The sequence below is a fragment of the Campylobacter sp. IFREMER_LSEM_CL2127 genome (assembly GCF_025771745.1).
In the GTDB taxonomy this organism is placed as follows: domain Bacteria; phylum Campylobacterota; class Campylobacteria; order Campylobacterales; family Campylobacteraceae; genus Campylobacter_D.
This window is the reverse complement of sequence record NZ_JAKMQV010000001.1, coordinates 115,344-173,014: the sequence shown is the minus strand read 5'-3', so window position 1 is coordinate 173,014 and position 57,671 is coordinate 115,344. Positions and strand designations below refer to the sequence as shown.

Genomic DNA, 57,671 nt, shown 5'->3' with positions numbered 1-57,671 from the left:
GGCTTATAGCAGGTTCTGTTACAATGAGTGGTGGTCATGGTACAGGTGCAGCTTGGGCGGCTGAATTTATTAAAGAACCTTATTTGTATTCTAGTGCAACTACTGTTGCTATTGCTTGTGCGACTTTTGGACTTATTTCAGGTGGTATCATAGGTGGGCCTGTTGCGAGATATTTGGTTAATAAACACAAATTAGTAGTTCCAAAACAAAATGATGATAAAGATGCGATTTTAAATTTCCAATCTCCAGAAAAAGAAAGATTGATCACTCCATCTTCTTTTATAGAGTCTTTAGCATTGATTGCTTTATGTTTATTAATAGGTAATGCTTTATCTACTTATATCAAAGCAAATACAGGTTTTACTTTACCAACTTTTGTGTATTGTCTTTTTGTGGGTGTTGTTCTAAGAAATGTTTTATCAGCTACAAAAATTCACCATGTATTTGATAGAGAAGTATCAGTTTTAGGTAATGTAAGCTTGTCATTATTCTTAGCTTTAGCGTTAATGACTATTAATCTTTGGGATCTAGTAACCCTTGCACTACCGATGCTAGTAATTTTAGTAGTACAAGTTGCTATGATGGCTGCTTTTGCTATATTTGTAACCTTTAGAATATGTGGAAAAGACTATGATGCAGCAGTTTTAGCAGCAGGACATTGTGGTTTTGGTTTAGGTGCTACTCCAACAGCTATGGTAAATATGCAAACTGTAACAAATCACTATGGTATGAGCCATATGGCATTTATTATTGTGCCTTTAGTAGGTGCATTTTTCATAGATATAGTAAATGCTTTAGTGATTAATGCTTTCTTATATCTACCATTCTTTCATTAAAATCATCTAGCACTAATTTAGTGCTAGATTAACTTTTTATCTTTGCTCTTACATAAATGATTTAAAAAACACTCTTTACATAAGGGATTTTTGGCTTTACATGTATAACGTCCAAAAAGCACCATAGCTTGATGAAGATAGTTTAGATTATCTTTAAAAATTTTAGTTAAATCTTTTTCAGTTTCTTCAGGGGTTTTGGCTTTGCTAAGATTAAGTCTGTGTGAAACTCTAAATACATGAGTATCTACAGCCATGCAATTAGCTCCGCACCATTCTATCATTACTACATGTGCAGTTTTTTGTCCTACTCCTGCTAGAGTTTTTAAATCTTGCTCATTCATAGGAATTTCACCATTAAATTGCTCGCAAACTGCTTGAGCCATTTTGATTAAATTTTGTGCTTTATTATTATAAAATGAGCAAGAATTAATCAAAAGCTTCAAAGATGATAAGTTTGCCTTAGCTAAATCTTGTACGCTAGGATAAGCTTCAAATAAAGCCGGTGTGATGAGATTAACCCTTTTATCAGTACATTGAGCTGAAAGCATAACACAAACTATAAGTTCATAAGCATTACTAAAAACTAATTCTGTTTTTGCTTGTCCAAAATGCTCTAAAAATAATTTTTTAATTTCTAAATTTCTTTTCATAAACTTATTGTATGTTAATCGGCTTTAAATAAAGTTTAGATATAATAAAATCAACAAAACTATTTCAAAAGGAAAAACAATGAAAAAAATTTCTTTAGTTGCTGCGGCTTTGCTAACAGGTTTAAGTTTAAATGCTGCGGTGGTTGCAACCCTTGATGGAAACAATATCAGCGATACAGAAGTGAATGAATTTTTTGCTCCTATGTTAAGAGGTGCTAAAATCACTGATTTGCCAGCTGAACAAAAAAAAGCAATTATTGATCAATATATCGTTCAACAACTTGTATTAAAAGATGCTAAAGCTCAAAAAATAGAAAATGATCCTTCATATAAAGAAGAATTAGAGCGTGCTAAAGAAGCTATTTTGGTAAATATCTACCAAAAGAAAATTTTTGATTCAATTAAAAATAATGATGCTAAAGCTAAAAAATTCTATGAGGCAAATAAAGATAAATTCACTAAACCAGCTCAAGTGAAAGCTAAGCATATTTTGGTAACTAGCGAAAAAGAAGCTAAGGATATTATTGCCGAGCTTAGTAAGCTAAGTGGAAAAGCTTTAAATGATAAATTTGCTCAACTTGCAAAAGAAAAATCAATCGACAAAGGTTCTTCAGCTCAAGGTGGTGATCTTGGTTGGTTTGCTGAATCAACTATGGTAAAACCATTTGCTGATGCAGCATTTTCTATGAAAAAAGGTACTATTTCTAAAACACCTGTAAAGAGTGATTTTGGATATCATGTTATCTTAAAAGAAGATGCTAGAGCAAAAAGTACTATGAGCTATAATGAAGTAAAAGCAGGTATTGAAAGCAATATCAAAATGGAAGAATTTAAAGAACTTATGAATAAAAAAGCTCAAGAACTTCTTCAAAAAGCAAAAGTGGAATACAAATAATGGGCGTATTAGATCTTGTTAAGCCGGGTGTTTTAAGTGGTGATGATCTAAATATCGTATATAATCATGCAAAAAAAGAAGGATTTGCTATCCCTGCGGTAAATGTCGTGGGGACAAATTCTATTAATGCGGTTTTAGAAAGTGCTAAAAAAGTTAATTCACCTGTGATTATTCAGTTTTCAAATGGAGGAGCCAAATTTGTAGCAGGGAAAGCTTGCCCAAAAGCTGATGTGCTTGGCGCTATAAGTGGTGCAAGACATGTACATTTAATGGCAAAAGCTTATGGAGTTCCGGTGATTTTACACACAGATCATGCTGCTAGAAAATTACTTCCTTGGATCGATGCTTTGATTGAAGCAAATATTGAGTTTAAAAAAGAAACAGGCAAGCCTTTGTTTAGCTCTCATATGATTGATTTAAGTGAAGAGGATTTAGAAAGTAATCTAAGCACTTGTGAAAATTATCTAAAACAAATGTCTGAACTTGGAATTTCTTTAGAGCTTGAGCTAGGATGTACGGGTGGTGAAGAAGATGGGGTGGATAATACTAATATCGATAATGCAAAATTATACACCCAGCCTGAGGATGTAGCACTAGCTTATGAGAGACTTTCTAAAATTAGTGATAGATTTTCAATCGCAGCTAGCTTTGGTAATGTACATGGAGTATATAAACCAGGAAATGTGATTTTAAGACCTGAAATTCTTAAAAACTCTCAAAATTATGTAAAAGAAAAATTCAATCTTGGTGAAGAAAAACCAATCAATTTTGTTTTCCATGGTGGCAGTGGTAGTGATATAGAAGATATCAAAGCAGCACTTAGCTATGGTGTGATTAAGATGAATATTGATACAGATACTCAATGGGCTTTTTGGGATGGTGTTAGAGAGTATGAACTTAAAAATAAAGCTTATTTGCAAGGACAAATTGGCAATCCAGATGGAGATGATAAGCCAAATAAAAAATACTATGATCCAAGAGTATGGCTTAGAGCGGGTGAAGAGAGCATGATCAAACGCTTAGAGTGTGCTTTTAGCGATTTAAATTGTATCGATAGAAACTAAGAGTTTTATAACTCTTAGTTGATTTTCCTGTGAAGATTTCAAATTTTTAGAGCAAAATTAACAAAGGTTTATAAAATGGAAGTTAAAACAACTGATGATTTTTCTGATCTTGTATTGCCTGAGGGAAAAGGTAGTACCGGAATTGTTGCTTATTTAAAGATTATTTTTATCCCTGCTATATTGTATATTTTAGTGCTTTTAGGATATTTTGGAAAGATTGATTTTAAAGTAGAATTACATAGTGTTGTAATGATAGGGATTATCTTTTTGGTAGCTTTGATCTTTGCTAGACATAGTGCTGATTATGCTTCAAGTATTTTTGAGCAACAAAAAGATGAATTTAAGCTTATATTAAAACGCTATATTATGAAGCATTTTTTAGTTATAGGTAAAGAAACAAAGTCAAACGCTAGTTTTGATGATTTTGCTTATGCTTATGTGAAAGATTTGAGAAATGAAAATTTTGCTTCTGTAGGTGCAGCTATTTTTCCTATGCTCGGTATTTTGGGGACTTTTATAAGTATAGCAATGTCTATGCCAAATTTTAATTCAAGCGACACAGCAGGTTTAGAACAAGAAATTTCAGTTTTATTAAATGGAGTAGGAACAGCCTTTTATGTATCAATTTATGGAATTTTCTTAGCACTTTGGTGGATATTTTTTGAAAAATACGGCAGCAGTAAATTCCAAAAACTTCTTAATCGTCAAAAAAATGCAACAAGCGATTTTTTCTGGTCTAAAGAAGAAATTGATAGAAAGTATCTTCAAGAAAGTTTGCAACATTTTGAAAAAATAGGCACGATTTTTGAGCATGTAAGTAATGAGGAATTTTTTAAAGAATTAGATAATACAATAGATAGAAAATTCAAAGTTTTTCAAGAGCTTGTAAATGCTGAGGAAAAAGCTGTAAGATTAAGCAGTGAGCATGTAAAACAAACTATGAGTGATTTGTCTAAAACCCAAAGAGAGCAAAAAGATATAGTTAAAACTTACAGCGAGATTGCAAATGCGGTAAATATGCTAAATTCAAACATAAAAGATTTAACTTTAAGAATTTCAGAGCAATACAACAGACTTTTGGATGTGAGTTCTGATAAGATTGTGCATTTAGATAAAAGCGTGAGTGCTTTAGATGAAAAGGTGAATAATTTTTCAAATAATATTGAAAAATATCAAAATCTTATGCTAGATAATCAAACTAAACTTTTCGAGGGCTTTAGGGCAAGTATTATAGAAGGTATGCACACTTTTAAAGAAGCTTATGAAGATGAAAAAAATATCGATGAAAAAATTTCACTAATGCAAGAATTTAAAGAAGAAAGCAAAGAATTAGATGAGCAAACTACACAAGTTATTGCAAAGCTTGAAAATCAAAAAGAAGATGAAAAAATAGATGATAAAAAATAATTCTAACAATGAAGAAAATAATTTTTGGATAGCTTATGCAGATTTAATGGCGGGCTTGCTTTTTATATTTATTTTGCTTATTGGAGCTATAGTTGTTAAGTATGTTTTAACTCAAAGTGATTTGCAAATCATAAAAGAAAATCTGCAAAAACAAGAAGAGCGCTTAAGAGAGAACAAAGAAGAATTAAACCAAAAAGAAGATATTTTAAAAAATCTTAGTCAAAAATTAAATAATACTTCAAGCACGCTTGATGATGTTAATAAGCAAAAACAGGCTTTAGAGGCTAACATTACTAAACTCAATCAAGATTTAAATTCAAGTTTAGATGAAAAAGATCAACAAATTTTTGCTTTACTTGAGAGATTAAACAAAAAAGATGAAGAAATCAAAGAATTAGAGCGTAATTTTGATGAGGCAAAAAGTAAAATCAAAGAACTAGGTTTAATCAAAGAAAATACCATTAAAAATCTTCAAGCAAAATTTGATACTAACATTACCTTAGATTCTAATACAGGGGCGATAGTTTTACCTTCTGAAGTGCTTTTTGATACAAATTCTTTTACTCTAAAAGCACATGCAAAAGAAAATTTAAAAGCGATTTTAACGCAGTATTTTGACAATATTTTAAAAGATGAAAATATCTTAAATAGCATAGAAAATATAGTCATAGAAGGTCATACAGATAGTGCAGGTTCTTATATATATAATCTTGATTTATCACAAAAAAGAGCTTATGCTGTGATGAGTTTTATACACTCATTTTACAAAGATCCAAGATTGCAAAAACTTTTAATGGCAAGTGGTAGGTCTTATTCTGATGTGATTATGAAAGATGGTAAAGAAGATAAAGAAGCAAGCCGTAGAATAGAGATTAAGTTTAATATCAATACAAATAATGCTTTAGAAAAGGTTGAAAAATACCTTGATAGCAAGTAGAATTGATATTTTAAAATACAAAAATTTTGAATTTTTACTCAAAAGAGATGATTTATTAGGTTACATCAATGGAAATAAGGCTAGAAAACTAGCCTTATTTGAAAAAAACAAACATTTATTTAAAAAAGGACAAAGGTTTATTTCTTTTGGTTCTTCTCAAAGTAATGCTTTAGTTGCTTTAGCTAAGTTTTGTTACGAAAATGATTTTTCACTTATTTTTGTTTGTGAAAAAATGAGTTCTTTTTTAAAAGAAAATCCCCATGGAAATTTAGAATTTGCATTAAAATACAATGTTGAGTTGATAGAAAATACAAATTATCCTACAAGAAGATTACAAGCTTTAGCCTTAAAAAAAGATGATGATATTTTTATAGAAGAGGGTGTGGCTATAAAAGAAGCTGAATTTGGATACCAACAACTAGCCTTAGAGCTTAGTGAACAGTTGAATGAAAATGTAAGTATTTTTTTACCCTCAGGTACAGGAACTTCTGCGGCTTTTTTGGCTAAACATAGTAAATTTAAAGTTTTTACATGTGCTTGCGTAGGCGATAGTGCGTATTTAAAAGAGCAAATTTTAAGCTTAGAAGCAAATTATGATTTTGATAATTTAACCATACTAAATCCACCTAAAAAATATCATTTTGCTAAGCCTTATTTGGAATTTTATGATCTTTATCAAGATCTAAAAAAAGAATGTAGAGTGGAGTTTGATTTGCTTTATGATATGGTGGGTTTTAAAACTTTATTAGCTCATAAAGAGCAATTTGGTGGAAAAATCTTATATATCCATCAAGGAGGCCTTGAAGGAAATATAAGCATGTTAAAGCGTTATGAGTATAAATTAAAAAATTCCAAAATAAAAAATCACTAAGATAATCAAAGGTATGATAAACTTAACATAGTAATACCATAGTTTAAAAATACTTCCTTTTAGAGTATTTTGATTAGAAAGTTCATAAATAGCATCTTTTTTAAGTACCCAACCTACATAAATACAACAAAAAAATGCGGTTAAAACAAAGAATATATTTCCACTAATAAAATCAAAGCTATCAAAAATATTTTTTCCTTTGATGATGGTAATATCTCTTAAAGGACCATAAGTAAGTATGCATGGTAAATTTCCTAAGACAAAAATACTTCCAAGTGTTAGATTGATAGCAGTATTTTTAGCTAGTTTAAATTTTTCTTCCAAAACACTGATGATTACTTGATAAATTGGCAAGCTTGTAGTAAGTGCAGCGATGATTAAAAGTAAAAAGAAAAACACACAAATTATACTTCCAAAAGGTATATGTGAAAATGCAACAGGTAAGGTTTTAAAAACTAAAGATGGCCCACTATCAGGGGTTAAACCTACACTAAATAAAGCAGGAAAAATCATAAAACCAGCAAGTACTGCTATGAGGGTATTTAAAATTCCTGTATAAACAGAAGTTTTGATTAAATTCTCATTTTTCTTAAGGTGAGATGATAAGGTTATCATTACACCAAAACCCAAAGATAGGGCAAAAAATACTTGCCCTAAAACATCTATAAACAATTTAGGAGTGATTTTGGAAAGATCAGGAGTAAGGTAAAATTTCACACCCTCACTTGCTCCTTCAAGAGTTAAATTACGTGCAACAACAACCAAAAGACAGATAAATAAAAATGGCATAAGGTATTTTACTGACTTTTCTATGCCATCAATCACACCTTTTTTTAAGATAATCCAGTTAATTATCACAAATATAGTAGTAAAAATTCCTATTAATAAAGGATTATTTTCTATAGTAGAGCTATAAAATTCGCTTGTATATTGAGCATTAATGGGACTTGAAAGATTAAAATCGCCTATGATGATTTTAAAAATATAAGCTAAAACCCATCCACCTATTACCATATAATAAGCCATGATTCCAAAACTACCTAAAAGTCCCATGTAGCCAACACCTTGCCAAGAATTAGATATTTTAACTCCATCACTTGTTTTTCCGCCAAAAGCATCGACTGAATTTAGCATTCTGCGTCTTCCTATAACATTTTCAACCAAAATCACAGGAATTCCTATAAAAATCATAGCTATACAAAAGGCTAAAACATAAGCACCGCCTCCATTTTCACCTACTAAGTATGGAAAACGCCAAGTGGCTCCAAAACCAATAGTCGCTCCTGCTACTGTAAGGATATAAGTTAGCGTATTGCTCCAAGTTTGTCTTTGCATACTTTTTCCTTGCTAAATTTAAATAAAAAATGTTTTAAGATAAAAAATAATACCATTATGCCAAATTTTTATTTATTTTTTTATCAAATTAAAGGAAAATCCATGCAAAAAAAGAAAATTTTGTTTTTAGGTGCAGGATATGCTACTTTATCGGCTATAAAAGCCTTACCTGATGAGTTTTTTGAAAAAGCACAAGTGAGTTTAATTAATAACAATTCTTATCATTATCATACTATTTTACTACACAAAGTAGCTTCCAATGAAGATATTTATAGTTCAAAATATGATCTTTTGCCTTTGTTAAATCCAAAAATTAACTTTATCCAAGATGAAGTTTTAAAAATTTCTAAAGACAAAGTTTTTACTAAAAATAATGAATTTGACTTTGATATTTTAGTATGTGGGCTTGGTTTTGCTAAAGAAACTTTTGGTATTAAAGGTATGCAAGAATATGCTTTGAGTATAGATAATTATGAAAATGCTTTAAAAATTAATGAAATAATATATGAGAAAATAAAAAATTATAAAACCACTCAAAATGAAGATGATTTAAAAATCACAGTTTGTGGTGGGGGTTTAAGCGGGGTTGAATTTATAGCTTCTTTAGCTAAAGAGCTTAAAATATTTTGCCAAAAAGAGCAAATTGCTTATGAGAAATTAGAACTTTCTATTATTGAGGCTATGGATCAAATTTTACCTATGTTTGATAAAAGTTTGGCTTTAAAAGCAAAACAAAGACTAGAAGCGCTTGGTGTAAAAGTATATGAAAAATCTAAAATCATAGAATGTGAAAAAAATGGTATAAGACTTGATGGGGGAGAATTTGTTAAAGCTAATACTATCATTTGGACTGCAGGGGTTAGGGGTAATAGCGTTATAGAAAATAGCTCTGATTTTCCAAGTGTAAGATCGCGTATAGAAGTAGATGCTTTCATGCATCCTTTAAATGTTGAAAATCCATCAAAATACTTTTTTATAGGTGATAATAGTTTATTTAAAAATCCTAAAACCAACACTCCTTATCCTCCAACAGCCCAGCTTGCATTAAGAGAAGGAGCTTATGTAGCCAAAGCTTTAATGGCTATGATTGATGAGAAAGAATTTAAGCAAGAATTTTCTTTTATAAGTGGGAATACCGTTTGTTCAATCGGAAATGATTATGCAGTTGGCACAGTTTTGCATAAGCCAATTAGTGGTCTTTTGGCAATAAAACTTAAAATTTTTATAGAAAAACTATGGCAATATCAGCTTATAGGGATAAAAGGATTTTTTAAATAAACATATAAGAATCATCATAAGTGTGATTTAATCTAGCCTGAATACTCTCTTTCCATCCTTTTGCTAGGGTGGAAATTTTTTCTAATTTTTCTAAAGAATTTGAATTTTTAAAAGGATTAAAAAATAATTGATTTAACTCCATAATGCTTAAATTAGTTTCATCTTTTTGTAAGATTTTGATTTTGTCATTTTTGTTTATTATGCCTTCTTTTAAGACTCTATAATACCATCCAGTTCTTCCACTTTTGAAAATTTCTTGAGTGAAATTTAAATGATTGTGTATGCTAGAAATTTTAAAACAAGGCTTGCGCGGTTGACTTACTTGCAAAATACAAGTACCTATCTCATGTATATCTCCACAACAAACATTATATTCGTTTAAACCATCAATACTTAAATTCTCTCCCATTTCTCCAAAATTTAAGTATTTATTTAAATAATTATTCCATAAAGTATAGTTTTGCACACTATTTGCAAAAACAACTTTTTCTAAATTACCATGATGAATTTTATCAGCTATTTCATTATCAAGAATATAATCTGTATAAATTTGCAAAGAATTTAAATAAATATCCTTGATAAATGCTGAGTGAAATTTATTATAGTTTTTGATTTTGCCAATTTGCAAAGATTTAATAGAACTCATCAAGGAACTTTACTTAAAAAATCATTTGCATCTACATAGCCTATAATACGTCCTTTTTCCTCGCCTTTGTTAAAAAATATCATCACAGGAGGTCCAAAAACTCCAAATTCTTTCATAAGAGCTAAATCTTCTTGGTTATTATGTGTTACATCTGCTTTTAAAAGTGTGTAATTAGCAAGCAAATTTTGTACTTTCGTATCTGTAAAAGTATATTCTTCTAAAAGTTTGCAGTTTTCACACCAAGTAGCTGTAAATTCAAGCATAATGGGTTTGGTAGAATTTTGTAATTCTTGCTTAAGTTCTTTTAAGTTTTTAATGGTTTTAAAACTTAAACTAGAGCTATTTTCTTTTGAAGCAAGGTTAAACTCAAGAGGTTTTAGCAAGCTTTTTGAACCCATTGAGCCGCCTAAAATTAGACTTAAACTATAAGCTAAAATTAAAATCATACTTGCTTTTTTAAATTTATCAAAATTAGTTTTTGCTTCATCAAATAGCCCCATAAAGCTAGCAAAAAATACCCCTATAATCCCATAAAGCATTAAAATGATATTTACACTAAGTATTCTTTCTAGCATCCAAACTGCCATGATGAGCATGATAAAACCAAAGAAAATCTTTATCTTAAGCATCCAAGCTCCGCTTTTTAAAAAACTTCCTCCAAGTCCTATTAAAAGTAAAGGCATGCCCATACCAAAACTCATCACAAATAAAGAAAGTCCTCCTAAAAATACATCGCCACTATTAGTAATGTAAAGCAAAGCCCCTGCTAAAGGTGCAGCTACGCAAGGTCCTACAATAAGAGCTGATAAAAAGCCCATGATAGCTATACCAAAAATCCCGTTTTTGCCTTCTATTTTTTTATTAATAAAATTTTGAAATTTAAGTGGTAGTTGTAATTCATAAAGGCCAAACATGGAAAGTGAGAGCAATACAAAAATGCCAGCAAAAGTAATGATAATCCAAGATTGTTGCAATAAACCTTGTACATTAGCTCCTGCAAGACCTACTAAAGCACCTGCTATAGCATAAGCTAAAGACATAAAAAAAACATAGATAAAAGATAAATAAAAGCTATATTTTTTAGATGGTTTATCTTTGAGCTTCATTGCGATTAATGAAGAAAGAATAGGTATCATTGGTAAAATACAAGGAGTAAGTGCTAATAACAAGCCATAACCAAAAAAAGTTAAAAGCGTGATAAATATATTTTGTGTGCTTAAATCATTAGCAATTTGCTCATCTTCATTTTGCTTTTTAAATTGATCTTTAGCGGATTTTATAGTATAAAATCCATTTTGTTTATTAAGTTCATAATTTACATATACAGGACGATAGCATAAACCTTCTTCTGAGCAACCCTGATAAGCTAAGGAAAGTTTTGCTTTGTTATTTTTAACAAAATCATCTAATAATAATTGAGGTATAAAAAGTTCAAGTTGGTTAAAGATTACTTCTTTGTTTTCTCTAGTTTGAGTTTGTGGGAAATTTAATAAAGAAGTAATGTCATTTGAATCTAATTCTACTTTGATTTGATCTTTGTAAAGATAAATTCTGTCTGCAAGATTGATTTTTAAAAAAATTCCTTGATTGTTGCTGTGGGTATTGAGTTTAAAAGCTTCATTGAGTGATAATACTCCATTATTAGCAAAAGCTAAATTTAAAAAAATAAAAAATACCGCTAAAAAACGCATTTTTCTCCTTGAAACTAGAAGTTAAATTTGTTTTATTTTACTTATTTGTGGTAAATTTAAGTTAATAATTATCCTAAATTAAGGAGTTTGTTATAAACTAAAATTCCAATTTTTAACAATCTTAATATTTAGTGAAATTTAGTTGCTATTTGCTATATTTGAAATCATAATAAAGGAAATTTTTGAATAGTATTTTTTTAGTACACAATAAATTTAACGAGTATAAAAAAATTACTTTAAAAGCATATATGGTTAATGTTTTTTTGTTGGTTTTTTTATTGTTTTTATTTTTTTATTTATCTTTTTTAAGCGCTAGTTATAATTTTGATTTTGGGGCAATTTATGAATATAAAGACAAAATGATACAGGGTTTTTTTACGAGTTTTTTTATTAGTGTTTTGTCTTTGATTGTAGGTGTGATTTTTGCTTTGATTTTGTGTTATATGAGTCTTTGTAAAATCGTGCTTTTTAATATGATTGCAAGAGTTTTTATAGAGCTTATTAGAGGCACACCTTTGCTAGTGCAAATTTTATTGATTTATTATATTTTTGCGGATAATTTAGGGCTTGATAATCGTTATGTTTGTGGAGTTTTGATTTTAGCTTTATTTGCTAGTGCTTATATTTGTGAGATATTTAGAGCAGGGATTTTAAGTGTTGATAAAATGCAATATGAAAGTGCCAAAGCTTTGGGTTTGAGTGAGTTTGAAATTTATAAAAGCGTGATTTTTCCTCAAGCTTTAAAAAATATCTTAGCACCACTAAGCGGACAGCTTAGTAATTTAATTAAAGATAGCTCTCTTTTAAGCGTTATAGCTATTTCAGAATTAACTCAAAATGCTCAGGAAATCAATGCTTTTACTTTTTCAACTTTAGAAATTTACATTCCTTTAGCACTTTGTTATTTGGTTTTAACTTTACCTATTTCTATGTTTTCAAGAAAGCTTGAAAAGAGTTTTTCTTAAAAGAAAAACTCAAGCTTTTGTTCTTTGAAAATTTCTTGCATATCTTTGAGGTATTTTTGACTTAGCTTATCAAAAAGACCATTTTCTTTAGATTTTAAAATAAACTCATTGAGTTCTTCTTTTAATTTGGTATTATTTTTATTTAAAGCTATAGCCCATTGCTCAGGTGTTTTTTCAAAAGGAGTAAAAATAGCTTTTGTTTGCTCAGGATGTTTTTTCCATGCTTTATAAATGCTCATTTGATCATAAATAAAAGCATCAGCTTTTGCTTGAATAACTTCTAAAATAGCTGCATTTTCTTTATCAAATACTAGGATTTTTGCATTTTTAAGATTTTTTTGAGCATATAAATGCGCACTTGAACCTCTTTTTAAGGCAAGGATTTTTCCTTTTTGATTTAAATCTTCTATGGAATTAATATTTGATTTTTTAGCGCTTAATATCGCTAAATTTGCCTTAGCATAAGGCAAGGTAAAATCTATTACTTTTTTTCTTTGCTCGCTTATACTCATAGAAGACATGATGAGATCTATTTTTTGAGTCCTTAAAGCAGGTATAAGTCCATCCCAAGCTATGTTTTGAATTTTTAAATCATAGTTTTTTTCCTTAGCAAAGGCTTGTAAAAACTCTACACTAATACCACTTGGATTACCTTTAGTATCACTCATTTCAAAAGGAGGGTAGGCTAATTCCATACCTACGATTAATTCTTTTGCATGAAGTGTAAAAAACAAGCTTAGTAAAAAAAGTATTTTTTTCATTTTTTAACTCCAAATTTAGCCAAAGCTCTCTCATAATCTTCTTTTGTATCTATACCTATGCTTTGACTTTGTATTTTTAACATTTTGATTTTTTTGCCATTTTCTAAGGCTCTTAATTGTTCTAATTTTTCACATTCTTCCAAAGCCGAGTTTTTCAAAGTACAAAATTCTTGTAAATTTTTAACCCTATATGCATAAATTCCAAGGTGGGCTTTAAAATTTTGTTTATAATTTGCCCTTTCATAAGGAATTTTAGATCTTGAAAAATATAAAGCATAATCATTGCTATCAGTAACTACTTTAACCAAATTAGGATCATCACAAGCTTTTGCATCTACTTCTTTATAACAACTACTCATAAAACAAAGCTCATCTTCAAAAGCTTTTTGGCTAAATTCTTTAAAATCTTTAATATTTTGTGTTTCTATAAAAGGCTCATCGGCTTGGACATTGATGATTAGCTCGTTGTCATTTAGTTTTAAAATTTGACAAGCTTCGTTGATCCTATCAGTGCCACTTTCGTGATTTTTACTTGTTAAAACTGCTTTTATATTGTGTTTTTGTGCTATTTTTAAAACCTCTTCATCATCAAGTGCCACGCACACTTCATCAACTTCTTGCATTTTTTTAGCTGTATAAATAAACATAGGTAAATTATCAATCTTGCATAAAATTTTATTTTCAAAACGACTTGATTTTAATCTTGCGGGTATGATTATCATTGTTTTATCCATTCTATAATAGTTTGTTTTAGATTTTTGAGTTTGCAAACTTGATTTTGCTTTTGTGTGCTTGTAAATAAGCTTGCAATATTTGGATGAATTTCTTGTTTAAATTCTTTTGCAAGTTCTTGCATGCAAGCTTGTTCATCTTGGCATTCTTTATTGTAAATTGCTTGATACATACTTGGGGTAAATTTACTCCATTGTGCTGTGGAAGTAATAAGCGTAGTAGTGTTAGAATCAAGCATTTTAAAGCAAGTGCAAGTGTGAGGGTCTAAAAGTCCTAGGTGGCTGTATTGTTTGATATATTGCATACACTCATCATCATTGCAAAAATCAGCTTCAAAGTCTTCTTGCAAAAGCTCTAGCTCTTTTTGGCTAAGCTCATAATATTTTTCATTCCTTAAAGCTTGCATTAACTCTTTGGTACGTTCATCTTTGAATTTATCAAAAAGCAAGCGTTCTATATTTGATGATATGAGTATATCCATAGCAGGAGAAATAGTCTTTTGCAAGCTTTTATTTCTTAAATCATATTTGCCTATATTAAAAAACTCACTTAAAATATTGTTTGAATTGGAAGCAATTTTAATTTTACCTATATTTGCTCCCATTTTTTTAGCATAATAAGCTCCCAAGGCATCGCCAAAATTTCCACTTGGAATGATGATATCTATTGTTTTGTCAATTTTTAAACTAGCATAGTAATGATAGATGATTTGAAAAAGTATTCTTCCAAAATTAACCGAATTTGCAGCACTTAGACTTAACTTTTCTTCTTTTAAGGTATTTTTAAAATCCTCATCATTTAAAAGTGCTTTTAGAGCATTTTGCGCATCATCAAAATTACCTTCAATGGCTATGGATTTTAAATTGCTTGCATTTGAATGTGTCATTTGTAAAGCTTGAGTTTTACTTGTGCCTTCATTTGGGTAAATACAAACTACTTTTATGCCTTTTTTATTTTCAAAGCTTTTTAGCGTAGCAGGTCCTGTATCGCCACTTGTAGCGCACATGATTAAAAAATCATCATCTTTTTTTAAGTGTTCTAAAAGCACGCCAAAAGGTTGCAAAGCCATATCCTTAAAAGCTCTTGTTGGCCCATGGAATAATTCATTAATATAAAGCTTATCATTAATTTTTCTTAAATGAATAGGGCAGGTTTTATCATCAAAACTCTCATAAGTTTTCAAAGCTTTTTCAAAAACTTCAAGCTCTAAATCAAAATCAAAAGCTGCGATGATTTTTAAGGCTAATTCTTTGTAGTTTAAATTTTTTAAAGCTTCATTGTCAAGCTTTGGTAGATTAAGTGGTGCATATAAAGCATTGTTAGGTGCACTAGGGCTAAGCAAGGCCTTTGAAAAGCTTATTTGGTGATTTTTATCTTGGGTTGAGTGTAGTAACATTTTCTTCCTTTTTGTTAAATTTATAAATATAATCTTGCAAAACTTGCTTAAAGCTGTCTTTTAAAATAATATCAAGATGAATAAGTTCTGTTTTAAAGCCAAAATCTTTTACTTTCACATAGTCTTTAAAGGTTAGCATTAAGGTGTCGCAATTGTGTTTTTTTAAAAGTTTTTCTAATTCTTCTTTTTTGAAAGTATAGTGATCAGCAAAAAAATAACAAGCCCTAGCTTTGATAAAATGCTCATATAACCTAAAAGGCTTTGCAATAGAGCTTATTAAAACTGCTTTTTGATTTTCTTTTACATGAGAATAACGCACAAAGTCTTCATTTTCTTTAGCTATAAAATCAGCCCTTTTAGCAAAAGATTTTGGCAAACGATAAGCCCCACTAGGTAGGGTAAAATCAAAAAATGGCTCATCTTTACTTTGCAATAAAATATTAAGTTTTTTAATGTGAAATTTAGAAAAAGCATCGTCTAAAAGTATGATTTTTGCTCCAAGCTCGATAGCTTTTTGTATGCCTTTAACCCTATCTTCGCTTACTATCACTCCATTAATGTGCTTTGTAAGTGCATATTCCATAGCTTCATCGCCACTTTCTTTAATATCGCACAAAATTTCATCTTTATGCTTAACGATGATTAAGCCTTTACTTTGTCTTTTATAGCCTCTTAAGATGATAAAACAATTTTCAAACTCAGCTGCTATGGCTTTACAAATGGGAGTTTTTCCATTGCCTCCTAGGGTTAGATTGCCTATGCTTATAATGGGTAAATTAAAATCAAGTTCTTTTTTAAATTTAGTATTTAAAATCGCTATAATCATATATAAAAAGCTAAAAGGCAAAAGCAAAAAGGCTAGAGTTTTTTGCAAAAAATTAGGTTTAAAAAAATAGCGATCAAGCCAAGTCATATGTATTCTTTAATGTTGTTGGAGGTTTTCTTTTAAAGGCATTATTTTGCACACGCTCTAAGACTAAATTTTTTAAATTCTCATCAAAATTTTCCAAACTTTGATTGTTTTCTAAAGCTTTTAAAACTTCATCTAAAACTTCATATTTATAGCCAAGATCTTTTTCATCGCTTTGATTTGGCCAAAGATCAGCGCTAGGAGCTTTTTGTATGAAATTTTCATGCACACCCATAAATTTAGCAAGCTCAAAAACTTCACTTTTATAAAGCGTAGCCAAAGGGTTAAAAGCACAAGCTAAATCCCCATAAATAGTTCCATAACCAAGCATAAGTTCGCTTTTATTAGAAGTGCCTACTACCAATGCATTGTGTAGAGCCGAATAATCATAAAGCAAACTCATACGCACTCTTGCAGCTAAATTTCCAAAGCGTAAAGGGTTTAAGTCTTGACAAATTTTTTCATAAGCACAAAGTACTTCATCAATATAAACAATCTTATGATGAATTTGCAAATCTTTACAAAGCATTAATGCATCATCTAAATTTTCTTTATTAGAATATTTTGTAGGCATTAAAAGCACAAAAAGTTTTTCATCTATTGCTTTTTTGCAAAGATGAGCTACTAAAGCTGAATCTATCCCACCACTTAAACCTAAGATGAGATTTTTATCCCCTGCTTGTTCTTTTATAAAATTGATCAATAATTCTTGTAATTTTGTATAATTCATAAAAAATCTTTAAATATTAATTTTTTAAAATTATATTTGATTTAGTTAAAAGGAAGTTTATATGCGTATTTTAAAACAACCATGCGGAATGTATGAAACAAATTGTTATATTATAGATCATAATAACAAGCAAATTATCATCGATCCAGGTGAAAATGCTTATGAGTTTATCAAAGAAAACGCAAGCAAACCTTTAGCTATTTTAAATACTCATGGTCATTATGATCACGTTTATGATAATGCTAAAGTTAAAAAGGTTTATGAAATTCCACTTTTTATCCATAAAGATGATGCTTTTATGCTAAAAGATCCTTTTAATTATGGTTTTGAGCATTCAAATGCTGATGTGTTGATAGAAAATGAAAATGAATTTAGTATAGATGAGTTTAAGTTTAAATTTCATCATTTTCCAGGGCATACTCCAGGGTGTTGTATGATAGAACTTGTGGGTGAAGATGTGCTTTTTAGTGGAGATTTTTTATTTTACCGTAGTATTGGTAGATGGGACTTTCCTTACTCAGATGCAGCTAAGATGAAAGAGAGTTTGCTTAAAGTTTTAGCTTATGAAAAAGATTTTAGATTACTTCCAGGGCATGGAGAAGAAAGCACTTTAAAAGAAGAACAAAAAGCAATTCCTGCTTGGTTAAGGTATTTTCACTAATGGATAAGGTTTTATATTTTTTAAGTTTTTTGCTGATTTTAAGTGCGGTTTTGAGTTTTTTTAAACCTAAAGAAACAAAAAAGAAATTTTTTCACAAATGCCCATGTTTTAGAGCGGTGGAAAATGGTTTAATGAGTAGAATTTGCATTTATGCAGGAAGTTTTGGTTTTATGTATTCTGTGCTTTATATTGGTTTTGGAGTGTATGATAAAAAGCTTTTTGTGATTTTGTTTTTATCTTTTGCGATATGGTATTTTGCTTGGGTTTTAAAAAAAGAGTAAAAAACTATCATTAAAAATGTTAAAATACTTTTTTAATTATCAAAAAGGGTATCAAAATGAGAAAAAGCATAGCAGAATGGCAAAAACAAGAGCTACTTTTACTTTCCTTGCCTCATGAAAATAGCGATTGGAAGCCTTATTTAGAAGAGATTTTACAAAGCTATGAAGAATTTGTTAAAGCTGTGGCAAATTTTCAAAAAGTTTTACTTATAGCGCCAAGTGAAAAAGACTTTCAAAGATTTAAGCATATAAAAAACGTTGATTTTTTTAAGTGTGATACTAATGATACTTGGATTAGAGATTTTGGTGCAATTGATGTGCTTGAAGATGATAAAACTATAGGGCTTGATTTTATTTTTAATGCTTGGGGCGATAAATTTCAAAGCACTTTAGATAATGCGGTAAATTCAAAACTTTTTGCGCAAAAATTATCTGGAAAATTAGAAAAAATTGATTTTATCTTAGAAGGTGGGAGTATTGATTTTAATGGGCAAGGAGTAATGCTTACAACGAGTGCTTGTTTGTTAAATGAAAATAGAAATTCCCATTTAAATAAAGAGCAAATTGAAGCTAAGTTAAAAGAAATTTTTGGCTTAAAACAAATTGTATGGTTAAATCATGGTTATATAAAAGGCGATGATACTGACCATCATATAGATACTCTAGCAAGATTTATCAATGAAAAAACCATTGCTTATTGTGTGTGTAAAGATGAAAATGATGAGCATTATAAACCCTTAAAAACTATGGAGGAAGAACTTAAAAAAACAGGGTTTGATTTATTAGAACTTCCTTTGCCTAAGCCTTTGTATTTTGAAGGTAAAAGACTTGGTGCTACTTATGCAAATTTTGTTTTTGTTAATGGTGGCTTGATAGTGCCAACTTATAATGATGAAAACGATGCTTTGGTATTAGAAAATTTACAAAAAGCATGCAAAGATAGAAAAGTAGTAGGGGTTGATGCAAGAGTGTTTTTAAGACAAAATGGTTCTTTGCATTGTTCTTGTCAAAACCGCTATGAAGGTCAAAGATGAATTTGCAAAAAAGCGCAACTATCATCGCAAGTGTATGTGCTATTTTTTTAGCTATTGTTAAATTTATAGTAGGTTTAGCTTCAGGTTCTGTTGCGGTGCTTTCTAGTGCGATTGATTCTTTACTTGATTGTGTGATTTCGGGTCTAAATTTTTTAGCTTTGAAAAAAAGCTCTCAAGGTTCTAGTAAAGAATATAATTTTGGCCTTAGTAAAATTGAAGCCTTAATGGGGCTTTTTGAAGGTCTTGTTATTAGCGGGATTGGGGTTTATATTTTTTATGAGAGTGTTTTGAAAATTCACAATCAAGAAAGTGTAGAAAAACTTGATCTTGGAATTTTTATCATGGCTTTTGCTATGGCTGTGACTTTGTGTTTGGTGGTTTTTTTAAATTATGTTGCTAAAAAAACAAAAAGCTTGATTATAAAAGCTGATAGCTTACACTATAAAATAGACTTTTTAACTAATGCTCTAACGCTTTTAGCGCTTGTGATTATAGCTTTTACAAATTATCATTTTATTGATGGTTTATTTGGTATAGCTATAAGTTTATATACGATTTTTTCAGCTTTTAAAATCATCAAAGAAAGTTCTAAAATTTTATTAGATGTGGCAATTGATAAAGAACAAGTTGAAGTGATTAAACAAATTATAAGTGCAAATAAAGAAGTCAAAAGCTTTCATCATTTAAAAACTAGAAAAAGTCCTGATATACTTTATGTTAGTGTGCATTTAGTTTTTGAACCTACAATATCACTTTTAAAAGCTCATAAAATCGGTGATGAGATTGAAGATAGTATAAGGGAGCATTTTAAAGATGATTTTTGGAATATCCATATACACTTAGACCCTTATGATGATTCAGAAGAAGAAAGGAGTAAAAATGAAATTAGCACTCATACAGCAAGAATTTAAACAAAATAAAGAAAAAACTATAGAAAAAACATGCGAACTTATCAAACAAGCAGCAAAAGAAAAGGCTGAACTTGTATGCTTGCAAGAGCTTCATCAAACGCAGTATTTTTGTCAAAGTGAAAATACAGACTTTTTTGATTTAGCCAATGACTATGAAGAAGATGTTAAATTTTGGTCTAATGTAGCTAGGGAAAATAAAGTTGTTTTGGTAACTTCTTTATTTGAAAAAAGAAGCGCAGGGCTTTATCATAATACTAGTGTGGTATTTGAAAAAGATGGCTCCATAGCAGGTAAATACCGTAAAATGCACATACCTGATGATCCTTGTTTTTATGAAAAATTTTATTTTACTCCAGGTGATTTGGGTTTTGAACCTATACAAACAAGTGTTGGAAAACTTGGGGTTTTAATATGTTGGGATCAATGGTATCCTGAAGCTGCTAGGTTAATGGCTTTAAAAGGAGCACAAATTTTGATTTATCCTACTGCTATTGGTTGGTTTGATAAGGATGAAAAAGAAGAAAAACAAAGACAGCTTGAAGCTTGGATAGGCGTGCAAAGAGGTCATGCTATAGCTAATGGCTTACCTGTAGTAGCTATTAATAGAGTGGGTTTTGAAAAAGATGAAAGCGGTGTGGAAGAAGGTATAAGATTTTGGGGAAATTCTTTTGTTTTTGGGGCTCAAGGCGAAGAGCTTTTTAGAGCTGATGATAAACAAGAGCTTTGTAAAATCATTGAAATTGATATGCAAAGATGTGAAAATGTGCGTAGGTGGTGGCCATTTTTACGCGATAGACGCATAGAGTATTTTCATGAATTAAATAAAAGATTTATTGACTAAAAGGAGAAAAAATGAAAAAAGTTTTAGTGCCTTTGGCAAAAGGTTTTGAAGAAGCTGAATTTATAGGTATAGCTGATGTTTTAAAAAGAGCAGGAGAAGCTAGTGGAAATTTAGAAGTAATTATTGCTTCACTAGATGATGAGCTTTTGGTACAAGGAGCTAATGGAATTTGCATAAGGGCTGATGTGAGTTTATCTAGTGTTGATCAAGAAAATTTAGACGCAATTGCTTTAGCAGGTGGATTTGAAGGTATGATGAATTTAAAAAACAATTCAATTATCATAAAAATCATACAAGATTTACACGCAAAACAAAAAATCGTAGCGGCTATTTGTGCTTCACCTATGGTATTGGCAAAAGCAGGGGTGATTAATGGAGAGTTTTCTTGCTATCCTGGTTGTGAAGTGGGTATTGAAGGAACTAGAATAAATAAAGCAGTTGTGGTAAATGAAAATGTCATCACAGCAGCTGGACCTGCTACGGCTATTTTGTTTGGTTTAGAGCTTGCTAAACATTTGTGCTCAGAAGAAATTTATCAAAAACTTTATGAAGGTATGCTTGTTCCTTTAACAAAATAAACCCTCACTAATGAGGGTTTAGCTTACATTTGTTTCATAAGCTTAGTGATTTCACCCTCATGAGGAAATCTATCTACTTCGCAGTTAAACAAGTCTTTTTTTGAGTAAATGATTTTACCATCTACTTCTACTATAAAATGACCACCACCTTTTTCTATGGTAGAAATTTGTGCATCTTTGAATTCATTTTGTATTTCTTCTGCAACCCTTGCAGCTTGTGGTTTGTAATTTCAAAGATTACAATAATAAATTTTTACTTCCATTTTTTACTCCTTTTTTGAAAGTAAGCTATTATACATTTTTTATGCTTGTAAGTTTTAAATTTAAGGTTTTTTTTTATAATAATAAAAAAAATACAAGGGAAAATATGAGCCAATTTACACATTTGCATTTACACACGGAATATTCTTTACTTGATGGAGCAAATAAACTCAAAGAGCTTGCTAAAACGCTAAAAGCGCAAGGTGCAACAAGTGTTGCTATGACTGATCATGGAAATATGTTTGGGGCTATTGATTTTTATAAAACAATGAGGGCTGAGGGGATTAAACCTATCATAGGGCTTGAAGCGTATTTGCATAATCATGATGATTTAAGTGATAAAAGCTCAAGACAACGCTTTCATATTTGTTTGTTTGCTAAAAATGAAATTGGCTATAAAAATTTGATGTATTTAAGCTCGCAAAGCTATATACATGGTTTGTATTATTACCCAAGGATTAACAAAAAGCTTTTAGAAGCACATAGTGAGGGTTTGATTTGCTCGTCTGCGTGTTTGCAAGGTGAGGTTAATTGGCATTTAAACACCAAAAATGAAAGAAATTTAAAATTTGGCGCAAAAGGTTATGAAGGTGCAAAAGAAGCTGCGCTTTGGTATAAAAAGGTTTTTGGAGATGATTTTTACCTTGAGATTATGCGTCATGGTATTGATGATCAAAAATTTATCGATGATTCTATCATCAAACTTGCTAAAGAGCTTGATATAAAAATCATCGCAACCAATGATACGCATTATACTTTCAAAGAAAGAGCAGCTGCGCATGAAGTATTTATGTGTATAGCTATGGGGGTTAAGCTTGATGATCCAGGGCGTTTAAGACATGAAGTACATGAGTTTTATGTAAAAACACCAGAGCAAATGAGCGAGCTTTTTGCTGATATTCCTGAAGCCATTGAAAATACTCAAGAAATAGCTAATAAATGCAATCTAGAATTAAAACTAGGCGATCCAACACCACCAAATTTTAAATTTACCCGTGAATATGCGAAAAAATATGGCTTAAGTTTAAGTCAAGAAGATCAAGAATTTAGCTTTGATAATGATGATATAGTTTTTGAGTATCTTTGTAAAAAGGGTTTAGAAGAAAGACTTCAATTTATTGATGAGAATAAGCACCAAGAGTATAAAGATAGGCTTGATTTAGAAATTAGTATTATTAAAAATATGAAATTTTCAGGTTATATGCTAATTGTTCATGATTTTATCGCTGCAGCTAAGGAAAAAGATATACCAGTTGGCCCAGGGCGTGGGAGTGCTGCGGGGAGTTTGGTTTCGTATTGTTTGAAAATTACAGATTTAGATCCTATACCTTATAATCTTCTTTTTGAGAGATTTTTAAATCCTGAGCGTGTATCAATGCCAGATATTGACGTGGATTTTTGCCAAGATAGAAGAGGGGAAGTGATTGATTATGTTATTGATAAATACGGAGCTGAAAAGGTTGCACAAGTTATTACCTTTGGTAAGCTTTTAGCAAAGGGAGTAATCCGTGATGTAGCTAGAGTTTGTGATATGAGCATACCTGATGCGGATGCTTTGGCAAAATTAGTTCCTGAAGAGCTTAAAATCACTTTGGAAAAAGCCTATGAGCAAGAACCAAAAATTGCTGAATTTGTAAATTCTCATCCAAAAGGACGTCAGGTTTGGGACTTTGCTAAAGCACTAGAGGGTTTAAATAGAAATGCAGGTATGCATGCAGCCGGAGTTGTGATATCTAATGAAGCTTTGTGGAATAAAGCTCCACTTTTTAGACAAAGCAAAAATGATGAGCGTCATTTGGTTACGCAGTATTCTAAAGAATATCTTGAAGATGTAGATTTAATCAAATTTGACTTTTTGGGTTTAAAAACCCTTACGGTGATTGATAATGCGATTAAGCTAGTGAAAAAGCGTTATGGTAAAGATGTAATTTGGGAAAAGATTGATATGAATGATCCTAAGGTTTATAAAACCATACAAAGTGGAAATACCTTGGGCATTTTCCAAATAGAATCAGGCGGTATGCAAAGTTTGAATGCTAGGTTAAAGCCTGAAAGATTTGAAGATTTAATCGCGGTTTTAGCTTTATACAGACCAGGTCCACTTGATAGTGGGATGGTGGATGATTTTATTGATATCAAGCATGGTAGAAAGGCTGCTACTTATGCATTTGAAGATTTAAAACCTATACTTGAAAACACTTATGGAGTTATAGTTTATCAAGAACAAGTTATGCAAATAGTGCAAAAAATCGGTGGTTTTTCTTTGGGCGGGGCTGATAATGTGCGCCGTGCTATGGGTAAGAAAAAAAGAGAAATTTTGGATAATCTTAAAGCAGAGTATCTAGAAGGAGCTAAAAAACAAGGCTATGATGAGAAAAAGGCTGATGATTTGTTTGAGCTTATTTTGAAATTTGCTGAATATGGCTTTAATAAATCTCACTCAGCTGCTTACGCACTTATAACCTTTCAAACAGCGTATTTAAAGACTTATTATCCAAGTGAGTTTATGGCTGCGCTTTTAACAAGTGAAGAAAGCAATGTAGATAAGGTCGCAAAATACATTGAAGAGATGAAAAGAATGAATATTAAGCTTTTGCCACCAAGTATTAACAAAGCCCAAAGAGAATTTAGTGCAACTAAGCTTGAAGATGGTTCTGAAGCTATTATTTATGGGCTTGGAGCGATTAAGAGTGTGGGAATTCCTGCGATAGAAAATATCATGGCTATTCGCAAAGAAGAGGGCTTTAGTGATTTTGATGATTTTATAAGCTCGATTGACCCTACTAAGATTAATAAAAAAACCATAGAAAATTTAGCCAAATCAGGCGCTTTTGATGAGTTTGGCTATACTAGAAAATGTTTAGTGGATAATCTTGAGCTTATTTCAGAAACAAGTAGAAAAATCGCTGAAGTTAAAAGAAACTCTACTGCTTCGCTTTTTGGAGAAGAGGAAATAGCTGCAGATATCAAAGTAGGGCTTCATGATAGCAAGATAGAATTTGAATTAATGGAAAAACTAGGCTATGAAAAAGAAATCTTAGGAATTTATGTATCAGGCCACCCTTTGGATAAATTTGCAAGTCAAATAGAAGGTATAGAGTATTTTAAAAGTATGGATTTTGAAACACTCAAAGGCGAAGGTGAGCTTTTGGTTGTAGGAAAGATTGAAGATTTTAAATCGATGATGAGTAAAAGCGGTAAAAGATATGCTAAGGCTGTGGTTTTAGACTTTTATTCTACTTTTGATATGATTATCTTTGAAGCTCAAGTAGAAAAAGTTGAGGCACTTTTTAAAGAAAATAAAGATGAAGCCTTTGCTTTTTTACTAAGATATAAAAACAACGACAATGACTTAAGTTTTAGTTTAAATGAAATTTACACCCTAGAAGAAGCAAAGGAAAATGAGCTAAAATCTTTTAGTAAGAAAAAAAGCTTTGCAAAAAAAGAAAATAAAGAAGAATTTACCCAAGAGCCTATGAAATTTGAAGAAAATATCATAGAACTTGATATTAACAAGCTTAGCAAAGATATGGTGTATGAAATTTATGATCTAGCTAATACAAGGCATAACCCAAAAGATACTAATAACAAAAAGCTTGTGCTAAAAGTACTTGATATGGGTAGTTGCTTGCTTTATCATACAAATTTTGTTCTCTCGCAAGAAGCTATGGATGTGATAGCTCAAAAATGTAAAGGTTAAAATATAGACACTAAAAGTCCATTTTATATAGTATAATTATATCAATACAATATAAAAAGGATAAAAAATGGCTTTAGCGGTTGAGACTATTCAAGATTATACCATCCAAAAAGGTAAAAAATCTTTTTGGATGTGTTTTAACACTCCAAATAATGATTTTCATGTCAATAAAACAAAACATAGTGATTTGTTTGACAAAGACAAGACAGATTATAAAGCTAGAGATGAATTTTTAGCTTTTATGAAAGAAAATTTTCCAAAAACAAAACTAACTATGGTATTTGATACGGCTCCGGTGGGGTATTTGTTGTATCCTTATTTGGGTAGTCTTGCTGTTGATTGTGAGGAAAATGATGAGGTTTATAAGGCTATAAACAAAAAATACGAAGATGAAAATTGCATGCCAAAATCCATGAATGCAGTTTTTTGGGAAATGAGCCTTGAAGTAGCTAAAGAACTACATGAGGCTAGGAAATTTGATTATGAAAATTTTTAAAGGTAAAAAATGCAAATACAAACTTATGTAAAAGAAGCTTTAGACAAAGCAGAGGTAATCATCATCACAGCTGGAGCTGGCATGGGAGTAGATAGTGGTTTGCCTGATTTTAGAGGAAAAGATGGTTTTTGGAGGGCTTATCCGCATTTGCAAAAACTAGACATAGACTTTGAACGCATGGCTAATCCTACAAATTTTTATACAAACGCACAGCTTGCTTGGGCTTTTTATGGACATAGATTTAAATTATACAAAGATACTAAGCCACATAAAGGTTATGAGATACTTTTAAAACTTGCAAAAAGCAAACAAGATTATTATGTCGTTACGACTAATGTAGATGGACATTTTAAAAAGGCTGGTTTTGATGAGAATAAAATTTATGAATTTCATGGAAATATAAATTACTTGCAATGTTTTAATTATGCATGCGGTGATTTGATCTGGCAAATGCAGGAGGAATTAGATATAGATATGGAAAATTTTAAAGCCTTATCTTTGCCAAAATGTCCTAGGTGTCAAGGTTTGGCAAGACCAAATATCTTGATGTTTAATGATGGTAGTTTTAATGATAGCCGTTATTTCTTACAAAAGCAAAGTTATAAAAACTGGCTTAAACCCTTAGAGGATAAAAATATCTTGCTTATAGAGCTTGGAGCTGGTAAGGCTGTACCTAGTATGCGTATGTTTGGCGAGGATTTTTGTAAAAAAAGCAAAGCTAGAACACTTTTAAGGATCAATCCAAATGAGTGTGATTTTCCAAAGTTTTTTAGAAATGGCATAGGGCTTAAGATGAAAGCTTTGGAAGCTTTGGAAATGATAGATAGCTTGATATAATAAGCTTAAAATTTAGAAAGGCTATAAATGAGTGGTGAAAATACAAAAGTAAAATCTTGCGTTGTAAGTTTGAAAGAGTTGGTGTGTGGTAAAGTAGATAGTAAAAATGATCAAAAAACAGATATATTTTTAAAAGAAGGTTTTTCTTTAAACATACCTGATTATCAACGCCCTTATGCTTGGGGTATAGAGCAAGTTAAAATTCTCTTGAAGTAATCAAAGATAAAGCCTTAGGCTTTATCTTTTTATAAATTTAGCAAGGACTTTATTTTTGCTTCTTATCTTACGAAAATACTCTTTTGATAAGATATCTTTTAAAATTTTAGCATTGTTATAGCTTAGATTAGTTTTTCTTTGTATGTAAGAAATGGCTTTATTTGCTAAATTTTTCTCTCTTGATTTTTTTATCAAAGCCTTATCTAAAGTAGCTATTTTAGGCATGTTTTTGATAAATTCTAGATACTCTTCTTTGCTTTCAAAGGGAGAATCTTCAAAACTAAATGGAACCTGACTTGGTATTTTTTTTCTTTTTCATGTTTTCCTCCATATTTTTAAAATGATATTCTAGCATAAATTATAGACAATCTTAGTCTATAAAATTCTAATATAATTTCATTTTACAAAGGAAAGTGATGAAAGAAGTTAGGATTGTTATTGATGATGAATTTGATCATGTAAGAGATTTTTGTAATAGCTTTGCGGCGGTAAAAAAAGCTGGTAAGTATAGTTTTATAAATAGCAGTGGAGAATTAATTTGTGATTTTTTATATGATGAGGTTTTAAATTTTTGTCAAAATTTAGCAGGTGTTATGATAAATGATAAATGGGGTTTTATAGATACTAAAGCTAAAGTGGTGGTGGATCTTATATATGATGATGTTTGTAGTTTTTCAAATGATTATGCACTTTTGCGACAAGGAAATGAAAATATCATCATAGATACTCAAGCAAATATCATTTTAAAGACTGAATATGATGGCATTATAAGACTTAGTGATAAGCTTTTTAAGATCAAAAAAGGCGATGTGTTTGCATTGATCGATCAGAATGGAAATTTTTTAAGTGATTTTGAGTTTTTAAGTATAAAAAGACTAAATGAAAAATTATTTTTATGCAAGCAAAAGATCAATGGCAAGGTTAAATGCGGAGTTTTAAATGAATTTGCAAAGCTTGTTTTAGAGGCTAAATTTGATGATATTAGCTTGATAAATGATGAGTATTTGTTAGTGTTTGATGGGTTTTTATATGGTTTGTTTGATGTAAATTTAAATTGCATTTTTGATCCTATGTATAAGGATGTGAAATTTATAGCCAAAGATATGATTAAAGTTAGGGTAGGGACTAAATATACTTTGGTAGATAAAAACAAAAATGAGCTTAGTAAGAATAGTTTTGATTTTATGAAGATTATTGACGATGAGCTTGTTTTGTTTTTAGAAAATTCTAAATTTGGTTTCATGGATCAAAATGGGATGTTAATTTGTGAAGCTAAATTTGATGAAGTTGAAGAATTTGTTGGTGGATTGGCTTGTGTAAAGATAGCTAATAAATACGGCTTTATAGATAAAAATGCCAAAATCATCATCGATGTGATGTATGATGAGCTTAGGTTTTTTAGTGAGAATTTAGCAGCCTTTTGTGTGAGGGGAAAATGGGGTTTTATCAATACAAAAGGAAAAACCATTATAGAAGCAAAATACGATGATGTAATTAGCTTTAGCGAAGGTTTGGCTGTAGTAAAAAAAGATGGTAAATACGGCTATATTAATAAAAAAGGAAAAATCATCATAGAAGCAAAATACGATGAGGCAAATAGCTTTAGCGAAGGCATAGCAAGTGTAAAAAAAGACAATAGATATTTTTTGATCAATCAAAATGATGAGATACTTTGTGAGCATGAGTATGAGTATATGTCTTGTTTTAGCTGTGGTTTGGCTTTGGTTTTAACAAGTGATGGTTTTATTTATGTGGATAAAAATGCAAATATTGTTATAAAAGAGCATTTTGATGAGGCGTTTGATTTTAAAGAAGGTTTAGCACAAGTTTGCATAGATAATCAATGGGGTTTTATTAACACAAATGGAGAATTTGTGCTTGATTTGCAGTTTGAAAATGTAAATGATTTGGGTAATGGAATTTATGAGCTTAGTAAAAATGGACATAAATTTTACTTAGAATACAACGGAAAAATAACCCTTAATCCTTTCTCTCAAAGACAAATTGAATGTATAAGCAAGGATATAGGCTGGAGAATTTTAAGGTTGCTAGAGTCAAAAGAGTAAAATTTGATCTTAAAAGAATGTACTTAAAATACATTTAACAATCAAAGTTAATGTATTTTAAAACATTTATTTTTATGGTTTTTTTGATTTTTAAATTTATCATATTAACTATCTTATCTTTTATTGCTAATATTAGATTGTTATCTAGTATTATGATTTGATCATATTTGATTTTTACAATAATCTTTCCTTTTTTATCTATAAGACCCCATTTATCACTTTGTTTAACTTTGGCAAAACCTTTGTTAAAATGACCCACTTCATCGTATTGTGCTTTGATAATTAGCTTTTCATTTTTATCTATAAAACCAAATTTTTTATTAATCAAGATTGAAGCTAATCCATCGTGAAAATAACTCACGATATTTTCTTTATTTAATATTAAATATAATCCAATTCTTGAAGCACCTTGTATGTCAAAAAAAGTTAGATCATCATCTAAACCATCTATAAAATCATACTTTGCTTCTATGACTAAATTTCCTTTTTTGTCTATAAAACCCCATTTATTATCAATTTCAACTGCAGCCATTCCTTGAAAAAAGTCTTTGGTTTTATTGTATTTAGTGTCTATAGCAATTTCCCCTTTTTTATCTATAAAACCCCATTTTCCATTAAGCTCAACCCTAGCCAAACCTTCGTTAAAATCATAAGCATTATCATACTTTGCATCTATGATTAAATTCCCTTTTTTATCTATAAAACCCCACTTATCTTTTAAACAAATAGTTGTTAAATTTTCTTTATATTTTTTTATGTTTTTAAATTTAGTTTGTGTTGTAATATTTTCATCAATTTTATAAGGAAAATTTATTTTTATAATATTTCCTTTTTTATTTACAAAGCTATTTTCATCTCCATTATATATTCTAAATAAACCATTATAAAAGCTTTTGGAATTGATACTTCCTTTTAATTCTTTGATAAATTGTGCGTTTGAATCAATTAGAATTGACTTAAAAACAATATGATGATTTTTTGCATTGTGTATTTTTAAATTTATATAATATATTTTCTTTGCATTTAGTACCCCAAAACCATGATATTCTATATCAAAGTTTTGATATGTGAAGATGCTTTTAGGTTGTTTAGTAGTGAGCATTGTTTAAATTGTGATTATTTTATTTTGGTTACACAATAGATTTTTTATTAGCAAGATTTTTATCTAGTTTTAAAAGTGTTGTTTTCATGTGTTTTCCTTTTTAATTGATATAGTTATTATTATAATGTATTTTTATAGACTACTGCTGTCTAGTTTGATGATTTTTGCTTAGAGATTGATATAAAAACTCTAAGCAGTGGCTTTTAATATAGTTATTATTTTACAAGCTCTTCTAAATGTTTTAAAATTTTTACCATAGCTAAAGTATCAAGTTTGCAGTATTCTAGTAAGGCTTGGCGGAGAGCTTTTCTTTTGTTTTCATCCATATTTTGCATAGTTTCAAAACTTTTCATAGCTTCGCTTCCATTCTGGATTAAACCTAAATTTTTATAAGCTTGCATTATAAGCAAGCACGTAAACATTTTAAATTAATTTAGGTTTTTTAGTTTTAATTCTTCGCCTTTTTTAAGTAAAAATAAATTCGTATCAAATTTTAGTATCTCACTATAACAACAATTTTCATCTATATCTGCAAAACCCATGTAATCATATTCATAATCACCAACAAGATTCAAGACAACATCATACTCTATTTCTATAACTAAATTTCCTTGCTTATCTATAAATCCATATTTTCCATTAAGCATAACTACAGCTAAACCTTCGCTAAAATCCCAAGCATAATCATACTTTGCTTCTATAACTAAATTTCCTTTTTTATCTATAAAACCCCATTTTCCATTAAGCTTAATTCCGGCCAAACCTTCGTTAAAGCTTAAAGCATCATCATATTTTGCTTCTATAACTAAATTTCCTTTTTTATCTATAAAACCCCATTTTCCATTAAGCTCAACCTCGGCTAAACCTTCGTTAAAGCTTAAAGCATTATCATATTTTGTTTCTATAACTAAATTTCCTTGCTTATCTATAAATCCCCATTTTCCATTAAGCTCAACTCTAGCTAAACCTTCGCTAAAATCATAAATATCATCATACTTTGCTTCTATGATACAATTTCCTTTTTTGTCTATAAAGCCGTATTTTCCATTAAGCTTAACTTTATCCAAATCTTTGTTAAAATACGAAATATCATCATATTTTGCTTCTATAACTAAATTTCCTTGCTTATCTATAAATCCCCATTTTCCATTAAGCTCAACTCCAGCTAAACCTTCGCTAAAATCATAAATATCATCATACTTTGCTTCTAAGACTAAATTTCCTTGCTTATCTATAAGACCACATTTTGCTTTTGTGCAGCAAAGTCCATATAAATCATCATTTAAGTGATAAATCTTGCCAGCGATTTTTTTTAGTATATTTCCATTGATGTCAAATAAGATCGAATCTTCTTCAAAACTTGCATAATACATTTCATCTTTTTTTATAACACCACAATTTATTATTTTTTTATTAGCAAGATTTTTATCTAGTTTTAAAAGTGTTGTTTTCACATGTTTTCCTTTTTTGATTGATATAATATTTTATTATAATGTATTTTTATAGACTACTGCTGTCTGGTTTGATGATTTTTGCTTAGAGATTGATATAAAAACTCTAAGCAGTGGCTTTTAATATAGTTATTATTTTACAAGCTCTTCTAAATGTTTTAAAATTTTTACCATAGCTAAAGTATCAAGTTTGCAGTATTCTAGTAAGGCTTGGCGGAGAGCTTTTCTTTTGTTTTCATCCATATTTTGCATAGTTTCAAAACTTTTCATAGCTTCGCTTCCATTCTGGATTAAACCTAAATTTTTATAAGCTTGCTCCATATCAGGGATTAGAGCTGGTAAAACTTTTTTTATAGAATAACTCCCTTGCATTTTATAATGATAATAATCTTTATTTTGAAAAGGTATCATAAGATCTTTGATATTTTTTTCTATATTTAACAAATGCTCGCTAAATTCAGGAAAAGCAAGCGCTAAATTTCTTATAACACTTTTTTCAAAGCTTGCATTATAAGCAAGCACACAAACATCTTTTGGTATATCATTGATCAAATTTCTTACAAGTTCATATCTTGGATCGATCCCACATTCGCTTAAAAATTCTTTATGCTCTAACTTGTCTTTATAGTCTATATGCAAAGAATATTGAAAAGGAATTTGCATATAAGACTTGACTACCCTGTATTCAGGTATGACTTGCGTAAAGGATTCAAAATCTAGATGATATATGGGATAGGTTAGTGTATCTAAGAATTTTTTGATATTTTCTTTGTTTATGTAGATTTCTTTATTGAGTGAAGCTTTGATTTGGATTTGTTGATTCTCGGTAAAAGTAGACAGATCTTTTATATCTTTAAAATTGATTATGTTTTTACGGTACAAATTAAAAATTTTATTAGATTTTGAAATGCTAAATATATTCTCATTTTCACATAAATTTCTTTGTTCAATCCAACAATACTCATATCCATCACAATCATAAGGATCAAAACAATGTGTTCCTATGTCTATATCTGGCTCCTCATTTTTACTTAAAATTTCTTCAAAGTATTTTAAATTTTTTCTAACTTCTTCTTGGTTTTGGATAACTTTATCTGTGATGTCATTGAACTTAAAAAGTCGATTTATGTCAAGAAAATCACCTCTATAGTATTTATTGTTTAAATGTATCAGGTTAACTTGTTTGATTTTATAACCCAAATTTGACAAAACATAATATTGCAAAGCACAATCATCTATATATGTTTTTTTAATTACTTTGGAAGTAGGTGTTTTTGTTAAAGATGTAGAGCTTTTTACTTCGTTAATGATCATACCATCTTTAGTATTTTGTAAAATATCTATCATGATCAAAATGCCATCATAGCAAAAAGTAGCTTCGTAAATCACTTCTTGGTTATTTTCTAATAGTTTTCTAGTTTGTTCGCATTTTTCATTCAAAGAACTACCCTCAAATTCTATCTTTACTCCATTTGGAAAAAGCTCACAAGCTAGCTCGCCTACCTTGTTACCAGTTTTAAATTTATCCGAAGTATTCTCTGGGGTACTTAGTACTTCATCTTTGTAAGTTTTTAGCCATAAAGACTTAGCACATTGTGTGCCTCTTGTGTATCTTGATTTTGAAAAAAACATTATTTACCTTTCTTTGTTGTTTTGTTTGAATTTTAGCCTATTTTTATTAAAATAGGCTAGAGTATTATTTTTTCAAAGGTTTATCTCGCATTAGAGCATAAATTAGTCCGCTTGAAAAAGCAAAGCGTGCTAACGCATTTTGTTTTTCTTCTCTTCTTAGCGCTACGGTTTTAAGATTACTTTTTCTCAAAACTGCAAAAATACTAAGTCCATACCATAATCCTAATGTTATTTTTAAAGGTAGTATTAAAATCATTAGTAATGGATTGTTACGATTATCTCTTAGTGTTGTGTATGCTATATATAATACAACGCATGCCCATATAAAAGCAATGACACCCATAATAATTAGCGCAGTATCTCTTTCTATTCGCATTAGAAATAATGTCATAAAGATTATAAAGGCTAAAGGCAATACAGCAAATAATCCAACACACAAGCTAAGATCTATTGTATTTCTATATATGACTACCTTGCCTTTTAATCCATAATACACAAGCACTGCAGCTATGATGATATATATTAAGATAGCTATGGTGATGATTATTGTATTGGTATAATCTTCTTGAGCTATTTTTGTGCTTGTATTGTTATCTATGGTTTTTTCTATTGTTATATCTTGTTGTGCTGTTGTATAATTTACTTCAGCATTAGTAAAAGTAAAGCATATACACATTAACATGCTTAAAATTAAAAATAGTTTTTTCATTTTATTCCTTTGTTTTTGATTTGTTATTTTAAATTTGATTTTTATTTTTTAACACCTCCATGACTTGATATTTTTTATTTTACAATTGTAATTTATTTTAGTGGACTGTGTTTGTCTATTTTAAATTTTTTATTTTGATATAATTAACAATGCAAAAATTAAGTTATAATTATAAAAATCAAAACTAAGGAAAACTATGAGTGATTTAAAAACTAGTTTAAATGCAATTAAAGATAAAAATTTTGGTTATTTTTTTGATAAAGATGGAAAATGTTATATTTATCATACTAAATTTGGCAAGGAAAGAAAAAGTGAAATTTCAGGAAATGATAATATTGAATCGAAATTTGAAAATTTGATTCATAATATTTATAATGAAAATAAGGATAAATTTAATAGTTTAAAAGAAGCTTTTGAGAATTATTTAAAAATTTATGGCGATAAAAGTACTATACATATTAAATTTGATGAAAATGGAGAATTTTTACAAACAAAAAGCAAAATTGTGGATAATTTTAGCAAAACATTTAAACAAAATAATTTTAATGATGAAACTTTTAAACAATGGTGGGATAAAAGTATAAATAGTGCTAGAATGCAAGGTAATGCCACAAATTTATTAAAAGATAAAGATAAATTAATTAAAAATCTTAATCAAATAGAAGAAGCGGCAAAGAGTGAAACTTTAACAAAATTATTTGAAGTGCTTAGTAAAGTAGAAGGTATGAAAGCTACAGCCAGAGAATTAGCATATTGGATGCAATTTAAAGATGATAAATTTCCACTTAAAGATGATAAATTTCCACTTGCAAATGATGCTTCTGTAAATACCGCTAAGTATATCTTTGAAATGCTAAATAAAAATTCAAAAGATGAACTTGAGAAAAGAAAAAAAGAAAATACTTCAAATAACGAACAAGCATATTTTGATTTTGTTTTGAAAGAACTTAATGTAAAAAGAACAGATAATCTTCCAAAATACTATATTTTAGATCAATTTTTAAATTTGATTGATAAGATAAAAAAATCTGATTTGGCTTTAATTACAAAAGATGAACTACAAGATGGTGATAAAAAATATATAAACAATATAACTGAAAGTGCGTATTATAAACTTTACGAAGCAGCTTATGATTTTGCAAATTTATGCGGCAAAGCAGATATAAAAAGCAATGATTTAGAAGGCTTTAAAAAGCTTTTAAAAACGCATAAAAACATCATTTTTCATGGAATTCCTGGAACTGGAAAAACCTACACTATAGTAAATAATGTAAAAAATATCATTAAAAATGAAAATCAAATGCTCATTACTCAATTTCACCCAAGTTTTTCTTATGAGGATTTTATAGAAGGTATTAAACCTGCAGGGATTGAAAATGGACAATTAAAACTTGAGCTTAAAAATGGAATTTTTAGAGAATTTTGTGATAAAGCAAAAGAAGAAGAAAAAGGATTTTCAGAAAAACTCGAAAAAGGAAATTTTAATGAAGCTTTAAGTGATCATGGGTATTTTTTCATAGCTGATGAGATTAACCGTGCGGAATTATCTAGGGTTTTTGGAGAATTACTTTATGCACTTGAGTATAGAGGAGAAAAAGGCAAGATAAAAACACAATATGCCTCTATGAGAGATGATGAGGATTTTTATGTGCCTGAAAATATGTTTTTACTAGGGACTATGAATGATTTAGATAAAAGTATAGATAGTTTTGACTTAGCGCTTAGAAGACGCTTTATATGGCAAGAAATGGAGTGTGATTATGATGTAATAAGAGATGAAATTTATGCAAAAAATATCGAAGAATACGTACAAGCTTGTAAAAAATTAAACGATAAAATTAGTAAAGATATAGGTGAAAAATATCAACTTGGACATTCTTATTTTCTAAAAATTGAATTTAAAAATAATGAAATTAAAGATAGTGATATGAAAAAACTTTTTAGCAACCGCTTTGAAGCGCTTTTAAAAGAGTATTTAAGAAGCGAATATAATGAAAAAGAAATACAAAGACAATTGGATCATTTAAAAAAACTTTTTGTTATAGAAAAAAACGATGATAAAAATAAATGATAATAGCTTTATAGAAATAGAGCAAAAATCTTCAAGAATACAAGATTTTGATCTGTATTTTGAAGATTTTATAAAAAATGGAAATTTCTTTTCTTTTTTCAATGATGATGAAAAAATTTTAAGCAAAAATGCTAAAAATCCTATCATTTCATTACGAACGATTGAAGAAAATAAAAGGCAAATTGCTAGTGGAAATTATATAGGAAAAATTTCTTATAATGGTTTGGAAATTGAGATAAATTCCAGGTTTGGCAAGAAGTTCTTAGAAAGAATGCTAAATTATGCTAATGATGTATTTGTTGATGATGTGAGTATTTATCAAGATGTAAAAAAAGAAAGCAATATAAGTGAGTTTATACTTTTTTATATCTTTGTGCAAAAACTTGAAAAAAGTTTTTTGATAGGTTTGCCTAAAAATTATCAAAGTAAAAAATACAACGACTTGCGTTTTAAGGGAAATATCGATATGGTTGAATTTATAAAACACAATATCCCTTTAAAAGCAAAGGTTGCTACAAAAACAAGAGAGCAAATAGAGGATGTGCATATTATTAATGTATTATATAAAGCATTAGAAGTCATAGAAAAGAAAAATTCAAGTTTTTTAAAAAATGTAAAGCATATAAAAACCTATTTAGTGCAAAATAAAAGCGAGCATTGTTTTATAAAAGAAAGTTTAAATAAAGCCTTTTCTAGCAAAGCCTTGAGAAATCAAAACTATCAAAACTACAAAGAGCTTTTAAAATATGCAAAAATGATCATAGAAAGTCAAAATTTCACTAGTAAAAATAAAAATGATCAAAAAAGTTATGGTTTTATCGTTAATATAGCAGAGCTTTTTGAAATTTATATAAGCAAACTTTTAAGAAATAATTTTGAAGAATATATGGTTGATTCTCCAAAGCTTGAAATTTATAAAAATAGCTTTTATAAACGCTATATAATACCTGATATTGTTTTGTCTAAAGATGATATATACATGGTTTTTGATACTAAATATAAAAGAATGAAAATGGAAGGTAGAAGCCAAAATGGCATGGGAGATTTAGACAGAAACGATTTATTTCAAATTCATACTTATATGGGGTATTATCAAAAGATAGGCAAGGTGTTTTTAGGTGGACTTTTATATCCTATGCAAGAATTTGAAAAAGCAAAATGTCATAGTGAAAATTCTATCCTTTCAGATGAGTATAAATTTATAGTTGATGGAATTTTTCTTGAAGATAGTCAAGATAAAGAAATCACTCTTGAGTATATTACCCAAAAAGAAACGCAATTTATAGAAAGGATCAAAGAGCTACTAAAACAATCATTTTAGTAGCTTAACAAAAGAAATCTTTCTTTCTATATCCTCGTGAGTGATAGAGTTTATTTCTAGTTTATAGGGTTTAAAATTTTTCGTGCTAATATTAGCAAATAAAATATCCAAACTCACATCTAAAAGTTTTTTTAAACCTTTTGAAAAATCATAATCTTTTAAATAAAAATTATTTCTTATCAAATTTTCATTTTGTTTTATAATTTCTAGCAATTCTTGCTCTTTAATATAAAATAACCCTTCTATAAGCATGTTTTGATAAGGTGAGATGTCGTTGATGTTTAGTACTTTTTTATCTATCCAGCCATTTTTAGGAAAGGCATATGCACTTGCAAGATGATAGAGTTTGTTTTTTGTATTTGTTTTTTTTAATTTATAGTATATTTTTGCATTATGTTTTATAAAATCAACAACACAAAAATGTTTAAAATCCGCATAATTTTGACTTAAAAAATTTTCAAAAGACAAAAGTTTGCTTTGAGTATTTTCATCTAAAAAATATCCATTTTCTAAATGATAACTTTGGCTTAGTAGCTGTACATCTTCTGTGTTTTGAATTTGTGTTTGGAAATTAAACTCATCATTATTTGTTTCATATAATGCTTTAATGTGTTCTTTTGCTTTTATATCATTAAATCCAAACACAAAGCTTTTGTGTATTGTTCCTTGAAGTGTTATGTTCATAGTTTTATCCTTTTTATAAAAATCCCATGTTGATTTTTTCATCATCTGATTTGAGTTTTGATTCTTTTTCTAATTTTTCTAAAAACTCATCGGCGTTTTTGATTTTAAAAATTTTATTTTGTCTAAGGATTAGCGCAAAATCGCCCAAACAAATATTTTGAAGTTTTAAAAGCCTTTTTGCAATTTGTTTTTTATCAAAGCTTAAATTTAATTCTTTAGCAAAAAATTCAAAAGCCTTTAAAAGTTTTTCTTGCTTCAGTGCTTGAAATTCTATCTTTAGATCAAATCTTCTTATGCTAGCTTTATCAAGGCTTTGTAGGTAGTTTGTAGAAGCTATGAAAATACCCTCAAAATTTTCCATTTGCATAAGCATTTCATTAACTAAGCTTTTTTCCCAGCTTTTATTTGCTTCATCTCTACTATAAATTAACGCATCGATCTCATCAAGTTGTAAGATAGCATTATCATTAGAAGCTTTTTTGAAAATGTTTGCGATATTTTTTTCATTATTGCCCACAAAAGGATCTAAAATATCACTAAGTTTATAAGAATGTAAAGTTTTGTTTAAAACATTAGCTAGTTCTTTACCAAACTCGCTTTTTCCACTACCTGCTATGCCATAGCTTAAAATTCTCAAACTTGAATCTTTATCGATATTGTTTATTAGTTCTTGTAAATTTAAATCACATTCTATCAAGCTTAAATCGTATTTTTTGTCTTTTTTTGGCATTGAAATGCTCTGAAGTGATCTTGCTTTTAGATTTTCGTTGATCAATCTTACAAATACTTCTTGGCTTTTGCTTTTAAAGATCTTAGCATTATTTGCACATTTTAAAATAACCCCTTGAGAAAGTTCAGGATGAGAAGCTATATTTTCTATAATGGCTTCATCTATTTTTATATTTTTTTTATTAAATAGCTTTTTTATATTTTGAATTTTCTTTTCTTTAGGCATACTTTCAAGCTCTAAAATCACATCAAAACGCCTCAAATACGCTTCATCCATGTCTTTAGAATTTGATAAAAATACACAAATGCCATTTTCTTCATCTAAGATTTTATTGATTTTTAATTTCTCTTTTAAAGAATCATAGCAAAGACTATCCTCGCACTCATCAAAGACTATCATTTGTTTTTTTGGATTGAGTATTTTTTTAAGTGCGTAAAAATTTGAAATTCTATTTGATTTTTTATCATTTTCGCAATCTTTAACACACAATGCTTCTTTTCCAAGCTCTTTAGCTATGAGTGCACTAAGCTCATTTTTGCCCACACCTGCTTTTCCATATATAAAAATATTCCCCTTTTGGCGTTTTTTTAAAAAAGTAATGATAGTGTTTAATTCTTCTTGTATATAGTCAAAATCACTCAAATTTAGTCTAGTTTTAGGTAAAAAATAAGAAAACTCACCCATAAGTGTAGTTTTGCTAATATCTTGAGTGAAAATGCTTTCAAAATTATTTATATCTATACCAAAGGCATCGCTATCATAATAACACAAGGTATCTAGTTTAAAAAGCATAGAATCATCACTTAAAGCTTTATTGACATCTTTTGAAGTGTGGTTGAAAATTTTTTCTATGATCTTTTTGCCCAAAGCAGTGCTATAACCTTGGTGTAAAGCAAATCTACCTTTATTTGCATAGTAAAAAAACGCAAACACATCACATTCTGCTTGAGTAAAATTTAAGTATTTTTTAAGATAACTTAGATTTTTCTTTAAAAAGCTAGGATAGATAAATTTGGAGTATTGTTTATAGATAAAACTAGGGATTTTACCATCTTTTTCTAGTGTATCTTCAAATTCGCTGTAAAAATCTTTTTTGATTTGTTTGCTGTTTGAGAGCATTTGTGCGTGTAGTGAGATGACTTTTACATTATGTGAGTAGTAATCAAAATCCGCAATGTGAGTAAGAGTAGAAGTATTTGTTTGCATTATAAACCTTTAAACTAAGATATATAATGCAATTATAAACAAAATAACTAGACTTTAGTTGTCTAGTTATGAATAATTATTAATATCATTGCTATGTGTGTATCTATCATAAGCTAGTCTTGGTAAAAAGACTATGTGTTTTAAATTTAGACTTTGTTTTAAAGTATGGATAATGCTTTCCTTGCTAAGTGTTGGATTTTGGCTAAAAATTTTCTCACACATAAAGGCAATATCATGTTTTCTTATGAAATTACCTCCATCAAGGATTAAATTTAAGTGATTTTTTAGAGGTTTTATAGTGGTTTTTAAATGTGGATAATTTCTAAGATAATCAGGATCATAAATATAGCTTGTTGCCGTATTTTCATACACTAAAGGCATGAAATCTCTTAACCATATATCATTACTTGGTATTTCTTTAAAAGCGATGTTAAATTTAGTAAAATTTCGCACAAGATTTTGATAAATTCTTTTATGTTTTGATGATAAAAGTGTAGAAATAGCTATCATTTATCGCTCTTTTGCATTCTTAAAACTAATAACTCATCATCATAAATAATGTCATATTGTAAGATATCTCCCCAAAGTTTTAATTTGCCTTGTGAATTTTCATAATGCTTTATAGTAAGTTCTTTGAGCTTTTGCATGATTTGTGTTTTATCAAGATAGAGCATATCATTGCTAATAGGAAATTTAAGCACGCGTAAATGAGATAAAAACATCAAGGTATGCAAAGGCTCGCTTTTGCGTTTAAAATTTGTTTTTATGATGGCTTTTGCTTCTTGTAATTTTGTGTATTTATCTTTTAATAAAATACTTTGTTCTAAAATTGAATTTAAAATTTCTTTATCTAAGATAAAATCAAATTTTTGTATAAATTCTAAAGAGGAATTTACCATATCATAATGTCCTTTTAAAAGCCATTCTTGTATGCTTTCGCATTCTAAAAACAAAGTTTTTGTTTTGGTAAATTTTTCTACATTGTTATAACCAAATTTCTTTGCAAGTAAAGTCTCATCGGTGTGAGTTAGGATGTGTTTCATGGTTTGAAGCATTTTTAATCCTTTTTGAATGATTTGAAAAATCATATCTAAAAAAAGCAGACAATGGTAGTCTATATTTTTGTAGTATAATTGTGAAAATTATTTTAAAGACATTGTGAATGAAAAATTTTATTGAAGAATTATTAAGTATTAATGATAAATTTAAAGAAAATATCAAAAAAGGCATGAGCGATATAAATATTTTTGAAGCTTTGGGAGTTGAGTATAAAGAAAACTATCATTCTAAATTTATAGCTTATTTGATCGATCCGCATGGTGATCATTATCAAGAGCTTTTTGCAAATGAGTTTTTAAAAAAACTTGGAAGATACACAAAAGCTAAGAAATTTAAAAATCTTACAGCCCATGACATAGAAAGCGTAGAAACAGAAGCTTGTGCTAAAGATAATAGAAGGATCGATATACTCATAGGCTTAAAAGATAAAAGATATATCATCATAGAAAATAAACTTTATGCAAAAGATCAACCAGATCAACTCAAAGACTACATAAAACACATAAAAGAAAAAGTTAAAAACATAGATGATTTTCATGAAAATATACTGACTATTTATTTGCATAAAAATGAAGATATCGAGCCTAGCAAATATAGCTTAGGCACAAAAAATGGATTTAAAATAAATGATGATCTTATATATGATAGCTCTAATAAAAAAATGAGTTTTTATCTAAAAATGGATTATAAATGGATAAAAGAGTGGATTAATGCTTGTATAGGCGTATGCGAGAATAAAGTTAAAAACAATGAAATTGATAAAAAATTTTATAGAAAATGACATGATTAAAAAAGCTTTAAAAAAGCCAAAGAAGTATTAAAATCCTGACAAATAAGCAATCATTTGCTTATTTGATCAAGGTATTCTCCAACTACTTCTTTGACTTTAATTGCTATAAAATCAGGTTCTAAAACCTTTACATAAGGTATGTAATAATACACCAAAGGTAAAATTTCCATTTCATGAGTTATCTCAAGCTCTATTTCTATGGAGCCATCTTTGTCTTTACCGGTGATGATTTGTGAATTTAGAGGCTTTCTTTCAAAGTATTTTCGTATCGGTTCTTCTACTAAAAGCCTTACTGTAAAAGGCTTATCAAGACTAAACCATATAGAATTTACTCTTTGAAGTTTTACTTCTAAACTTTCATCGGTTTGAAAATGCTCTTGGGTTAGGGTGATGTTTTGGATATTTTTTAAATAAAATTTTTTGAAAATATCACGTTTTTTCATATCAAAAGCAAGCAAATACCAAAACCCACTAAAAAAGGCTAGTTTTAAAGGTTTTACTTGGAAAAGTTTATTTTCATATTTAAAGACAATTTGTGTTTTGGTGTTGATAGCTTGTTCAAGGATTTGAAAATTGCTTAAATCTTTTTCTTCTAGCTTTTCTGCATCTAAACTAGTATGGATGGGGTTAGAGATATTTTGAGAAAGCTTAGAAAGTAGGGGGTGAGCCTTAGCATAAAAGCTGTTTCCAGCACTTTTTGCCATGGTATCAAGCACTTCAAGGATTATTTTTTCATCATCTTGCTCTTGAATGTCTTTGCTTGTATCAATACGCCATTTTCTTCCATTTTTAATAAGCCCCATAGGCTCAAAAACCCCTTGCATATCTCTTTTTATGGTTTTAGCGCTTACATTGAGTTCTTGGGCTAGTTCTTTTATGGTTATGCCATTTTCAGACTTTACTAATTTTTCATATAAAACTTCAAGGCGTGTTAGTTTGGAATTTGCAATGTATTTTTTAAGATCTTTCATGATTTTTCTCTAAATTTTTTCAAAATATTAACAACAATTGCTTTATAAACAAATAAAGTCTAGTTTATAAACGCTGTAAAACTTATAGTTTGGAAATGAAAGTTTATTTAGAAAATAATATTTGAGAGTAAAAGATGATAAATATATAATTATTAGAATACAGAAGATTGTATTTTACTAGGTTTAACTAAGAGTGATGAAAGTATAAGACAAAGCAGACAAGCTTGTAAAAAATTATATGATTTGCTATATCAACAAGATTTATCAAATATAAAATTAGAAATCACAAATAAATTTTAGAAAGGAGATAAAAGTTTAAGTAGACCGAAGGTGGTATTCTAGCTCCCCTTTTTAAAGGGGAAATCAAAGCTAATAAGCCTTGACTATAATTATACAAAGTAGTATAATTATTACTAGAATTTTATGGTTCAATTTAATCACCACCTAACTGAGTGTTGATTAACACCAAAGGCGGCCACCTTTGGTGTTCCACCCTTTTAGATTATACTCAAATCTTACTTAAACTTCTAAAATAAGAAATGATAAATCTTTTATTTAAAAACACAAAGTTAGCTCTAATGGCAATTTTAGCAGGATATTTTTATCTAAGACTTGATAACACTAAAGCAAAATTAGAAAAAAGTCAAAGTGATTTAAATTTAGCTTTGAGTGTAAACAATGAACTCACAAAAATTACTCAGGAGTTGAAAACAAGACACGAACAAGAGCTAAAAGCACTCTTTCATGCAAATACTCAAAAAAATCAAATCAAAACAAGGATTGATGATGTTAAAAACTATATATCTAAAAGCAATGAAACTAATACCACTATTTTAATGCTATGCTTGATAGGCTGTGGGAGCAAAACACAAGTATTAACCAAAATACAAATTCAAAAAGTGCAAATATTAAATGAAGTATAAAAAATGTAGTTGAAAATTTTTTAAATAGTGTTATGTTGCATTATAATATACTACTTTCTTTTGGATTTTTAGTATATGTTGTGACAATATATCATTTATTGAAATTACCATTCCAAAATTTAAGAGATAATTTAGCGATAGATTCTAACAATGATGGTTTTAACAGATAATAAGTATCAATGTTCCCCGTTTCCTTGCAATAGAGGGTACTAGCCATATCGAAGATGAAGATGCTCAAGTTGGTATTAATGATGAAAATAATAATGGTTGGGAAGATGATGGTTCTTGTGGAGGACAAATTTTTATCTTTAATGGAAAAGATAATAGATGTCGCTCTAAAGACAAATTTTTTGGTTTAACTGGTGGTGGTTACTGTGATAAAGATAAAGTATTTATAGGGCTTGTACCTTGTAAAGAAGATGAAAAAAGCTAGCTAAACTCAATAAGCAAAATAGATGTGTAGAAGTTGGTGAATATTGCTCTAAAAAAATTAAATTCATAGGTTGTATTCAGCATAAAAAAACACACTGTTGTTTTAACTCAAAATTAGCAAGAATATTTAATGAACAAGGACGCCCACAAATTGGAAGAGGTTGGGGTTCTCCAAAAAGTCCTGATTGTAGAGGATTTACTCCAGAAGAATTTCAAAAGTTGGATTTTAGTGAAATAGATTTAAGTGAGTTTATTGCTGATATTGTTGGAAGTATTGATGTAGGTAAAATACAAGCTGATTCTATAAAAATACAAGAAAAGATTGAAAGCAATCTTGAGAATTTAATAAAAAAACCTACTAATTAAAAAGAAAATAAAATTATAGAAAGGAGATGGAGTTTAGTTAAAAGTTTTTTGGTAAAAGCCAAAGGGATTGTTCTAAACCCTGCAAAAGCAGGGGATGCTCAATAAGCCTTGACATAGCAAAGCATTAAGAGTATAATTATTAGAACAATGTTGAGCATTTAACTCACCTCCCTTCTGGGCGGTAAATTAACGCTAAAGGGTTGCGCCCCTTTGGCGTTGCACCCTTAATACAATTATACCAAACAAACTTTTTAACTTATTTAACACAGTATTTCAATTAACTAATAAAAGTAAAGAATCTTTTCATATCAATATCTTAATCAATAGTGATACACTTTATAAAAATCCTTTATTGCAATATAATATAAATAGAAAAATTTCTAAAGATGATAATATCATTTATGCTTTAAAAAATACTTCTAGTATAAATCAAGCTTTTAAAAACTTAAAACAATATTATTAAAAGAAAATATATTTTTAAATTTTATTGACTTAAATAGCAAAGAAAGCCTTTAAGTTTTTATAATCAAATATTAAGTAATCATCATCTTAAAGATTATTTGTATATAAAAAATAATCAATTTTTTATTAAAGAAGATATAAAAAATAAAATTGTATTTCATAATATCAATTCTTCTTCTATTATAAGTAATTATCTTAGCTTGTTAAATGATTTTAATACTTTAAGTAAGATAGAACTTATAAATATATTAGAAAGTTTAAGTTTATACAATCTTTCAACTTTAATGCAAGATATACAAAAAAGATACCTAAAACTAGAATATAACTTAAAAAGCTTTGATAAAGATAGTATCTTTTTATCTAATATGATTATGAATGTGAGGTTGAAGTAAGTAAATGGTAGATTTAGCAGGTGTGATTTGTTAATTAAAATAAAAACTCTTTTTTAATATTTTGAATATAATTTGCCAAAAAAACACTTGGGAGTAAAAAACAAATGGTGCCCGAGGTCGGACTCGAACCGACACAAGGTTGCCCTTACCAGATTTTGAGTCTGGCGCGTCTACCAGTTTCACCACTCGGGCTTTTTTTAAGATTTTAGATTAAAAATATAGAATGTAAAATTATACTAAAAAAAAATTAAAGCAATATAAAAATATTTATATAGTAAATTAAAATATCTTTAAAATTGGAACTTTTTTTGCTTGTAAATAATTAAAAAATTTATTTGTGGAGCAATATAATGAGAATTAGTAACCAGTATACTTACTACACTTCTATACAAAACTACACGGATGGTCAGTCTTTACTTAATAAATATAATTTGCAATTACAAACAGGTCAACTTATACAGCACTCTTGGGAAAATGCCAATACTTATATTAATGGTTCAAGATTAGAATATGAACTAGCTAATATAGGTCAGGTAATTGAAGGAACTCAATCAGCTATGGAATTAGCAAAAAACACAGATACGGCTTTAAAAAATATCACTGAACTTTTGGAAAAATTTAAAACACTCTTAACAAAAGCTGCAAGCGATGGTAACTCTCAAGAATCAAGAGAAGCTATAGCGAAAGAACTTAAACTTGTGAGAGATTCTATTATAAATATTGCCAATACTAGCATTAATGGGCAGTATTTGTTTGCAGGATCAAATAGTGCTAATATGCCTTTTGATAAATATGGAAACTATACTGGCAATAAAGATAATATTTTTGTAGTTAGTGGTGCTGGCACGCAAATTCCTTATAATATACCTGGTTGGGATTTATTTTTTAAACCTGATTCAAATATAAATAAAATCATTTCAACAAATGTTTCTTTCACTGATGCTCGCTATCCAGATAAAAAAGAATATTTAACAGGAGAGTCCAAATTTTCGCATTTAATAGGACAAAATTATGTGCAAAATGGAGAACTTAAGCCGGACGAGCATTTTGGCGATAGTTATGATGATAAACTTCCTTTTCCACACTCATCAATGTATATTCAAGGCGTTAGACCCGATGGAACAAGTTTTAAAGCCACTTTGGATATAGATCCTGACGCTAAAATTGAAGATGTTTTAGAAAATATTGGAAAGCTATATGGTAATACAGAGGGAAATGAAGTTGTTAAGGTCGCATTGAATGATAGTGGCCAAATAGAAATAAAGAGTTTAAAAGAAGGAAGTAGTTCTTTAGATTTTCATGCAGTTGCCATGACACCACAACTTCAAGACGCAGAGCAAATTAAAGCCTTAAGTGAGGCTGCTCAAAGAGAAGGCATCGGCATGGACGAAGTTACCAATCGCATTATGCAAGCAGCGCATAATGGAGATTTAAATAATACTAAAAGTCCAGTAACTGTGGAAGTTGGTGGTGAGCAATTTACTGTTGATATTTACAAAACAGACTTTATAAAAAGCAATATCAATGGCAATAAAACCAATGGAGCTGATTTTGATGTGCCTTTTGAAAAAGATGGCAATACTGTTTTTGGAAATGTTTCTCAAGTGATTAAAGGCACTAGTGAGTATGCTACTGATAGTACAAAATTAAGTGAAGTCGTTGCAAATGCTAATGGTAGCATGGATGGCCAACAACTTCAAATGGAAATCACTTCTAGAAGTGGTCAAAAATATAATGTAACTATTGATTTAGAAAATTCTACTGTAAGTTATCCTGATCCAAATAATCCGGGTCAAACCATAAGTTTTCCTATTACTCATTCTCAATATAATGAAGCAACTGGAACCTCAGTGGGCATGCAAACAAGACCTGAAGATATTACTTATGGTCAGTTAAATGATATTATAGGTATGTTTGCAAGCGATAATGTTCCTACAGCAACTATTAATGCAAATCCAAACGGAACTATTAATAATAATGATTTTCAAACTATCCAACAAGACATAGCTGATTCTAAGGGTTTTGTTGAAGTTAGTATGGACTATAAAGGTCGTATAAGTATTACTGATAAATTTTCAACTAATACAAATATAGGTCTTACCATTAAAGATTCAAATTCAAATAGCGGCTTTCCCCCAGCAGGAGAAGTAAGCAATGGTTCAGGTTTTGTATTTAGTGCAAATAATTCTTTAACTATCGATGATCCAAATATTGATTTGATTAAAGATTTAGATGAAATGATAGATGCAGTTTTAAATGGTAGTATGAGGGCTGATTCAGAAGGAAGTGATCCTAGAAATACAGGTTTACAAGGCGCATTAGAAAGGATTGATCATTTACAAGATCATGTTAGAAAAATGCAAACAACCATAGGAGCTTATACTAACAATATAGAAGAAACAAACAAAAGAATGACTTTTTTAAATGTTAATGTTGCTTCTATAAAAAGCGGAGTGACTGATGCTGATTATGGGCAAACATATATGATGTTTATGCAAACTATGGTTTCTTATCAAGCTATGCTTTCAGCTACTTCTAAAATTTCTCAAATGAGTTTATTAAACTACTTATAATTTTTGATATAATAGCTTTTTTCTTTATAAAAGGATGTGTTATAAAAAAAGAAGCTATTTTTATCATTTCTAATGTTTTTATTTTTTATTTTTGTCTAAGTGCTTTGATACCTGATCAAGCTTTAGTAAGTATTATAGGATACTCTTTAGCAAAACTTAGCTATTTTTTATTTGGCTCATTGACTAAATTTTATCCTTTTGTCTTTTTTTGGTTTAATTATCTTTTATATAAAAATGATTATAACTTTGAACTTATTGAGCGTAGATTTAGTGTAGCTATCTTTACTTGCATTTTTGCTTCGCTTATTTTTGCTTCAGCATTTTTGCAAGATAAAGGTTATATAGCTTCTGCTATGTTTGTGATTTTAGATGGACTTTTTGGAAAAATAGGTAGCTTAATCTTGGTGATTTTGCTTTTAACTTTTGCTTTTAGTATTTCTTTTCCGCAAATTATCAAAGAAGTGTTTAAAATAGATCTTGATTTTGATTTTTATTTAAAACTCGAAACTTTAATTAAAAATAAAATTTTTGGCTTTTTTGGTGGCGATAAGTATGAAAATGAAACCAAAGAAGAGCAAGAAAAGCTTAAGCAAGAGCTTTTAATCAAAGAGAAAAAAGAAGAGTCCATTAAAAAGGAAGATCTATCAAAACAAGAGACTCAAGAAAATAAAAAATTCAATCTTGAAGATTTGAAAAATCAAGAATTAGAAGAAGTGATAATTAGTGAAGAGGATAAAAAATTAAGCTCAAGTTATATTCATGAGCTTTCAGAGCCTATTGCAAGTTTTGCTCAAAAAGCTAGTCAAATAAATATAAAGGAAGATGAAATGACCCCTGAAGAGTATTTATCAAAATATAAAAATAATAGTGAAGATATTTATACTCAAACTTTAAAAAGTAAAAATTTAGATGAGCCAAGTTATAAAAGACGTAATATGGACTTAAATGAAAACAAAGAAGAAGTGATAGAAGAAAATTCTTTATTTGCCAAAGAGCTTAAAGAGCGTGAGCAAATGCTGCAAAAAGCTAAATTGCTAGAAGAGTATAAAGCTTTACAAAAAGAAAAAATTTTAGAAGAACTTAATGAGGATTTTAAAAAAATTGAAGAATTAAATGCTATAGAAGCACAAAAAGAAGCTGAGTTTAAAAAAATTCAAAATAAAACTAGCTTTTTAGGGGTAAAAGATTTTAAAGATGAAGATTTTATTCCGCAAAATGAAGTAAAAGAACTTGATTTTAGTGAAGATGATTTTGCTAAGCCTGTTAGTATAGAAGAGCTAAGAAGTAAAAGAAACTATGAAAGTCCTTTTGTAGTAGAAGAAGTGCAAATTGAAGTTAAAGAAGAAAAAGTTCCATTTGAAATTACCCAAGAGCCTATAATAGAAGTAATAGAAAATAAAACACACCATTCTATCACTAATGAAGTGAGTGAAAATAAAGCTTTATTGAAAGATCTTGATTTTGGAAATTTTGAAAAACCAAAAGATTTTTCTTTACCACCTTTAGATTTTTTAACCATGCCAAAAGAAGGCAAAAGTGAAATCAATGAAGAAGAAATCGATAGAAAAATTTATGATTTATTGGAAAAATTAAGACGTTTTAAAATAGGTGGCGATGTAGTTAGAACTTACACAGGTCCTGTTGTAACTACTTTTGAATTTCGTCCAGCAGCAGATGTTAAAGTGAGTAAAATTTTATCTTTACAAGATGATTTGGCTATGGCTTTAAAAGCTCAAACTATAAGAATTCAAGCTCCGATTCCAGGTAAAGATGTAGTAGGAATTGAAGTCCCAAATGAAAAAATCGATACGATTTACTTAAGAGAAATTTTAGAAAGTGAGGTATTTAAAAATTCTAGCTCACCTTTAACTATAGCTTTAGGTAAGGATATAGTAGGTGATCCTTTCATCACAGATCTTAAAAAGCTTCCTCATCTTTTAATAGCAGGAACTACAGGAAGTGGTAAAAGTGTGGGGATTAACTCTATGCTTTTATCTTTGCTTTATAGAAATTCACCAAAAACCTTAAGACTTATGATGATAGATCCAAAAATGCTTGAATTTAGTATTTATAATGATATTCCACATTTACTTACACCGGTAATTACTGATCCTAAAAAGGCGGTAAATGCTTTATCAAATATGGTAGCTGAAATGGAACGCAGGTATCGTTTGATGGCTGAAGCAAAAACTAAAAATATAGAAAATTACAATGAAAAAATCAAAGAACAAGGTGGAGAAATCTTACCATTTATTGTAGTGATTATTGATGAGTTGGCTGATTTAATGATGACTGCGGGTAAGGATGTAGAGTTTTATATAGGTCGTTTAGCGCAAATGGCAAGAGCAAGCGGAATTCACTTAATCGTAGCTACACAACGCCCTTCAGTGGATGTTGTTACTGGGGTTGTAAAAGCAAATTTACCAAGTAGAATTTCTTATAAAGTAGGACAAAAGATAGATTCTAAGGTTATTTTAGATTCTATGGGAGCTGAAAGTTTATTAGGGCGTGGAGATTGTTTATTTACTCCTCCTGGTATGAGTGGTTTAGTGCGTTTGCACGCACCTTTTGCAAGCGAAAATGAAATTGAAAATATAGTAGAGTTTTTAAAAGCTCAACAAGTAGTAGAATATGATGAGAGTTTTTTAAAAGATGACAGTCAAGATGGAGCTTATAAAAGAAGTGAATTTGATGATGGGGATTTAGATGAACTTTATGAAGAAGCAAAGACTGTGATTTTAGAAGATAGAAAAACTAGTATTTCTTATTTGCAAAGACGTTTGAAAATAGGCTACAACCGCGCAGCAAATATCATAGAACAACTTTCGCAAACAGGTGTTTTAAGCGAACCTGATGCAAAAGGACAAAGAGAAATTTTATAATTAATTTCTTATTGCCTTATTATGATCTTTTAAAGTAGAGGTAAAAATATGCTTATTAGTTTTTTTATCTCTTACAAAGTATAAATATTCTGTTTTAGCAGGAAAAATAGCTGCCTTAATAGCTTCAAATGAAACATTACATACAGCTTCTTTTGGTATGCCATTAAATTTATAAGTATTGTAAGAACTATTATCTGATCTTATTCTTTGTGGAGTGATTTTTTCATGAGAGTATTTTCCATAATTTAATGTCCCATCCATTTGAAGCTTCATGCCTTTTCTTAAACGATTTCTAATCACAGATGAAACTATAGGCATTTCTTCATTACTCGCTGCCTCTTTTTGTATAATGGAAGCTATGATGATATACTCATGCCATTTTTTTTCATTATATTCTCTAAAAATTTTATAAGAAAGTTTTTTAAATTCACTTATAGAGTAAGCCAAAAGATATTTTACCAAAAGCTCTTCTGTGATACCTTTTGGAATTTTATAAGTTTCAGGAAAAAGCATACCTTCTTTAAAAGGACTTTGTTTGTAAAATTCCTGCATTAAGATTTTAACATTTAAATTTAACTTCGGTGCTAATTCTTCAAAGAAAATTTCAGTCGTTTCTCCAGGAATTAAAGTAATAGTTTCAAGCGCTGCCTTAGCGACGGTAAGCTTATGTAAAAATTCAGCTCTATTTAGTTCTTTTGTGCCTATATTTATCCAGCCAGATTGTGGATGGCCCAAAAAATATAAAGTATATTTATCGATACTGCTCATTTTATAGTTATTTTTATCTAATTGCGTTATAATCTTGCTAACAGAACCTTGTGGTATAAAAACCACAGAGTTTGTTTTTATAGGTAAAAGTAGATAATAAAAAATGGATAAAAGAAAAATTAAAATCAAGTCACAACATATTAAAAAAATTCTTAAATTTTTAGCATTACCTATGATACTTTTCATTGCTTTGTTTATTTACCTCAAAAATGGAATTTACATAGAAAAATTAGAATTTTCTTCTATTAATTTAGAGAAATTATATATTAAATTAGATAAAAAACTCATTTTAAATGCTAAAAAAGTCGTAGTAAATTCTCAAAGTCAAAGTGCTCAAAATGAAACTAGCGCAAGTAAAGCTGTGCAGCTTATTAAAGATGTAAAATATATTTATTGGTTTTTTCAAGAAATCAATATTGATGAAATGTTTGTCAATAACTATCCTGTGGAGTTAATTTATAAAAATAATTTATTTTTTGTAAACAGTAAAAATCTTTTAGTAAAAGTGAATTTAAAAATTAGTGATAAAAATATACAAGCTAATATTGATAATTTTCTTTTAAAAGATCATAATCTTAGCATAATTGGCTCCTTGCTTATTAATCCTAAGACAAAATTTTATACTTTTAAAGGTAAAATTGATAGTGATTTTTTAAAAAGTGATGTTAAATTTTCACTCAAAAGAGAAGAGATTGCTTATGAATTAGAAAATATCAGTTCAAATAATATTTCGCAAATTTTTGATATTTTAGTAGAAAATGGAGTACATTTGCCTTCTAATCTTGCTCTTTGGGTGGGTGGTAAGGTAAAGGCTGATTTTTATTTTATAGAAAAATTAAGCGGTTTTGCAGACTTTGGAAAGCATAGATATTATTTAAACGATATCAATGCCAAAGGTTATGTAAATAATTTAAAAGTAGTTTTAGATAAAGGCATAGATCCTATCGTAAGTCCTTTTGTAAGACTTGAATTTGCTAAACAAAGACTTGATTTTATTTATGATGATTTGCGTTTTAATAATTATGATTTAACTCAAAGTCAAATTTATATAGATAATATGTTAAATGAAAAAGCAGGAATTTATATACGTATTAAAAGTGATAATGCTAGAGCTGATTATAGGGTTAATAAAATTTTGCTTTTATATGATATAAAATTACCATTTTTGCAAAATAATGGTGTCACAAAGACTGATTTAACACTGAAAATTCCTTTTGATCATCCTGAGAAAATTACTTATAATGGTAGTTTTAATATTATTAATTCAAATATAAATATAAGTGATTTTAAGATAACTCAAGCAAATCTTACTTTAAAAAAAGATAAGCTAGATATACAAAATGCAAGCGTGCAAAGTAGTATGATTAATGGTGATTTTAATGCAAGTGTTGATTTGAAGCAAAAAAAAGGTGATTTTAAAACCTTTATAACAAACTTAGAACTACCACAAGAGAGCTTAAAAATGGAAAATAAATTTCTTGATTTAAGCCTTGATTTTGATAAAAATATTAGTTTATATAATAAAGAATTTACCACAACTTTAAATTTTGATCAAGGTATGTCTGTTTATGTTGAAAAACTTGCAAAATATAAAAATTATTCTAAATTAATGCAAAAAAATAAAGTGCATGATGGGGAATTATCTTTAAATACTTTAAATTTCCAAGATTTTAATGTAGATATTAATAATACTACTTTTGAATCATTTTTGCTCTATAAAGATAATAATCCTTATGAATATGATAGTTTTAATATAAAAATAAAAGGTAATGATTTTAATTTAACTAGTGTAAGTGGTAGTATTTTTGCACAAAAAGGCAATGATGATGTAAATATTACTTTAAATAATATTAATTTATTGATTTCTCAACAAGATACAGAAAACACTTTAGATACTCTTGAAAATTCAACTTATAATATTAGTGGTAAAAATATAGATTTGATTTTAAAAGATTTTAATAAAACCTTAGATTTTGATCAATTTGACGCTAAAATTAAAAAAGATTATGTGAAAGCTTGGGCAAATAGAAATGAATCTAAATTTGACTTTTTGCTTAAAGAAAATCAAATGCAAATTAGAGCTTTAAAAATGGATGATGATTTTCTAAACACCTTTATGCGTCAAAATGTTTTTGAAAAAGGTGAGTTTAATCTTTATGTAGATGGCAATAGTACTGATTTTTTCAAAGGTAAGTTCTTATTTAAAGATACTTATTTAAAAGATTTGAAATTTCATCAACAGCTTTTAAGCTTTATTGATACCATACCTAGTTTAATTTTATTTAAGGCACCTACCTTTAATGAAAAAGGCTTTAGTGTTGAAAATGCTGGTATAAGTTTTAATCGTAAAAAAGATCTTTTTGAAATAGACGCACTTAATTTTAATGGTGATAGTGCAGATGTGTTAGGACAAGTTAAAATCAATTTAAGAAGCAATCAAGTGGATGGTTTGTTAGAACTTAGAACGCTAAAATCAGCCAGTTCGGTTATTTCCAAAGTTCCAATTATCAATCAAATTATATTGGGCAAAGATAGGCAAATTAGTACACAAATTAAATTAAGCGGAACAGTGGATGAACCTGAATTTAAGACCCAGCTTATTGCACAAAGCTTGCAACTTCCTTATCATTTAATTAAAAATATTTTTGAATTACCAGCTAATTTAGTGAAATAAACGCAAAAAGGAGAAAAAATGAAAATCACTATCATAGGCGCAGGAAATGTTGGTGTAAGTACTGCTTATGCTTTGATTTTAAGAGAGTTGGTTGATGAGCTTGTTTTGATTGATATTAATAAAGATTTGCTTTTTGCTAGAGAATTGGAATTAAGTCAGAGCATAGCTGCTTTTAATTTTGATATTAAAATAACTTGCACGGATGATTATGCGCACTCAAAAGATTCTCAAGTGGTTGTTTTTAGTGCGGGAGTAGCTAGAAAAGAAGGTCAAAGTAGGGATGAGCTTTTTGCTATTAATGCTAAAATTATGCTTGAGTGTGCCAATAATATTAAAAAATTTAACAACGATCCTTTGTTTATTATAGTAAGCAATCCTGTAGATTTTTTACTGGATGCTCTTTATGAAAGTAAATTATTTTCATCAAAGAAAATCATTGCTATGGCAGGCGTTTTGGATAATGCTAGATTTAAATATGAAGTGGGTAAAAAACTAAATATAAAAACTTCTTATATAGATACTAAGCTTATAGGTTTTCACAATGATAGCATGGTTTTAGTAAAATCTCAAAGTAAAATTCAAAACAAAGCATTAAATGAGGTTTTAAATGAATATGATCTTGCTCAAATAGAACAAGAAGTTAAAACAGGTGGTGCTAAAATTATAAAATATTTAAAAACTTCAGCATATTTAGCCCCTGCAAGTGCTTGTGTGAGGATGATAGAGGCTTTAAAAAGTGGAGAATTTTTACCAATATGTGTGATTTTAGATGGAGAATACGGCATAAAAGAAAAAGCTTTTGGTGCTATGGCAAGGATAAGTCTTGATGGGGTGCTTGAAATTTTGGAGTTAAAATTAGACGATCAAGAACAAATTGCATTAGAAAATTCTCTCATTCAATATAATTATAAATAATTTTTAGGAGTTTTTTACTCCTAATGTTACTTTGCGTTATAAATACCTATTTGTTTTACTTTATATTTTAAATAATATTTACTCATGCTATAAATTCGCTATAATAAAAAGTTTGTTTTAAAAATAACTTTTGATAAAAAATCATTAAAAATAACAAAAAATTAGAAAGGAATTTTAATGGTAGCCCCAGAAAATACACCGGTTTGGGTTGATGAAGCAAGATGTAAAGCTTGTAATATCTGTGTTAGCTATTGTCCAGCTGGAGTTTTAGCAATGAGAGATGAAATCAGTGCAGTTTTAGGACAGATGATAGAAGTGGTTCATCCTGATTCTTGTATAGGCTGTAGTGAATGTGAAAGTCACTGCCCTGATTTTGCAATTTTTGTTGCAAAAAGAGATGAGTTTAAATTTGCAAAGCTTACGCCAGAAGCCAAAGAAAGAGCACAAGCTGTTAAAGAAAATAAATATAAAAAATTAAACGCATAGGAAAAGCAATGAGAGAAGTGATATCAACAGGTAATGTTTTAGTAGCAAAAGCTGCGATTGATTGTGGCTGTAAATTTTTTGGTGGTTATCCAATTACCCCGAGTTCTGAAATAGCACATGAATTAAGCCATATGCTACCAAAAAATGATGGTACTTTTATACAAATGGAAGATGAAATTTCAGGTATTAGTGTGGCTTTGGGTGCTTCTATGAGTGGTGTTAAGTCTATGACAGCAAGTAGTGGACCTGGAATTTCTTTAAAAGCTGAGCAAATTGGTTTGGGTTTTATAGCTGAAATTCCACTAGTAATTGTAAATGTTATGAGAGGTGGTCCATCCACTGGTCTTCCAACAAGAGTTGCACAAGGAGATTTGTTTCAAGCAAAAGCTCCAACACATGGAGATTATGCAAGTATAGCTTTAGCTCCTGCTTCATTAGAGGAAGCTTACACTGAAACTATTAGAGCTTTTAATTTAGCTGAAAAATACATGACTCCGGTATTTTTGCTTTTAGATGAAACCATAGGACATATGAATGGTAAGGCTAAATTACCTGATTTAGAAGAATTAGAAATTATTAACCGTAAAAAATTTACAGGAGATAAAAAAGATTATAAACCTTATGCGGCAGGGGAAAATGAAGCTGCTACACTAAATCCTTTCTTTGAAGGTTATCGTTATCATATCACAGGACTTCATCATGGAGATATAGGTTTTCCAACCGAAGATGGAGCGATAGTAGATAAAAATATGAAAAGATTGTTTGGTAAGATTAAAAATAATACCGATGAAATTTGTACTTATGAAGAGTTTATGTGTGATGATGCGCAGTTTTTAATCATTGCTTATGGAAGCGTTGCAAGATCTGCTAAAGAAGCTATTTTAAGACTTAGAGAAGAGGGTGTAAAAGTAGGGCTTTTTAGACCTATCACGCTTTATCCAGTAGCTGAGAAAAAAATAGCTCAAGTGGTATCTAAATTTGAAAAAGTTATGGTTAGCGAGCTTAATATGGGGCAATATTTAGAAGAAATTCAAAGAGTAAGCAAAAGAGATGATTTTATTAGCTTACACCGTGCAAATGGTCGCCCTATAACCCCAAGTGAAATTATTGCTAAAGTAAAGGAGAATATGTAAAATGGCTTTTAATTACGATGAATATTTAAGAGTGGATAAACTTCCAACACAATGGTGCTGGGGTTGTGGGGATGGAGTTGTTTTAAAAGCTATTATTAGGGCTATTCAAAAACTTGGTTGGAATATGGATGATGTTTGCTTAGTTTCTGGTATAGGTTGTAGTGGTAGAATGAGTTCTTATGTAAATTGTAATACAGTGCATACTACCCATGGTAGAGCTATTGCTTATGCAACAGGGATTAAACTGGCAAATCCTAAAAAACATGTAATCGTAGTAAGTGGGGATGGTGATACTTTAGCAATTGGTGGAAATCACACTATCCATGGATGTAGAAGAAATATAGATTTAACTCATATTTTAATCAATAATTTTATTTATGGTCTTACAAACTCACAAACTTCACCAACTACCCCACAAGGCTTTTACACTGTTACTGCTCAAGCAGGTAATATAGATCCAAATTTTGACGCTTGTGAACTTACTAAAGCTGCTGGGGCTTCTTTTGTAGCAAGAACAAATGTTATTGAAGCAAATAAACTTGAAAATATCATTTTTAAAGCCTTATCACACAAAGGTTATAGTTTTGTAGATGTATTTTCAAACTGCCATATTAATCTTGGTAGAAAAAATAAAATGGGCGAAGCTGTAAGTATGCTTGATTGGATTAAAAATCGTTGTGTTGAAAAGTCTAAATTTGAACAATTAGACTATGAACAAAGAGCAGATAAATTTCCTACAGGAATTTTGCATCAAGATGAAAGCAAGGCAGAATATTGTGAGGCTTATGAAGAAGTTAGAAGAGCTTTAAAAGAAAAAAGAATGGTTGATTTAGGAGCATTAAAATGAAATATCAATTAAGATTTTGCGGCGAAGGTGGACAAGGGGTTATCACTGCAGGTGAAATTTTAGCTAAAGCTGCCATTAAAGAAGGACGCAATGCTTTTAAAGCTTC

The 57,671-nt window shown here is 29.2% G+C and carries 52 protein-coding genes, 1 tRNA gene and 4 pseudogenes (2 of these 57 cut by a window edge); 34 read left to right on the top strand and 23 right to left on the bottom strand.

Annotated features, from left to right (window positions below):
• On the top strand, nucleotides 1-836 hold the 3' portion of the coding sequence (gene gltS / locus L8V77_RS00895; protein WP_263663209.1) for a sodium/glutamate symporter. 373 nt of this gene lie to the left of the window's left edge; the window shows 836 of its 1,209 coding nt (coding positions 374-1,209); its start codon lies beyond the left edge, outside the window; the stop codon is at nucleotides 834-836.
• A gap of 23 nt (nucleotides 837-859) precedes the next feature.
• Here the strand turns inward: gltS and nth are convergent, their stop codons facing one another.
• On the bottom strand, nucleotides 860-1,486 hold the full coding sequence (gene nth, locus L8V77_RS00890) for an endonuclease III (protein ID WP_039618455.1): 627 nt from the start codon (nucleotides 1,484-1,486) through the stop codon (nucleotides 860-862).
• Nucleotides 1,487-1,565: 79 nt separating this feature from the next.
• Between nth and L8V77_RS00885 the strand changes: the two genes are divergently transcribed.
• From L8V77_RS00885 to L8V77_RS00865, 5 genes are all read left to right on the top strand, one after another.
• On the top strand, nucleotides 1,566-2,381 hold the full coding sequence (locus tag L8V77_RS00885) for a peptidylprolyl isomerase (protein ID WP_263663212.1): 816 nt from the start codon (nucleotides 1,566-1,568) through the stop codon (nucleotides 2,379-2,381).
• Nucleotides 2,381-3,445, top strand: coding sequence for a class II fructose-bisphosphate aldolase (fbaA, locus tag L8V77_RS00880; RefSeq protein ID WP_263706251.1), 1,065 nt, complete (start codon nucleotides 2,381-2,383; stop codon nucleotides 3,443-3,445). Before L8V77_RS00885 ends, fbaA begins: the two co-directional genes overlap by 1 nt.
• 75 nt (nucleotides 3,446-3,520) lie before the next feature.
• Complete coding sequence (locus L8V77_RS00875) at nucleotides 3,521-4,852, top strand: MotA/TolQ/ExbB proton channel family protein (protein WP_039626332.1); 1,332 nt, start codon at nucleotides 3,521-3,523, stop codon at nucleotides 4,850-4,852.
• Complete coding sequence (locus L8V77_RS00870; protein WP_263672026.1) at nucleotides 4,839-5,789, top strand: OmpA family protein; 951 nt, start codon at nucleotides 4,839-4,841, stop codon at nucleotides 5,787-5,789. Before L8V77_RS00875 ends, L8V77_RS00870 begins: the two co-directional genes overlap by 14 nt.
• On the top strand, nucleotides 5,776-6,660 hold the full coding sequence (locus L8V77_RS00865) for a 1-aminocyclopropane-1-carboxylate deaminase/D-cysteine desulfhydrase (protein WP_263706250.1): 885 nt from the start codon (nucleotides 5,776-5,778) through the stop codon (nucleotides 6,658-6,660). The genes L8V77_RS00870 and L8V77_RS00865 overlap by 14 nt, the downstream gene beginning before the upstream one ends.
• Here the strand turns inward: L8V77_RS00865 and L8V77_RS00860 are convergent.
• The gene (locus L8V77_RS00860) at nucleotides 6,631-7,995 is read right to left on the bottom strand and encodes a sodium-dependent transporter (RefSeq protein ID WP_214126899.1); all 1,365 of its coding nucleotides are present in this window, start codon (nucleotides 7,993-7,995) and stop codon (nucleotides 6,631-6,633) included. The two genes, L8V77_RS00865 and L8V77_RS00860, sit on opposite strands and share 30 nt — an antisense overlap.
• A 102-nt stretch (nucleotides 7,996-8,097) precedes the next feature.
• On the opposite strand from L8V77_RS00860, the gene L8V77_RS00855 reads away from it, so the two are divergent.
• Nucleotides 8,098-9,273 (top strand): NAD(P)/FAD-dependent oxidoreductase, encoded by a 1,176-nt coding sequence (locus L8V77_RS00855; protein WP_263706249.1) that lies wholly within the window; start codon nucleotides 8,098-8,100, stop codon nucleotides 9,271-9,273.
• Here the strand turns inward: L8V77_RS00855 and L8V77_RS00850 are convergent.
• Together L8V77_RS00850 and dsbD are read right to left on the bottom strand one after the other, a co-directional pair.
• On the bottom strand, nucleotides 9,266-9,919 hold the full coding sequence (locus L8V77_RS00850) for an MOSC domain-containing protein (protein ID WP_263663220.1): 654 nt from the start codon (nucleotides 9,917-9,919) through the stop codon (nucleotides 9,266-9,268). The genes L8V77_RS00855 and L8V77_RS00850 overlap by 8 nt on opposite strands.
• Nucleotides 9,919-11,610: a protein-disulfide reductase DsbD gene (dsbD, locus tag L8V77_RS00845; protein WP_263706247.1), complete on the bottom strand. Its 1,692-nt coding sequence runs from the start codon at nucleotides 11,608-11,610 to the stop codon at nucleotides 9,919-9,921. Before dsbD ends, L8V77_RS00850 begins: the two co-directional genes overlap by 1 nt.
• A 248-nt stretch (nucleotides 11,611-11,858) precedes the next feature.
• Between dsbD and L8V77_RS00840 the strand changes: the two genes are divergently transcribed.
• Nucleotides 11,859-12,575, top strand: a complete 717-nt coding sequence (locus tag L8V77_RS00840; RefSeq protein ID WP_318529528.1) for an amino acid ABC transporter permease — start codon at nucleotides 11,859-11,861, stop codon at nucleotides 12,573-12,575.
• Here L8V77_RS00840 and L8V77_RS00835 read toward each other — a convergent pair.
• Genes L8V77_RS00835 through L8V77_RS00815 form a run of 5 tightly spaced genes read right to left on the bottom strand, consistent with a single transcriptional unit; the run spans nucleotide 12,572 to nucleotide 17,104 of the window.
• Nucleotides 12,572-13,336, bottom strand: coding sequence for a transporter substrate-binding domain-containing protein (locus L8V77_RS00835; protein WP_263706245.1), 765 nt, complete (start codon nucleotides 13,334-13,336; stop codon nucleotides 12,572-12,574). The two genes, L8V77_RS00840 and L8V77_RS00835, sit on opposite strands and share 4 nt — an antisense overlap.
• Nucleotides 13,333-14,058, bottom strand: coding sequence for a 3-deoxy-manno-octulosonate cytidylyltransferase (gene kdsB / locus L8V77_RS00830; protein WP_263706244.1), 726 nt, complete (start codon nucleotides 14,056-14,058; stop codon nucleotides 13,333-13,335). The genes L8V77_RS00835 and kdsB overlap by 4 nt, the downstream gene beginning before the upstream one ends.
• Nucleotides 14,055-15,464 carry a threonine synthase gene (thrC, locus tag L8V77_RS00825; protein WP_263706243.1) on the bottom strand — a complete coding sequence of 470 codons (1,410 nt, stop codon included), beginning with the start codon at nucleotides 15,462-15,464 and terminating at the stop codon, nucleotides 14,055-14,057. Before thrC ends, kdsB begins: the two co-directional genes overlap by 4 nt.
• Nucleotides 15,439-16,377, bottom strand: a complete 939-nt coding sequence (locus L8V77_RS00820; RefSeq protein ID WP_263706242.1) for a tetraacyldisaccharide 4'-kinase — start codon at nucleotides 16,375-16,377, stop codon at nucleotides 15,439-15,441. The genes thrC and L8V77_RS00820 overlap by 26 nt, the downstream gene beginning before the upstream one ends.
• Nucleotides 16,364-17,104 (bottom strand): NAD+ synthase, encoded by a 741-nt coding sequence (locus L8V77_RS00815; RefSeq protein ID WP_263706241.1) that lies wholly within the window; start codon nucleotides 17,102-17,104, stop codon nucleotides 16,364-16,366. Before L8V77_RS00815 ends, L8V77_RS00820 begins: the two co-directional genes overlap by 14 nt.
• A 61-nt stretch (nucleotides 17,105-17,165) precedes the next feature.
• On the opposite strand from L8V77_RS00815, the gene L8V77_RS00810 reads away from it, so the two are divergent.
• Genes L8V77_RS00810 through L8V77_RS00785 form a run of 6 tightly spaced genes read left to right on the top strand, consistent with a single transcriptional unit; the run spans nucleotide 17,166 to nucleotide 21,410 of the window.
• Nucleotides 17,166-17,765 carry an MBL fold metallo-hydrolase gene (locus L8V77_RS00810; protein ID WP_263663228.1) on the top strand — a complete coding sequence of 200 codons (600 nt, stop codon included), beginning with the start codon at nucleotides 17,166-17,168 and terminating at the stop codon, nucleotides 17,763-17,765.
• Nucleotides 17,765-18,046 carry a hypothetical protein gene (locus tag L8V77_RS00805; RefSeq protein WP_263682180.1) on the top strand — a complete coding sequence of 94 codons (282 nt, stop codon included), beginning with the start codon at nucleotides 17,765-17,767 and terminating at the stop codon, nucleotides 18,044-18,046. The genes L8V77_RS00810 and L8V77_RS00805 overlap by 1 nt, the downstream gene beginning before the upstream one ends.
• Nucleotides 18,047-18,102: 56 nt before the next feature.
• On the top strand, nucleotides 18,103-19,080 hold the full coding sequence (locus L8V77_RS00800) for an agmatine deiminase family protein (RefSeq protein ID WP_263706239.1): 978 nt from the start codon (nucleotides 18,103-18,105) through the stop codon (nucleotides 19,078-19,080).
• Nucleotides 19,077-19,991 (top strand): cation diffusion facilitator family transporter, encoded by a 915-nt coding sequence (locus L8V77_RS00795; RefSeq protein ID WP_263663231.1) that lies wholly within the window; start codon nucleotides 19,077-19,079, stop codon nucleotides 19,989-19,991. The genes L8V77_RS00800 and L8V77_RS00795 overlap by 4 nt, the downstream gene beginning before the upstream one ends.
• On the top strand, nucleotides 19,960-20,832 hold the full coding sequence (locus L8V77_RS00790) for an N-carbamoylputrescine amidohydrolase (protein ID WP_263706237.1): 873 nt from the start codon (nucleotides 19,960-19,962) through the stop codon (nucleotides 20,830-20,832). The genes L8V77_RS00795 and L8V77_RS00790 overlap by 32 nt, the downstream gene beginning before the upstream one ends.
• A gap of 11 nt (nucleotides 20,833-20,843) precedes the next feature.
• Nucleotides 20,844-21,410, top strand: a complete 567-nt coding sequence (locus L8V77_RS00785; RefSeq protein ID WP_263706235.1) for a DJ-1 family glyoxalase III — start codon at nucleotides 20,844-20,846, stop codon at nucleotides 21,408-21,410.
• Between the two features lie 23 nt (nucleotides 21,411-21,433).
• On the opposite strand, the gene L8V77_RS00780 is transcribed toward L8V77_RS00785, so the two are convergent.
• Nucleotides 21,434-21,673, bottom strand: a complete 240-nt coding sequence (locus tag L8V77_RS00780; protein WP_257396702.1) for a SelT/SelW/SelH family (seleno)protein — start codon at nucleotides 21,671-21,673, stop codon at nucleotides 21,434-21,436.
• Nucleotides 21,674-21,777: 104 nt separating this feature from the next.
• On the opposite strand from L8V77_RS00780, the gene dnaE reads away from it, so the two are divergent.
• The 4 genes from dnaE (at nucleotide 21,778) to L8V77_RS00760 (ending at nucleotide 26,920) form a co-directional block, all read left to right on the top strand.
• On the top strand, nucleotides 21,778-25,371 hold the full coding sequence (gene dnaE / locus L8V77_RS00775; RefSeq protein ID WP_263706234.1) for a DNA polymerase III subunit alpha: 3,594 nt from the start codon (nucleotides 21,778-21,780) through the stop codon (nucleotides 25,369-25,371).
• 67 nt (nucleotides 25,372-25,438) lie between these two features.
• Nucleotides 25,439-25,867, top strand: a complete 429-nt coding sequence (locus tag L8V77_RS00770; RefSeq protein WP_220568860.1) for a hypothetical protein — start codon at nucleotides 25,439-25,441, stop codon at nucleotides 25,865-25,867.
• 9 nt (nucleotides 25,868-25,876) lie between these two features.
• Nucleotides 25,877-26,704 carry an SIR2 family NAD-dependent protein deacylase gene (locus tag L8V77_RS00765; RefSeq protein WP_263682186.1) on the top strand — a complete coding sequence of 276 codons (828 nt, stop codon included), beginning with the start codon at nucleotides 25,877-25,879 and terminating at the stop codon, nucleotides 26,702-26,704.
• A gap of 27 nt (nucleotides 26,705-26,731) precedes the next feature.
• Entirely contained in the window at nucleotides 26,732-26,920 is a 189-nt protein-coding gene (locus L8V77_RS00760; protein ID WP_263682187.1) for a DUF262 domain-containing protein, read from the top strand.
• A gap of 21 nt (nucleotides 26,921-26,941) precedes the next feature.
• On the opposite strand, the gene L8V77_RS00755 is transcribed toward L8V77_RS00760, so the two are convergent.
• Nucleotides 26,942-27,145 carry a hypothetical protein gene (locus L8V77_RS00755; protein WP_263706232.1) on the bottom strand — a complete coding sequence of 68 codons (204 nt, stop codon included), beginning with the start codon at nucleotides 27,143-27,145 and terminating at the stop codon, nucleotides 26,942-26,944.
• A gap of 191 nt (nucleotides 27,146-27,336) precedes the next feature.
• Here L8V77_RS00755 and L8V77_RS00750 point away from each other — a divergent pair, with 191 nt between their 5' ends.
• The gene (locus tag L8V77_RS00750; RefSeq protein ID WP_263706231.1) at nucleotides 27,337-28,986 is read left to right on the top strand and encodes a WG repeat-containing protein; all 1,650 of its coding nucleotides are present in this window, start codon (nucleotides 27,337-27,339) and stop codon (nucleotides 28,984-28,986) included.
• Nucleotides 28,987-29,020: 34 nt separating this feature from the next.
• Here the strand turns inward: L8V77_RS00750 and L8V77_RS00745 are convergent, their stop codons facing one another.
• The 5 genes from L8V77_RS00745 to L8V77_RS00725 form a co-directional block, all read right to left on the bottom strand.
• Nucleotides 29,021-30,088 carry a WG repeat-containing protein gene (locus L8V77_RS00745; RefSeq protein WP_263706230.1) on the bottom strand — a complete coding sequence of 356 codons (1,068 nt, stop codon included), beginning with the start codon at nucleotides 30,086-30,088 and terminating at the stop codon, nucleotides 29,021-29,023.
• Nucleotides 30,089-30,303: 215 nt separating this feature from the next.
• Nucleotides 30,304-30,441 (bottom strand): hypothetical protein, encoded by a 138-nt coding sequence (locus tag L8V77_RS00740; RefSeq protein ID WP_263663244.1) that lies wholly within the window; start codon nucleotides 30,439-30,441, stop codon nucleotides 30,304-30,306.
• A 75-nt stretch (nucleotides 30,442-30,516) separates the two neighbouring features.
• Complete coding sequence (locus tag L8V77_RS00735; RefSeq protein ID WP_263706229.1) at nucleotides 30,517-31,542, bottom strand: WG repeat-containing protein; 1,026 nt, start codon at nucleotides 31,540-31,542, stop codon at nucleotides 30,517-30,519.
• A 129-nt stretch (nucleotides 31,543-31,671) separates the two neighbouring features.
• A complete protein-coding gene (locus tag L8V77_RS00730) occupies nucleotides 31,672-33,171 on the bottom strand; it encodes a DUF2779 domain-containing protein (RefSeq protein WP_263706228.1) in 1,500 nt (499 codons plus the stop codon).
• A gap of 64 nt (nucleotides 33,172-33,235) precedes the next feature.
• Nucleotides 33,236-33,880 carry a hypothetical protein gene (locus tag L8V77_RS00725; RefSeq protein WP_263664296.1) on the bottom strand — a complete coding sequence of 215 codons (645 nt, stop codon included), beginning with the start codon at nucleotides 33,878-33,880 and terminating at the stop codon, nucleotides 33,236-33,238.
• A 196-nt stretch (nucleotides 33,881-34,076) separates the two neighbouring features.
• Here L8V77_RS00725 and L8V77_RS00720 point away from each other — a divergent pair, with 196 nt between their 5' ends.
• Nucleotides 34,077-35,951, top strand: a complete 1,875-nt coding sequence (locus L8V77_RS00720; RefSeq protein ID WP_263706227.1) for an McrB family protein — start codon at nucleotides 34,077-34,079, stop codon at nucleotides 35,949-35,951.
• Nucleotides 35,935-37,272 (top strand): McrC family protein, encoded by a 1,338-nt coding sequence (locus L8V77_RS00715; protein ID WP_263706226.1) that lies wholly within the window; start codon nucleotides 35,935-35,937, stop codon nucleotides 37,270-37,272. The genes L8V77_RS00720 and L8V77_RS00715 overlap by 17 nt, the downstream gene beginning before the upstream one ends.
• On the opposite strand, the gene L8V77_RS00710 is transcribed toward L8V77_RS00715, so the two are convergent.
• The 4 genes from L8V77_RS00710 to L8V77_RS00695 form a co-directional block, all read right to left on the bottom strand.
• Nucleotides 37,264-37,956 carry a hypothetical protein gene (locus tag L8V77_RS00710; protein WP_263706225.1) on the bottom strand — a complete coding sequence of 231 codons (693 nt, stop codon included), beginning with the start codon at nucleotides 37,954-37,956 and terminating at the stop codon, nucleotides 37,264-37,266. The genes L8V77_RS00715 and L8V77_RS00710 overlap by 9 nt on opposite strands.
• 13 nt (nucleotides 37,957-37,969) lie before the next feature.
• Entirely contained in the window at nucleotides 37,970-39,892 is a 1,923-nt protein-coding gene (locus L8V77_RS00705; protein WP_263706224.1) for an AAA family ATPase, read from the bottom strand.
• Between the two features lie 66 nt (nucleotides 39,893-39,958).
• Nucleotides 39,959-40,402: an agmatine deiminase family protein gene (locus L8V77_RS00700; RefSeq protein WP_263706223.1), complete on the bottom strand. Its 444-nt coding sequence runs from the start codon at nucleotides 40,400-40,402 to the stop codon at nucleotides 39,959-39,961.
• Nucleotides 40,399-40,947, bottom strand: a complete 549-nt coding sequence (locus L8V77_RS00695; protein ID WP_263706222.1) for a hypothetical protein — start codon at nucleotides 40,945-40,947, stop codon at nucleotides 40,399-40,401. The genes L8V77_RS00700 and L8V77_RS00695 overlap by 4 nt, the downstream gene beginning before the upstream one ends.
• Before the next feature lie 107 nt (nucleotides 40,948-41,054).
• On the opposite strand from L8V77_RS00695, the pseudogene L8V77_RS00690 reads away from it, so the two are divergent.
• Nucleotides 41,055-41,720, top strand: a pseudogene (locus L8V77_RS00690) (PD-(D/E)XK nuclease family protein); the annotation flags it as partial.
• A gap of 71 nt (nucleotides 41,721-41,791) precedes the next feature.
• On the opposite strand, the gene L8V77_RS00685 reads toward L8V77_RS00690, so the two are convergent.
• Nucleotides 41,792-42,712 carry a helix-turn-helix transcriptional regulator gene (locus L8V77_RS00685; RefSeq protein WP_263664290.1) on the bottom strand — a complete coding sequence of 307 codons (921 nt, stop codon included), beginning with the start codon at nucleotides 42,710-42,712 and terminating at the stop codon, nucleotides 41,792-41,794.
• A 539-nt stretch (nucleotides 42,713-43,251) separates the two neighbouring features.
• Between L8V77_RS00685 and L8V77_RS00680 the strand changes: the two are divergent.
• From L8V77_RS00680 to L8V77_RS00665, 4 genes and pseudogenes are all read left to right on the top strand, one after another.
• Nucleotides 43,252-43,628, top strand: a pseudogene (locus L8V77_RS00680) (hypothetical protein).
• A 493-nt stretch (nucleotides 43,629-44,121) separates the two neighbouring features.
• A pseudogene (gene traN, locus L8V77_RS00675) lies at nucleotides 44,122-44,208 on the top strand (conjugal transfer protein TraN); the annotation flags it as partial.
• 78 nt (nucleotides 44,209-44,286) lie between these two features.
• On the top strand, nucleotides 44,287-44,433 hold the full coding sequence (locus L8V77_RS00670; RefSeq protein WP_263706220.1) for a hypothetical protein: 147 nt from the start codon (nucleotides 44,287-44,289) through the stop codon (nucleotides 44,431-44,433).
• A gap of 560 nt (nucleotides 44,434-44,993) precedes the next feature.
• The gene (locus L8V77_RS00665; protein ID WP_263706219.1) at nucleotides 44,994-45,287 is read left to right on the top strand and encodes a hypothetical protein; all 294 of its coding nucleotides are present in this window, start codon (nucleotides 44,994-44,996) and stop codon (nucleotides 45,285-45,287) included.
• A 105-nt stretch (nucleotides 45,288-45,392) separates the two neighbouring features.
• Here L8V77_RS00665 and L8V77_RS00660 read toward each other — a convergent pair.
• A tRNA-Leu gene (locus tag L8V77_RS00660) sits at nucleotides 45,393-45,479 on the bottom strand.
• A 158-nt stretch (nucleotides 45,480-45,637) separates the two neighbouring features.
• On the opposite strand from L8V77_RS00660, the gene flgL reads away from it, so the two are divergent.
• Together flgL and L8V77_RS00650 are read left to right on the top strand one after the other, a co-directional pair.
• Nucleotides 45,638-47,860 (top strand): flagellar hook-associated protein FlgL, encoded by a 2,223-nt coding sequence (gene flgL, locus L8V77_RS00655; protein ID WP_263706218.1) that lies wholly within the window; start codon nucleotides 45,638-45,640, stop codon nucleotides 47,858-47,860.
• 953 nt (nucleotides 47,861-48,813) lie between these two features.
• Nucleotides 48,814-50,742: pseudogene (locus L8V77_RS00650) on the top strand (DNA translocase FtsK); the annotation flags it as partial.
• Here L8V77_RS00650 and mltG read toward each other — a convergent pair.
• Nucleotides 50,743-51,696 carry an endolytic transglycosylase MltG gene (gene mltG / locus L8V77_RS00645; RefSeq protein ID WP_263679452.1) on the bottom strand — a complete coding sequence of 318 codons (954 nt, stop codon included), beginning with the start codon at nucleotides 51,694-51,696 and terminating at the stop codon, nucleotides 50,743-50,745.
• On the opposite strand from mltG, the gene L8V77_RS00640 reads away from it, so the two are divergent.
• From L8V77_RS00640 to L8V77_RS00615, 6 genes are all read left to right on the top strand, one after another.
• Entirely contained in the window at nucleotides 51,683-54,184 is a 2,502-nt protein-coding gene (locus tag L8V77_RS00640) for an AsmA-like C-terminal domain-containing protein (RefSeq protein WP_263706217.1), read from the top strand. The genes mltG and L8V77_RS00640 overlap by 14 nt on opposite strands.
• 18 nt (nucleotides 54,185-54,202) lie before the next feature.
• On the top strand, nucleotides 54,203-55,099 hold the full coding sequence (locus tag L8V77_RS00635; RefSeq protein WP_263706216.1) for a malate dehydrogenase: 897 nt from the start codon (nucleotides 54,203-54,205) through the stop codon (nucleotides 55,097-55,099).
• A 171-nt stretch (nucleotides 55,100-55,270) separates the two neighbouring features.
• A complete protein-coding gene (locus tag L8V77_RS00630; RefSeq protein WP_039668439.1) occupies nucleotides 55,271-55,585 on the top strand; it encodes a 2-oxoglutarate:acceptor oxidoreductase, delta subunit in 315 nt (104 codons plus the stop codon).
• Nucleotides 55,586-55,593: 8 nt separating this feature from the next.
• The gene (locus L8V77_RS00625; protein WP_263706214.1) at nucleotides 55,594-56,718 is read left to right on the top strand and encodes a 2-oxoglutarate synthase subunit alpha; all 1,125 of its coding nucleotides are present in this window, start codon (nucleotides 55,594-55,596) and stop codon (nucleotides 56,716-56,718) included.
• A 1-nt stretch (nucleotide 56,719) separates the two neighbouring features.
• Nucleotides 56,720-57,565 (top strand): 2-oxoglutarate ferredoxin oxidoreductase subunit beta, encoded by an 846-nt coding sequence (locus L8V77_RS00620; protein WP_087700040.1) that lies wholly within the window; start codon nucleotides 56,720-56,722, stop codon nucleotides 57,563-57,565.
• Nucleotides 57,562-57,671: the 5' portion of a 2-oxoglutarate:acceptor oxidoreductase, gamma subunit gene (locus L8V77_RS00615; RefSeq protein WP_039626146.1), read on the top strand. 448 nt of this gene lie beyond the right edge of the window; the window shows 110 of its 558 coding nt (coding positions 1-110); the start codon lies at nucleotides 57,562-57,564; its stop codon lies off the right edge, out of view. Before L8V77_RS00620 ends, L8V77_RS00615 begins: the two co-directional genes overlap by 4 nt.

Bases quoted from the DNA above. Each gene is read 5' to 3' on its own strand.
- nth (WP_039618455.1), bottom strand. From the start codon at position 1,486: ATGAAAAGAAATTTAGAAATTAAAAAATTATTTTTAGAGCATTTTGGA.
- L8V77_RS00885 (WP_263663212.1), top strand. From the start codon at position 1,566: ATGAAAAAAATTTCTTTAGTTGCTGCGGCTTTGCTAACAGGTTTAAGT.
- fbaA (WP_263706251.1), top strand. From the start codon at position 2,381: ATGGGCGTATTAGATCTTGTTAAGCCGGGTGTTTTAAGTGGTGATGAT.
- L8V77_RS00875 (WP_039626332.1), top strand. From the start codon at position 3,521: ATGGAAGTTAAAACAACTGATGATTTTTCTGATCTTGTATTGCCTGAG.
- L8V77_RS00870 (WP_263672026.1), top strand. From the start codon at position 4,839: ATGATAAAAAATAATTCTAACAATGAAGAAAATAATTTTTGGATAGCT.
- L8V77_RS00860 (WP_214126899.1), bottom strand. From the start codon at position 7,995: ATGCAAAGACAAACTTGGAGCAATACGCTAACTTATATCCTTACAGTA.
- L8V77_RS00855 (WP_263706249.1), top strand. From the start codon at position 8,098: ATGCAAAAAAAGAAAATTTTGTTTTTAGGTGCAGGATATGCTACTTTA.
- L8V77_RS00850 (WP_263663220.1), bottom strand. From the start codon at position 9,919: ATGAGTTCTATTAAATCTTTGCAAATTGGCAAAATCAAAAACTATAAT.
- dsbD (WP_263706247.1), bottom strand. From the start codon at position 11,610: ATGCGTTTTTTAGCGGTATTTTTTATTTTTTTAAATTTAGCTTTTGCT.
- L8V77_RS00840 (WP_318529528.1), top strand. From the start codon at position 11,859: ATGGTTAATGTTTTTTTGTTGGTTTTTTTATTGTTTTTATTTTTTTAT.
- L8V77_RS00835 (WP_263706245.1), bottom strand. From the start codon at position 13,336: ATGAAAAAAATACTTTTTTTACTAAGCTTGTTTTTTACACTTCATGCA.
- kdsB (WP_263706244.1), bottom strand. From the start codon at position 14,058: ATGATAATCATACCCGCAAGATTAAAATCAAGTCGTTTTGAAAATAAA.
- thrC (WP_263706243.1), bottom strand. From the start codon at position 15,464: ATGTTACTACACTCAACCCAAGATAAAAATCACCAAATAAGCTTTTCA.
- L8V77_RS00820 (WP_263706242.1), bottom strand. From the start codon at position 16,377: ATGACTTGGCTTGATCGCTATTTTTTTAAACCTAATTTTTTGCAAAAA.
- L8V77_RS00815 (WP_263706241.1), bottom strand. From the start codon at position 17,104: ATGAATTATACAAAATTACAAGAATTATTGATCAATTTTATAAAAGAA.
- L8V77_RS00810 (WP_263663228.1), top strand. From the start codon at position 17,166: ATGCGTATTTTAAAACAACCATGCGGAATGTATGAAACAAATTGTTAT.
- L8V77_RS00805 (WP_263682180.1), top strand. From the start codon at position 17,765: ATGGATAAGGTTTTATATTTTTTAAGTTTTTTGCTGATTTTAAGTGCG.
- L8V77_RS00800 (WP_263706239.1), top strand. From the start codon at position 18,103: ATGAGAAAAAGCATAGCAGAATGGCAAAAACAAGAGCTACTTTTACTT.
- L8V77_RS00795 (WP_263663231.1), top strand. From the start codon at position 19,077: ATGAATTTGCAAAAAAGCGCAACTATCATCGCAAGTGTATGTGCTATT.
- L8V77_RS00790 (WP_263706237.1), top strand. From the start codon at position 19,960: ATGAAATTAGCACTCATACAGCAAGAATTTAAACAAAATAAAGAAAAA.
- L8V77_RS00785 (WP_263706235.1), top strand. From the start codon at position 20,844: ATGAAAAAAGTTTTAGTGCCTTTGGCAAAAGGTTTTGAAGAAGCTGAA.
- dnaE (WP_263706234.1), top strand. From the start codon at position 21,778: ATGAGCCAATTTACACATTTGCATTTACACACGGAATATTCTTTACTT.
- L8V77_RS00770 (WP_220568860.1), top strand. From the start codon at position 25,439: ATGGCTTTAGCGGTTGAGACTATTCAAGATTATACCATCCAAAAAGGT.
- L8V77_RS00765 (WP_263682186.1), top strand. From the start codon at position 25,877: ATGCAAATACAAACTTATGTAAAAGAAGCTTTAGACAAAGCAGAGGTA.
- L8V77_RS00760 (WP_263682187.1), top strand. From the start codon at position 26,732: ATGAGTGGTGAAAATACAAAAGTAAAATCTTGCGTTGTAAGTTTGAAA.
- L8V77_RS00755 (WP_263706232.1), bottom strand. From the start codon at position 27,145: ATGCCTAAAATAGCTACTTTAGATAAGGCTTTGATAAAAAAATCAAGA.
- L8V77_RS00750 (WP_263706231.1), top strand. From the start codon at position 27,337: ATGAAAGAAGTTAGGATTGTTATTGATGATGAATTTGATCATGTAAGA.
- L8V77_RS00745 (WP_263706230.1), bottom strand. From the start codon at position 30,088: ATGCTCACTACTAAACAACCTAAAAGCATCTTCACATATCAAAACTTT.
- L8V77_RS00740 (WP_263663244.1), bottom strand. From the start codon at position 30,441: ATGAAAAGTTTTGAAACTATGCAAAATATGGATGAAAACAAAAGAAAA.
- L8V77_RS00730 (WP_263706228.1), bottom strand. From the start codon at position 33,171: ATGTTTTTTTCAAAATCAAGATACACAAGAGGCACACAATGTGCTAAG.
- L8V77_RS00725 (WP_263664296.1), bottom strand. From the start codon at position 33,880: ATGAAAAAACTATTTTTAATTTTAAGCATGTTAATGTGTATATGCTTT.
- L8V77_RS00720 (WP_263706227.1), top strand. From the start codon at position 34,077: ATGAGTGATTTAAAAACTAGTTTAAATGCAATTAAAGATAAAAATTTT.
- L8V77_RS00715 (WP_263706226.1), top strand. From the start codon at position 35,935: ATGATAAAAATAAATGATAATAGCTTTATAGAAATAGAGCAAAAATCT.
- L8V77_RS00710 (WP_263706225.1), bottom strand. From the start codon at position 37,956: ATGAACATAACACTTCAAGGAACAATACACAAAAGCTTTGTGTTTGGA.
- L8V77_RS00705 (WP_263706224.1), bottom strand. From the start codon at position 39,892: ATGCAAACAAATACTTCTACTCTTACTCACATTGCGGATTTTGATTAC.
- L8V77_RS00700 (WP_263706223.1), bottom strand. From the start codon at position 40,402: ATGATAGCTATTTCTACACTTTTATCATCAAAACATAAAAGAATTTAT.
- L8V77_RS00695 (WP_263706222.1), bottom strand. From the start codon at position 40,947: ATGCTTCAAACCATGAAACACATCCTAACTCACACCGATGAGACTTTA.
- L8V77_RS00685 (WP_263664290.1), bottom strand. From the start codon at position 42,712: ATGAAAGATCTTAAAAAATACATTGCAAATTCCAAACTAACACGCCTT.
- flgL (WP_263706218.1), top strand. From the start codon at position 45,638: ATGAGAATTAGTAACCAGTATACTTACTACACTTCTATACAAAACTAC.
- L8V77_RS00640 (WP_263706217.1), top strand. From the start codon at position 51,683: ATGATACTTTTCATTGCTTTGTTTATTTACCTCAAAAATGGAATTTAC.
- mltG (WP_263679452.1), bottom strand. From the start codon at position 51,696: ATGAAAAGTATCATAGGTAATGCTAAAAATTTAAGAATTTTTTTAATA.
- L8V77_RS00635 (WP_263706216.1), top strand. From the start codon at position 54,203: ATGAAAATCACTATCATAGGCGCAGGAAATGTTGGTGTAAGTACTGCT.
- L8V77_RS00625 (WP_263706214.1), top strand. From the start codon at position 55,594: ATGAGAGAAGTGATATCAACAGGTAATGTTTTAGTAGCAAAAGCTGCG.
- L8V77_RS00620 (WP_087700040.1), top strand. From the start codon at position 56,720: ATGGCTTTTAATTACGATGAATATTTAAGAGTGGATAAACTTCCAACA.